The organism is uncultured Ruegeria sp. (assembly GCF_947500045.1).
Lineage (GTDB): Bacteria > Pseudomonadota > Alphaproteobacteria > Rhodobacterales > Rhodobacteraceae > Ruegeria.
In genome coordinates this window covers 57672-113806 of record NZ_CANMQQ010000002.1, presented here as the reverse complement: position 1 = coordinate 113806, position 56135 = coordinate 57672, and the positions used below count along the sequence as shown (strand labels likewise).

The window sequence follows — 56135 nt, the reverse complement described above, 5'->3', positions numbered from 1 at the left end:
TTTCTGAAACGATTCATGGGTTCAGGGCCTAATTAGCACCAGATTCGATGACTCTGAGGGGCTCACTCTTGATTTGAGTACACTTTTTTTGGCAAACTGAACGGGTTATATATTTGTTCCAGTTCGAGTTTTGCCATGTTTTGGTCTATGAAGGCGTTTGCCGCCCGTATTGTCGGTTCCTCCGATCCCACCCCAACACCTATGCCTGCATCGGTCGCTGATGCTGCGGCTTGGCTTGTTGCCTCGGGGCAACTGAACATCCCGATTGCCGAAACTAGCGAGGGTGATGTGGTCGGACATCAGGTGATTGAGCGTGGCCGCTATCTGGCGCGGCAGGATATGTGGGCTGAACTGTCGCAAGAGATGCGCGCAGCGGACGCGGAGCTAAAAACCACTCCCTGCGGCCAGCCGGTCACTGATCTGCTGGCCTTTGGCGCGCGTGCGGATGTGGTTCTTGCTGTCGAACATGCCCTGTCTGATGGCAAGGCGCTGTCGGACTATGATCTGCTGTGTGGGATATCCGAACTTGAAGGTGAGATTCAGAACTATCCTGACGATCCGATGATCGCGCTGGTTGTCGCGCTTGCCCATATTGATCTAGCCTGGGCATGGCGCGGGACAGCACATCCCGAAGCCTTGCCACCGTTACATCAATCCCGCTGTGCGGCGCATTTCGACCGCGCTGCTGCTCTGCTGCCGGGATGTCGTGCGTCGATGCCGGACAGCCCTGCGATTGCCGCGGCGGATTGCGCCCTGCTGGCAGGTCACATCGACCCGCGAACTCGCGTTGCCGATAAGTATGAAGCGCTGATCACCCTTGACCCTCAGAACCACCGCCATATGCGCGCGATGGGCAGCCATCTGTTGCCCCGTTGGTTTGGCAGCTATGAACAGCTTGAGGTTCAGGCCCTGCGCAATGCCGCACGGACTCAGAAAATTTGGGGCGCAGGCGGGTACACCTGGGCCCAGTTCGACGCCATCGCGCTGGATGACGAAGCCTGCGCGCGCGTCGATGTCGAGTATTTTTTGGAAGGCCTGCGCGATATTGTTGCGCGTCGTCCCGATCAGCAAACCATCAACCTGCTGACCGCCTATTGCGCGATCACCTTGCAAAACGGGATGGGCCGCAGCGCAAAAGCTGACATCGCACGGAAACAGATTTGCGAGGCCGCAAACTGGCTGATCCGTGATCATCTGACCGAGCTGCACCCGATGATTTGGGCGCACGCGGCCAATGGGTTCAACAACAGCCTGCGCGTCAACTCTGCCGAGCGGTTTGCAGCCAGTGGCCGCCGTGATGCGCTGAAGGCTATCGCCAATTTATTGCGGGACGAACTGCGCAGTGGCCAGAGAGTGACCTTCACCCCGTCTGGCCTGCAGTTCTCGGGGAACTAAACCCCCATTGCCCCTTGCCCCTTTGGCGCGCCGGGCCTAATACGCAGACTTAGATTTCTGCAGAATTGAGGCGCGCCATGCTCGACCTGACATTTGATATGCCCAAACCCAAAACCATTGCCGGGGCCAAGCACGATTGGGAGCTGGTGATCGGGATGGAGGTGCACGCTCAGGTCTCATCCAATGCAAAACTGTTCTCGGGCGCGTCGACCCAATTCGGGGCCGAGCCGAACTCGAACGTGGCCTTCGTGGACGCGGCGATGCCGGGGATGCTGCCGGTGATCAACGAGTATTGCGTTGAGCAGGCGGTGCGCACCGGGTTGGGCCTTAAGGCGGAAATCAACCTGAAATCGGCCTTTGACCGTAAGAACTATTTCTACCCTGATTTGCCGCAGGGTTACCAAATTTCCCAACTTTATCAGCCTATTGTGGGCGAAGGTGAGGTATTGGTTGAGATGGGTGACGGCACCGCACGCATGGTGCGGATCGAACGCATCCACATGGAACAAGACGCGGGCAAATCAATCCACGACATGGACCCGCATATGTCCTTCGTCGACCTGAACCGGACCGGTGTTTGCCTGATGGAGATCGTCAGCCGCCCCGATATCCGTGGCCCCGAAGAGGCTGCCGCTTACATCGTGAAGCTGCGCCAAATCCTGCGCTACTTAGGTACCTGTGATGGCAACATGCAGAACGGCAACCTGCGCGCGGATGTGAACGTCTCGATCTGTTTGCCGGGCGCTTACGAGAAGTATCAGGAAACACAGGATTTTTCGCATCTGGGTACACGATGCGAGATCAAGAACATGAATTCGATGCGGTTCATTCAGCAGGCGATCGAGGTTGAAGCTCGCCGTCAGATCGCCATCGTCGAAGGGGGTGGTAAGGTCGACCAGGAAACCCGCCTGTATGACCCGGACAAGGGCGAAACCCGCTCGATGCGGTCGAAGGAAGAAGCGCATGATTACCGCTATTTTCCCGACCCTGACTTGCTACCGCTGGAGATCGAACAGGCTTGGGTGGACGACATCGCCGCCAAGCTGCCCGAGCTACCGGACGACAAAAAAACCAGATTTATCAGCGAGTTCGGCTTGACAGACTATGATGCATCGGTGCTGACCGCCGATGTGGAATCAGCGGCCTATTTCGAAGAGGTCGCCAAAGGACGCAATGGCAAACTGGCCGCGAACTGGGTGATCAACGAGCTGTTTGGCCGCCTGAAAAAAGAAGACCACGACATCACCGCCTCGCCTGTATCTCCGGCCCAACTTGGAGGCATCATCGACCTGATCGCCTCGGATGCCATCTCTGGCAAGATCGCCAAGGATCTGTTCGAGATTGTCTATACCGAAGGTGGTGATCCGGCGCAGATCGTCGAAGAGCGTGGCATGAAACAGGTGACCGATACCGGCGCGATTGAGGCCGCTTTGGATGAGATCATCGCCGCCAATCCAGCGCAGGTTGAGAAGGCCAAAGTGAACCCGAAACTTGCCGGCTGGTTCGTTGGTCAGGTGATGAAAGCCACCGGTGGCAAGGCCAATCCAAAGGCCGTTAACGAATTGATCAGCAAAAAGCTGAATTCGTAAATCTTCCGAGTTGTACAAGCCCCATGCAGGGGTTTGTTCGACTTGTACATAATGAAAAGTTAATTTCAGAGCGCTCAAAATGGGCAAGCCATCGGCTTGACTCCCTGCCCGAATGCGCTTTCTCATCCCCGAGACAAAAAGGTGAGCACTCATGAAAAATCGTTTTGATCAGGAACTGGAAACCCGGCTGGTGCGCTATGCAGCCATCGACAGTCAGAGCGTTGAAACCTCGCCCTCGACACCCAGCAGCGCAATCCAGATGGACATGCTGAACCTGCTGCAGCAGGAGCTGACCGAGATCGGGGCACATGATGTGCAGATGACTGGTGACAGCGTTGTGGTGGCAACAATCCCCGGCACTGCCGAGGGGCCGACCATCGGGTTTCTGGCGCATGTGGATACGGCACCTCAGTTCAATGCAACCGGGGTCAAACCGCGGGTGATCAAAGGGTATAATGGCGGAGAGATAACTTTCCCCGATGATCCCGATCTGGTGCTCTCACCCGAGAAACATCCTTATCTGGCTGAGAAGATCGGGCACGATGTGATTACCGCGTCGGGCACGACCCTGTTGGGCGCGGATGACAAGGCAGGTGTTTCGATCCTGATGACGTTGGCGCGACACCTGCTGGAGAACAAGGACACCCCGCACGGTCCGATTCGTATTGCCTTTACACCCGATGAAGAGATCGGGCGCGGCGTTACCGAGGCACTGCCCAAGGATCTGGGCGCGGATTTCGCCTATACTCTGGATGGTCAGGAACTGGGTGAGATCGAATACGAGAGCTTTTCGGCTGATCGCGCGGTGATCAAGATCACCGGCGTGTCGATCCATCCCGGTCTGGCCAAGGACAAGATGGTCAACGCCGCACATCTGGCAGCCAAGATCGTGCAAACGCTGCCTCAGGCAACGATGACCCCCGAGGTAACGGATGAGCGTCAAGGATTCATCCATGTAACCGATATGAACGGCGGCTCCTCCGAGATGGAGGTCAAGCTGATCCTGCGTGATTTCGAGATGGAGGGGCTTGAGGTGCAGCGCGAGATCGTGCGTCAAGTCTGTGCCGCCGTACAGGCCACTGAGCCGCGCGCCCAGATCACCTGCGAGATTTCGCACCAGTACCGCAATATGCGCTATTGGCTGGAAAAGGACATGACCCCGGTCGATCTTGCCCGCGACGCTTGCCGAGAACAGGGGGTCGAGCCCATTTCCGTCCCGATCCGGGGCGGCACCGACGGGTCGCGGCTGACCGAGTTCGGCACACCCTGTCCCAATATCTTTACCGGCATGCAATGCATCCATGGCCCGCTGGAGTGGATTTCAGTGCAGGACATGGCGGTGGCAACCGAGGTTTGCCTGTCGCTGGTCGGCAAGGCTGCGCGGGCCTAAAGTCACAGTGCGGGCCGAAATTCGCTTAAGCGTGATCTTAGCTTTCGCCCGCCTGTCAAAATGTTAATTTGCCCCGACATGGCAATCAGGACCAGTTGATGCAGCGCTACGAATACAAAGTTGTCCCCGCTCCGCAGAAGGGCACGAAGGCGAAGGGCGTAAAAACGCCCGAAGGCCGGTTTGCGACCTCGATCGAGCAATTGCTGAACCAGATAGGTCAGGATGGCTGGGAATATCAACGCGCCGAGCTGCTGCCCAGCGAAGAGCGTTCGGGGCTAACCGGATCGACCACCAACTGGCGCAATGTACTGGTGTTCCGCCGGGCCTTAGCTGTGGAAGAGGACGCGCAACCCGAAGCGCCCGAGCAGGACGACACCCCCACACCCCGTCCGGTGCCTGGCCCTGACGAAATACTTGCCAAACCGCCTGTCGCCGCCCCTGCCCCGATTTCAGAGCAACCGCAAGACCCGCCGCTATCGCTAAAGCCATCGGATGCCACACTAGAAGAAGTATCGTCCGAGGATGCCGATAAACAGTGAGTTTGGCCGGTCCGAATGAATCATCGAACCTAGTGATTATCAGGTAACTGATTACGCGGTAATGATTTAATGTATGTAAGACTTGACAATATCATACGACATTTCTTCTAAGGTTTTGCTGCGCCAAAGGCTCAATGTCAGTACTTGTCTTTTCTGTGCAACTCAAAGGGCCGTCTATCTCGACAGAGTGACCCGGTGATCAGACGATACACAGTTTTGTGCGATCGCAAGGTGAAGAGAGCACCGTTCAAGCCCAGCTTGAACGGTGCAAACAATCATTGACTTGCGTCCGTGGCTATCTATGAAACGCCACTTAGAGTGATACACCATCGCGCCAGAGAATGAACATTTCGCGCCCGTCGCGCGCGCGCCCCAAGGAACGCGCATTTTGAATTCCGGTGTGTTCCTTGATGTATGCGACAAACTGCGCTTCATCCGGATTGCGGAAGGCGTTCTTCATCTGACCCGGAGGGTCGGACACATGCGCCTGAAACAGAATGACTTCTGCGTTGCTCATACGTTTGAGAAGTGTAGTCAGTTGTTCAGACAAACGCTCTGTCTTCAGGAAGTGATGAAGGATATTTAGCACAACGATCACATCCGCTTTTTCGATATCTGGGAAATCGAAAACATTTTGGTTCACGACATCGATGTCCAAGCCCGATGCACGGGTGATGCGCTCGGCAAAAAATGCAGCCTTATCGCTAGACTCGATGGCAGTGCACTTAAAACCAAGCCCAGCCATGCCCTGAGAAACTGCACCCCAGTGGGTGCCAATGTCGATCAAGGTCTTACCCTTTGCGTCATACCCCTTCATTGCCTCAAGAAGCGTAGGCAGGCGGTCATCTACATGGGTAGCGGGTATCGTTGCCAAGTCAGGATGATCGATCTTCTGGTAGACATTGCCCGAAGGGATCGTTGCGGCGTAGTCCAAGATGTTTTGTTTAAAGTCGGCCCAGGCTTGGTGGCGAAGGACGACCCTGACCGGGATCAACTCCAGATTCTGCAATCGCGAGATGATCAAGCGGTTGCGTCCGTCCATTGCAATGAAATGACCGTTGCGATCGATCGCAACGCGAACCTCATCTGCAAGGTACTTCGAAGCCAACAGCTTATTTGTACCATTTCCTTGGATCTCGGATTGCGACTTGAACCCACCCTTCGCTATGTCTTCGTATAACTCTGGAATATCCTTATTCACTCGTCGAGAGAGAGCCTCCTCATCGCGACAACCCCATTTAACGGCACCTCCGTCGATTTCGCGAAGGACCCGCGCATAAAACGGTGTATCCTCCCATCGTGCCCCATCCTTAAAATGCGCGTGATACGCCTTGTAGACATCCATTTCTTTCATGGGGAAAGTATTCTGATCCCAGTCACCATCAAGGACTACTGAGCCTACTTCAGTCGTAAGAACAGCCTTTCTTAGTTCGTCGCTCAGAGAGGCCAAATTTAGAAAATGCGTTAGACGTGATGGGTTTACGTAGGTTATTGGTTCACTCTTATTGACGTTCATCGCGGCACTTTCGTGTTATAAATCGGCGATTCAGTATCCACTTTCACATAGGTTGTAAAGGAGCGGCGCCGACGGCCTGCTAGATTGAGCTTCTCTTTTCACACCATAGCCCGCACCCTGTCCTGAGAACGTGAAGAAAATTTGTAGCCCGCGATTTATGAACAAGGCTAAGCCCTCACTACTTAAATCCAGGCAAGAAGTTACTAAACAGAGGGTTGATCGATTTTCCCCCAAAATATCAAACCCTTCCAAAGCTTATGCAAGCTGCGCGGGCTGCTGACTAGCGAAAGTAGGCATAACGCATTGATTCCAAACATCACCCGATTATCAACGTATATTAGAAATATCGCCTCTCAGTTAATTGATAAGTATGTAAATTCATATAAGTGGGTGATTCAATGGTGCCCCCACACGGACTCGAACCGCGGACCTACTGATTACAAATCAGTTGCTCTACCAGCTGAGCTATAGGGGCACTGGGTGTCGATTAATATCTCAGAACAGGGACTGCAAGCCCGAAAATTCGCGTCACCTTAACTTTGTGATGGTTTGCCTTAAGATAACAAAAAGAGCGGGCCTTATCCGAGTTTGACTGCGCCGGGAACAGGTTGTAACCCAAGCGGCGATCCCGCCCGAGGTAAGGACATTTCTGATATGCAGATGGTTATCCAAGCCGGAGCGCACTTTACCGACCACGATCGGTTGCTCGACCTGCTGCAGGCAAATTCGGCGATGGTGGCAGAAAACCATGCTGCATTCTGGGGGCTTCGCCCGTTCAGAAAGATTTTCCGGCCGGCATTGAAGCCATCGGCCGATCGCCCTTCGCACCAGGAAACCCTGGCGAGGTTTCAGAAATTAATGCCTCAGGAGCAGCAAGTCGATCGGGCGATCCTGTCGAGTGCGCTGTATCTTGGCGAGCGGGCCTCAATCATCATGGATGGGCAGTTCTATGCAAACGCAGGGCAGAGGATGGCCTATCTGGATCATCTGTTCAGCGAATCGCCGGTGGAATTGTTTGTCGGGCTGCGCAATCCGGGCAGCTTTATCCCCAAAGTGCTGATGCTGTTATCGGCGCCGGAACGCGAGCATATCATTGCCACAACCGATCTGAGCTGCCTGAGTTGGTTCTCTATGATCGAGGATATTCGCGATCTTGCGCCAGATGTCAGAATCACGTTGTGGAGCAACGAGGATTCGCCGCTGATCCTTGGAGACATTGCCCGTGCGCTTGTCGGATTGCCCGAGGACGTGCCGCTTGACCAGGAATACACGCTCCTGTCCTCGCTCGTTTCGGATTTGGGCAAGCAAGAGCTTCATGGGTTAATAGAACAGCAACGCGCGCCGAATGATCCCATCCTCAGGGGACGGCTTTCACAGCTCTTTCAGCAGCATGCGCTGACAGAAGCGATCGAGGAAGAAGTAGAGTTGCCCGGTTGGAACGAGGAAATCGTTGCGGCCTTCACCGAGCTTTATGAACAGGATCTGGCACGGCTTCAGATCATGCCAGATATCCGTTTTCTGAAACCATGAATGGCCTGCGCTACATACCCAGCGCTTCTTTATACATTTCCAACACCGCCTCTTCTTCGGCGATATCGTCCTTGTCGCGTTTGCGCAGAGCAACGACCTTGCGCATGACCTTGGTATCGTAGCCGCGGGCCTTGGCCTCGGCCATGACCTCTTTCTGCTGGTCGGCGATGTCCTTCTTTTCAGCTTCAAGACGTTCGAACCGTTCGACGAACTGGCGCAGCTCGCCTGCGGTTACTCGGTAATTGGCTGCGGCCTGATCTTCGGTGATGTCTTCCATCTACGTCTCTCCCAAGGTCTGAAAATAGAAGCCGGATACATCGCCACCAGCCCGACCGCAAGCAGGCATTCGACCCGGCAGGCTTGTCTGCCAAGCGCTGATCCGTTAAGCGCGTTCACGGGTTCAAAGGGTGAGCGTTGACAACCATGTTCGACATTATCGTCTGGGGCGGAGCCGCCCTGTCTATGGCTGGACTGATCGGCCTTGTCTGGTGCATCCTGCGCGTGATGAAAGCGCGCAAAGCGAACCTGACGGACGACGAACTGCGCGCTGCGGTTCAGGGAGTTCTGCCCTGGAACCTCGCATCGCTTTTTCTGTCGGTTCTGGGCCTGATGATGGTTATCGTCGGGATTTCGTTCGGATAACCAAACAAATCAAACCGGAATGTTGTCGAACCGCGCTTCCAGCGCCTCTTCGCACAATGCGGCGTCCAGACGCCGCAACCGCGAGGGGATCTGAACACGCTGCGCGCGCATTTTGTTCAGCACAATGCTGACACTCGGCTGCAGCGCCAGACGGGTTTCCGGACTTGCGTCATGCAGCTTTTGTTCAAGCCGTTCCACTTCGGTAAATAGATCCTGAGCAGTCATTTTGCATCCTCCCACACAGTGCCAGTCTGCCTGATATAGGTAACAATATTAAGACCAGCATGAGACCTGACTAAAACATCGCGGAATCTTGCCTGTGCGGGCAAAAAATCTGACAATGTGAGACAGGTCGCCCAATGCATACGCGCAAACTGAGCCAATTGCTTTGATAGACATCAAATCGTGATTTGGTACTTTTAACATATTCCGCTATCGCTATATGAATGAAAGCCGAACGGAGAATCCCATGACGCCCATTGTGAAAGCCTTTTTCGACACCCAGACGTTCACCGTCTCGTACGTTGTGCAGGAACCCGAGGGCCGGTCCTGCGCCATTATCGACAGTGTTCTGGATTTCGATCACGCCTCGGGACGTACCGATACCGGTTCGGCGGATCAGATCGTGGAGTACGTGACGGAAAAAGCGCTCAAGGTAGAATGGATACTGGAAAGCCATGTCCATGCCGACCATCTGTCGGCAGCTCCTTATCTGCAGGAAAAGCTGGGCGGAAAAATCGGGATCGGTGAAAATATCGTGGTCGTTCAGGACACATTCGGCAAGGTTTTCAACGAAGGTACTGAATTCCAGCGCGATGGCAGCCAATTCGATGCCCTGTTCACCGAAGGCAGCAGTTTTCACATCGGTCAGATGCGCGGCGACGTCCTGCATACGCCCGGCCACACCCCTGCCTGCATGACATACGTGATCGGCGATGCGGCCTTTGTAGGCGACACGCTGTTCATGCCGGATTTCGGCACCGCGCGTTGCGATTTTCCGGGCGGATCTTCGGAGGATCTATTTGCCTCGATCCAACGGATTTTGTCTTTACCCGATGAAACGCGGATTTTCGTGGGACATGATTATAAGGCACCCGGTCGGGACGAATATGCGTGGGAAACCACGGTGGGAGAACAGAAAGCGCTGAATGTTCATATCGGTCAGGGCCGCAGCATCGAAGAGTTTGTCGAGATGCGGGATGCCCGCGATGCAACTTTGGCAATGCCCCGCCTGATTCTTCCGTCGCTGCAGGTCAATATGCGGGCCGGTCAGATGCCCCCTGCGGATGAACAAGGCGATGTTTTCATGAAAATTCCTGTCAACAAGCTGTGAAGCAGGATCGGGAGAGGAATCGTACATGAATACCGAATGGATCTGGGGACTGACCGGAGGCCTGTTCATTGGTCTTGGCGCTGCGGTATTTCTGTTGTGCAATGGCCGGATCATGGGGGCCAGCGGCATTCTGGGCGGGCTGGTTGAGCGTAGCGACCGCAGCGCTACGGCAGAACGTCTGGCCTTTGTCGCTGGGGTGATCGGGATGCCGTTCCTGTTACGCCCACTGATCGCGCCTCAGGCGCAGACACATCTGACCCCGGATCTGGCAATCGTGATCCTTGCCGGATTGCTGGTTGGGGCAGGCACGCGGATCGCCAATGGTTGCACTTCAGGCCATGGCGTTTGCGGAATTTCCCGGTTCTCGCTGCGAGGGATCGTCGCCACGGTGTTTTACATCCTTGCAGGTGGACTGACGGTAGTCCTGTTTCGGCATGTTTTGGGGGTGATCTGATGCGTCTCGTATATGCCTTTCTCGCCGGGTCACTGTTCGGTATCGGGCTTTTGATCTCGGGCATGACTGACACCACCAAGGTGCAGGGATGGCTGGATGTGTTTGGCAATTGGGACCCGACGCTCGCCTTTGTCATGGGCGGGGCAATCCTGCCCATGCTGGTGGCCTGGCAGCTGACCCGGAACCGCACGCCGCTGGTCGGAGGCCGCTTTCCAGCACCGCCCCGCGTCGAACTGGACCGGCGGCTGATTGTCGGATCGGTTCTGTTTGGGGTCGGCTGGGGACTGGCCGGTTTGTGCCCCGGACCAGCGATGGCATCGCTGAGCTTTGGTGGCGCTGGCGGAATTGTGTTCATAGTTGCGATGATTGTCGGCATGTTTGCGGCCCCAAAGCTGGGGGCGCAACTGGACAGGATGGCCAGCGCGGCCTAAGCAATTGCCATGGAGATTCGACCTATTACCCCCCGCTATGCCGTTTCGCCCCAGATCACGGTTGAGGACGTGCCTGCCATCGCCGAGGCAGGCTTCGTCAAGGTGATCTGCAACCGCCCAAACACCGAAGTCCCACCGGATCAGCAGTCTGATGCCATCGGACAGGCCGTGCGCGATGCCGGGATGGAATATGAGGTACTGGAACTCACGCACCAGACTATGACGCCCGAGAATGTGGCGCTGCAAAAGGATTTGGCCGAAAGCTGTAGTGGCCCGGTTCTGGCGTATTGCGCGTCTGGCACACGGTGTTCGGTGGTCTGGGCACTGGGGCAATGCGACCAGCTGAGCACGGACGAAATCCTCGATGCGACTGGCAAGGCGGGCTATGAGCTTGACGGGTTGCGCCCAGCGCTTGAACAGATCCGGGGACGGGGCTGACGCCCCTACTCCGCGCCGTTGCCCTCGGGTGCAGGTAGACCGGCAAGCTGCGAAATTTCCGCAACCACGTGTTCTGAACCGATCGCCATCAGATCGTCAGGATAGGTTGAGCCAACATTCAGCGGCGTATCTTCGTTTATGATGTCATCGTCAAACGCTGAGGGTGTTTGATCATCTTCCGATGCAGGGGGCGAACTGGTCTGACTGACCAGAAATGCCTCTGGGTCTTCGGATGGGAGCATGGGTGCCGTATGATTTTCATTAATTCGAACCGCACGCATTCCGCCGCATTGCCCCAATCGACCGATCGTCGCGCGGGTGCGGTCGATTGACAGAACCTCGACGCGGTCCACCCGCGCGCCTTGCAGCGGCAGGACATCCCCGACCGACAGGTTTGACAGGGCGGTGAGCGGCACGGTCATACGGCTGATCACAGTGTTCAGTTCTACTCGCATCACGCCCGACGCCTGATCCAGACTCAGCCCCGGTTGCGCCGGGTCATCCGCGCACTCATCGAACGAATGAGGGCGATCCGGCAACAGCACCAACACCTCTGCCTGACGCGCACCACCTGCCAGTTCAACCTTCAGATCGAACATCCGATATGCCTCATCCACCAGTGCAAGGATCAGGCTGCGCCGATCCTCGGCCCGTGTGGCAAATTCGAACCCTGACAAGCTGGCCAGATCCGGCGGCGCCTCGACCAGATCGCGTGCCCGACCCAGCATATCTTCAACCAGCGGCGCAACCATTGCCGCATCGGTGTCGGTAAAAGGACGTTCGGGCGGTGGGTCGGCCGTGACCATCGCAATCGTCTGCTGCTGTACGATGGCCGACACGCATCCCGGATCGAGGCAAACTGCCGCCACACCCCCCTGATCCGAGGCGAAAAGCAGCAACAACCAACCGTCCTGTAATCGCCGCGCGATGTCGTCTTGCGCGCGTATGGCCTGTTTCGCACCTATAACCGTCAGAGCCAGCCCCAAGCCTTCACCAGCGGCGCGCGCCAATCCCAATCGCAGCGCACGCAGGATAGAATGGGGGGCGTCAGAACCGCTTTGCCCTGCAGATAGCTTTCGTGCCAGTGCTGATGTGGTCATAGCCCCATACCGCCGTTAGTCGATGCTCTGACCAAATGACTAACCCGGCGAGGGTTACGAATGTCTTTATGACGGCGCTATTGTGCGGCCTGACGATAGGCCAGCGGCAGGCTGACGCGGAAAGCCGCGCCGCCCTGACCGGGCAGATAGGTGACCTCACCGCCAAGGCGCTGCATGATCTCGCGGCAGATCGCCAGTCCCAGCCCGGCACCGCCCGCCTTGTCCGGGCCGACGCGGGCGAATTTCTCGAACACCAGTGACTGCGCCTCGGGTGGGATGCCGTCGCCATTGTCGATGAAATCAATCACCACCTGCCCGCCAACATCATGGGCGGAAATCGTCAACACCGGCTCGACTGCGTCACAGTATTTCTGGGCATTCGAAATCAGGTTGATGAACACCTGCCCCAACCGGTCCAGATCGGTGTGCAGTGGGATGCGTTCGCTGGCGCGCACCCGTCGAACGCCAATCTTGCGATCACTGCCCGCCAACGCACTTGAGACAGCGCGGTTCAACACGTCGCTCAGTGTCGCCTCACCCATGTTCAGGCTGACTTGCCCGCTTTCCAAAACGCTCAAGTCAAGCAGATCGTCGAGCAACCGTGTCAGCCGCAGCGCCTCATCGTGAATAATCGCGGCATAGCGGGTCTGCTCTTCGGCGCTTAGGCCTTCCGTGTCGCGCATGATTTCAGAAAAGGCACGGATCGAGGTCATGGGCGTCCGCAATTCATGACTGACCTGGCTGAGAAACGCGTCTTTTTGCATCGAGACCTGCGTGAGCTTGGCATTCGCTTCCCGTAGCTGTCGCGCAGTGCGACTAAGTTCAGCCGATTTCGCCTCGAGCTGGCTGGAATATTCCAGCATCTGAGCGGATTCGTCGGCCACGGCCAGCAAGTCCTCGACCGAGACAGACGCGCCACCGACGATCTGGCCAATCATTGCGTGCGCCGTTGCGGCACCAACCGAGCCGCTGAGTTCACGTTCCAGCCGTTCCAGAAACTGCGGTGTGGGTTCGGGAAGTCGTCCGGGTCGGCCATTCTGCCGCTCCGCTTCGGCCTGAAAGAACTCCTGCGCGGGTATGGTGCCCAGAATACGTTGGGTCATGATCATCAGGTCTTCGCTTTGCGCCACCGAACCGGTCCAGCCGCGCGCCGAAACCGAATGGTCGAAGACATTGACAAATTGCGCACCCTGCAGGCGTTCCAGCGGGCTTGGGAAGCTGAGCATCGAGGCGACGCAGAAAGCGATCGTGTTCAGTGATAGCGACCACATGACCGTATGCACCATCGGATCGATCCCCTCGATCCCGAACAAGGCCTGCGGGCGCAGCCACCCCCAACCGAAGGGGCCGTGTTCGATCACCGAGGCGGGGATAATGCCGCCTTCCATACCAGGCAATAACAGCGTGTAGATCCACAGGAAGAAACCGACGCTGAGCCCCACCAAGGCGCCAGTACGCGTGGCACCGCGCCAGAATAGGCCACCCACCAGCGCGGGCAGAATCTGGGAAATGCCCGCAAACGCCACCAAGCCGATTGAGGCCAGCGCTGCCCCGCCGCCCGACAGCCGGTAGTAGAAGTAGCCCAGCGCCATGATCACCGCGATCGAAACGCGCCGTGCCATCAGTACTATGGTTCGCACGTCGCCCGAGACTGATGCCGTGCCTTCCTGCGTGTTCAGCCAGATCGGCATAACCAGATGGTTCGACACCATAGTCGACAGCGCCATCGCGGTGACAATCACCATTGACGTCGCCGACGAGAACCCACCGATGAATGACAGCATCGCCAGCCAATCATTGCCCTGCGACAGCGGTACGGTCAGCACGAACAGGTCAGGATTTGACCCTTCAGGCAGCAGGTCCAGTCCGACCACGGCAATGGGCACCACGAAAAGGCTCATGAGCAGAAGATAGAGTGGGAAGGCCCAGGCAGCGGTTCGCAGGTGGCTTTCGTCATCATTCTCGACCACCATGACCTGAAACATCCTCGGTAGGCAGACAAAAGCCGCTGCCGAAAGGAAGATGAAGGTGGTCCAGCGCCCCGCATCGACATGCCACTGTCCGATCTCAGAGGCATCGATCTGATCCAGCATCGGTCCCAAGCCGCCTGCAACGCCCCAGACGACAAAGATGCCAACAGCCAGCAGGGCGAACAGCTTCACCACCGATTCCAACGCGATAGCCGTGACAACGCCGTGGTGGCGTTCGTTGGCGTCCAGATTGCGGGTGCCGAAAAGGATCGCGAAGACGGCCAAACCTGCAGCCACCCAGAATACACTGGACCCTTCACGGTATAGGCCGGTTGGATCAGCCTCGGCAAAGATCGAAAACGACAGTGTGATCGACTGCAATTGCAACGCGATATAAGGCGTGCCACCCAGCACCGCCAAAATGGTCACGCAGACCGCCAGCGTGTTGGACTTACCATAGCGCGACGAGATCAAGTCAGCGATGGAAGTGACACGCTGGCTGCGCCCGATGCGCACCAGCTTGCGCAGCCCCCACCACCAACTGACCATCACCAAGGTCGGACCAAGATAGATGGTCACGAATTCCAGCCCCGAGCGCGCGGCGTTGCCGACGGCGCCATAAAATGTCCATGCGGTGCAATAGATCGACAGCGACAGGGTGTAGATCAGCGGGGACCGCAGCCACTTGCCACCTCCGCGCGCTGCAACCCGATCAGCGGCAAAAGCCACGCTGAACAGCAGCACCACATAGCCCAGACAGACCAGAATCAGGACGTTCAGCGTTGCCATGTCTCGGCCTCAGGGTCGGCGTTTTCGCGGGCTGCCAAACGTCTGGCAGCAATTCCGAAGACCACACTGATCAGGATCAGAGCCCCCCAACAGGCAAAGATGTAAAACATAGCCGCAGAGAGCGTCAGCGGCTCGGCACCTTCGCTGTCATCCGGCCAGAGCAAGGGCAGTGCGAGCATGGCGGCCCCAAGAAACGGCAGCAGCCGCGCCGCATCTGCCAATCTGCGCCGACGATAACTTTGCCGCTCAAGAAACAGAGACGGTCGGACCGGCGAAGGCCGGTCTTTGCCGTCACCCGCAGAGCTCATGACTGGGACGCCTGCGCATGCAGGTCACGGACCGCTGTCAAAACCTCGGTATTTGAAAACGGCTTGGTCATGAAACGACTGACCCCTGCCTTTTCGGCCATTTCGCGATCGCGGGATTGACCGCGCGCGGTCAGCATCAGAACCGGCAATGCCTTCATCTGGTCATGCTCGCGCAGATCGCGCAGCACATCCATTCCGCTTTTGCCCGGCAGCATTACATCCAGAATCACCAGATCGGGTTGGGCGGACAGGATAACCTGCACCGCATCCGTGCCCTCGGCATGGGTTTCAACCTGCCACCCTTCGCGCGTCAGCAAGAAACGGATCGCCTCGGTGATATTGGGCTCATCCTCGATCAACAGAACCTTACGGCTCATATTTTCATGTCCTCCCCATGACCGGTTGCACATCCGGCCACCCGTCCAGACCAGCTTAAGCGCAGCGTCACGAAACTGTCAAAACCCTTCGCTCAAGATCGACGGCTCGCGGCGTGCGCTGCAATCGCGTCTTGGGCATATTCGACAACTGGCCCCGGCCTGCGCCACGTTTTCCGCTGGTTGAACGGTATCTTCGACCGGCAGCACCAGCATAACCGAACGGTAGACCGGCTCGGCCCCGAACGTATCGGCCGGTTGGGGCGAGGCGATGGCGAAACATTCGAACTGGGCTGCGGTTCGACCAAGTTGCACAACGCGTTTTCGGATCGGAACCAAAGGTCTGTTCAGTGCGGTAAACAAAGGCCAAAGCGGACAGGCTTCACCATGACGCGGTAATGCGAAACCGGGCGAGGGCTTGTAGAACAGAACGCTGCCCGAGGCGTCGCAGATCACCAGCCCTGCCGTACGTGCAAGCGTTCCTTCGGGCAGAAAGGCGAGCCGCCGAAACACCGTGGCCAGATCCACCGAAAATGCCGCCGCAAGCGCGAGGGGGTCGGGATCTGCCGCATCAAGCGCGGCGCAGATCTGATCCAGCGGCATGGCCCGCGCGTCGGCTGCGTATAGATTCAGCAATTCCGAAGCCACAGTGTTAGCTGCTGCCGACCCGAGCTCAGCCAGGGGCACTTCGGTCGGTTGCCCCCCGGCTTCGAGTTCCGGAAAATGATATCCCTGTTCGGCAAAAAACGCCTCGACCGCATCCAAAGGGATGCCACGCAGATCACGTTGCCCATCACTGTCATCCAGATAGGTCACAAGCGCCTTGGAACTTTCTGCCAGGCGTTCTGCATCCTGATGCAGGTTGCGATGGAAACGATCGCGCCATTCAGCCTCAATCTCTCCCGGCTCGGCCAGAATCGCGGCGGTCGAGCGGATGGCGGCGGCGGTCGACAGCACCTCGTGCATCGAAGCTGCCAGATGAGGGTCATGTGTCAGCCGGTCTGACATGATTTCCACGGTACGCTCCAACGACACCACGCGGCGGTGCATTTGCGCCAGAACACCGGACCAGCCGGGAAAGCGCCCGGCAAATTCTTCGAGCCCGTCCACCTCGGCCTTTTGGCCCACCGCATCCGCCGCAGCCTCGCGCAGGGCTGAGATGAGCGTCTCTTCGATCCCCTGCGTCAGCAAAGACGGCTCGACCGACAACGCCGTCGCGATATCAACCAGCAGCTTGCCCCCGATACGACGGCGATTGTGTTCGATCAGGTTCAGATAAGACGCTGAAATCCCAACCTGCCGCGCCAACTCGGCCTGACGCATCCCGGAAATTTGCCGCCTTTCACGTATTCGGCTTCCGGTCAGGGTGTCTCGCATCGCTTCTAGATCCGTACTTGCGGTACATTTATTTGCAGATTAATTAAATGATCTTAGCTTATTAACGATTAATTTTCAAAGAAGATTAACAACCTTAACAGTGCCAAGGGAAAGAAACCCTTTCTTTCCTGCCGCCCACCCTTCTCTTTCAGCACAATACCCGTCACCATAGGTATATGAGTGATACCGCCTTCGAATATGCACCCATCGGGCTTGTCGAGCTGGAAAACCGGATCATTCGCCGTTGCAATCTTCAGTTCGCGCGGACCTTCGGCGGGGACGAAGCCGACTATCGCAACATGCCTTTGCTGCATCTTTATCCATCGGTGGCCGACTGGGAACGGATTGGCGCGCGCAGTCTGCAGGTGATGCGCGACACCGGGTATTACACCGACGAACGGGTCATGCGGCGGCGCGACGGAGATCTGTTCTGGTGCCGTGCACGGGGCCGGTCGCTAACGCCAGACGACCCGTTTCGTCACGGAATCTGGAGTTTTTCAGACATCTCGGAGGAACGCCCGCTGGTAGAACTGACGACCCGCGAACGAGAGGTCGCAATCCTGTCCTGTCGGGGGTTATCTGCGAAGGAAATCGGCGCCGAACTGGGGCTAAGTTACCGCACGATCGAAGCCTACCGCGCCCGCTTGTTAGAGAAATACGGCGCCCGTAAACTGCCAGAACTGGTGGCGAAATTGTCGGGAACGCCGCTGTAATCGCACCGGCACTCGAAATTGACGCTAAAACCCCCATTTATCAGGTTCAGTCGACGCTTTTCATGGACGTCGGCATAGCTTATAACGCTGCGTAATCAGACCAAGCCCGCAGGGAACAGACGGGCCATAGGGGAACCTTCGAGGACACTCATGACAGATACCAAACACGAAGCGGATGTCGCGTTTATCAAGGCACTGGCGGAATTGCTGCGCGAAAATGATCTGACCGAACTGCAGGTCAAGCGGGACTATGGCGATGACGACAGCCTGAATGTCCGTGTGAGCCGCATGTCGCAGACTGTAGCTCCGGTTCAGGTTGCGGTTCCTACGGCTGCGCCAGCAGCACCCGCGCCTGTCGCCGCCCCTGCTGCGGCCGAAGCCCCTGCCGCCGCGGACGATCCTGCCAGCCACCCTGGTGCCGTCACCTCGCCCATGGTTGGAACTGTCTACATGCAGCCCGAACCAGGTGCGCCGTCGTTCATCACGGTTGGTGCTTCGATATCCGAAGGCGACACGTTGTTGATCGTCGAGGCGATGAAAACCATGAACCACATCCACGCACCCAAATCAGGCACCATCAAGCGCATTCTGGTCGGCGATGGCGACGCTGTGGAATTCGGCACGCCTCTGGTCATTGTTGAGTAAGGCGGGCACATGTTCGACAAAATCCTGATTGCCAACCGAGGCGAGATCGCCCTGCGTGTGATCCGTGCCGCGCGCGAGATGGGCGTCAAGACGGTTGCTGTCCATTCCACCGCTGACAGCGACGCGATGCACGTGCGCATGGCGGACGAATCGGTGTGCATCGGCCCTCCGCCCAGCCCGCAGAGCTATCTGTCTGTGCCCGCGATCATTTCGGCCTGTGAAATCACCGGCGCGCAGGCGATCCATCCCGGCTATGGCTTCTTGTCCGAGAATGCCGAGTTCGTGCAGATCGTCGAAGATCACGGCATCACGTTCATCGGCCCCACCGCCGAGCATATCCGCGTGATGGGGGACAAGATCACTGCCAAGGACACGATGAGGGAACTGGGTGTCCCTTGCGTTCCCGGCTCCGACGGCGGTGTTCCCACGCTGGCCGACGCCAAGCGCATCGGTGAAGAGTTCGGCTATCCGGTCATCATCAAAGCCACTGCTGGTGGCGGTGGTCGCGGCATGAAAGTCGCGATGAGCGCCGATGAAATGGAAAGCGCATTCATGACTGCGCGGGCTGAAGGCAAAGCTGCCTTTGGCAATGACGAAGTCTATATCGAGAAATACCTCACGACCCCGCGCCACATCGAGATTCAGGTCTTTGGTGACGGCAAAGGCAAGGCGGTTCATCTGGGCGAGCGTGACTGTTCGCTACAGCGTCGCCACCAGAAGGTGTTTGAAGAGGCCCCCGGCCCCTGCATCACCCAGGAAGAACGCGCAAGGATCGGTAAGGTCTGTGCCGACGCGGTCGCCAAGATCAACTATATCGGCGCGGGCACTATCGAGTTCCTGTATGAAAACGGTGAGTTCTATTTCATCGAAATGAACACCCGCCTGCAGGTCGAACACCCGGTAACCGAGGGCATCTTTGGCGTCGATCTGGTGCGCGAGCAAATTCTTGTCGCGGCAGGTGAGCCGATGTCGTTCGGTCAGGACGACCTTGAGATCAACGGCCACGCCATCGAGGTCCGGATCAACGCTGAGAAACTGCCCAACTTCTCACCCTGCCCGGGTAAGATCACAGCCTATCACGCGCCGGGCGGTCTGGGTGTACGGATGGATTCGGCGCTCTATGACGGGTACTCGATCCCGCCTTACTACGACTCGCTGATCGGCAAGCTGATTGTTCAGGGCCGAGACCGGGATGAGGCGCTGGCCCGTCTGAACCGCGCACTAGGTGAGTTGATCGTCGACGGCATCGACACAACCGTGCCGCTGTTCCACGCCTTGCTGCAAGAGCCCGACATCCACAGCGGAGACTACAATATCCACTGGCTGGAGAAATGGCTTGCGGAGAACATGGCCGAATAAGAACAAGGGGTTGGAAGGTCACTGCCTTTCAACCCCAGGGCATCCGGCATGAGTCTTTCCCCCGAACTTTTGCTGCATGGCTATTCTATCGGTATTTTTCCGATGGCTGAACACCGTGACGACCTCGAACTTTTCTGGGTCGATCCAAAGTTCCGGGGTATTTTCCCACTGGATGGATTTCATATCTCTCGCAGCTTGGCGCGGCGGATCCGAACCTGTGGATATACAGTCAGCATCGATCAAGACTTCGTGGGCGTGGTCGATGGCTGCGCCGACCGGGCGGATACCTGGATCAATCCCGAATTACGTCGTCTTTATCAGGACCTGCATCGCGCCGACCGGGCGCACTCGCTTGAGGTTTGGGATGGCCCCTCGCTGATCGGCGGCGTCTATGGCGTGGTTCTGGGGTCTGCCTTTTTCGGAGAAAGCATGTTCTCACGGCGCACAGACGCGTCGAAGATCGCCCTAGCTTATCTGGTCGACCGGTTGCGTCAAACCGGATTTACGCTGTTTGATACGCAATTCCTGACCGCACATCTGGCCTCAATGGGTGCAATCGAAATCCGGCGGGCCGCCTATCATGGTGAGTTGAGACAGGCGCTTGAACTGAGCGCAGATTTCACCGCGGACCTGAAACAGACCCCTCAGGGTGTCATACAACGGATCACCCAGACATCGTAACGCGCGTGATCCAGCGCATTCAGCGCGGGGGAAGTCGCGATCATCCAGCCATCAAACAGTTGCTGCGCCTTGCCCTGCTCCCAGATGGTTAGGTAGGCAAACGCATCACCCGTTGGATTCTCGGCCGGATACCGGCAGTCACCCAGAGCGACATCCAATCCGAACACCGTCACCGTCTGTCCGTTCTGCACCTCGATATCCACGGTCTGCCCGTTGACTTTATCGAGCCCACGCAACATGGCTCCGAGGCCGGATTCGGCCTTTTGCTGTGCCGCGGCTCCGGTCGCCGTGACCAACAAAGCCACAAGGGCCGCGCGTATCATTCGCTGCCGTCCCCAGCCACGAACTTGACCAGCAACGAGATCAGGCTGACCGCACCCTGTGTATCCTCGATCTCATCACCTGCCTCAAAATAAAACGGAGACCCGCCGGGCATAACCTCAACAAAGTTGCCCCCCAGCAGCCCTTCGGAAGAAATCACAACCGCACTGTCATCCGGGATGAGAATTCCATCGGCCACAGAAAACTGGGTATCTGCGCGGTAGGTGTCAGAATTCAAGGTAACACCCGTCACCGTTCCGATTTTTACGCCCGCAAGCCGCACATCTGTGCCAACCCCAACGCCTTCCAGCGAACGGAAGGACGCGCCCAACTCGTATCCTGCTTTGGACTGAGATAATCCGGTGGATTGGCTGGCGTAGACGCCAAACGCAATGGCGCAAGCCAGCACGGCACCGCCGACGATAACTTCGGTTTTTGTATGATTTGACATCTATGTTTCGCCTATTCCGGGGTCCAGGCCTCGTAGTCCGAGCGTTCGACCGGATCGGCACGACGCAGAGACCCAGCCGGTGCATAGGCAAGCGCGGTTCCGGTCAGGTTCTCTTGGTGTGGTTTTTCCCAGGATTTGTGGGCCAGAGGTTTCTCAGTCGGCGGCTCATCCCATGTGCGATGCAGCCAGCCGTGCCAGTCGGGGTCGATCCGGCTGGCCTCGGCCTCGCCATTGAAGATCACCCAACGCCTGCTGTCATCGGCGGTGCGATAGAACACGTTACCTTCGTCGTCTTCCCCGACCTTTACACCTTTGCGCGAGGTGTAGATCTGCGTATTCAGGGTGGCTCCGTTCCACCAGGTCACGGCCCGCAAAAGACTGTTCAGGATTCCCATCGTCTGCCTCCGGCATTTCTGTCCCCGAAGATATGGACCAAAGGCACGCCAAGGTCCAGTACCGCAAGCCCTGCTTGCGTCATTCCGGCAAGATAGCAGTAACTTCGATTTCGATACGGTACTTCGGATCAATCAAACCGCATTCAATCATAGTCGCAGCAGGCGGATTGGCCCCGAAGGTCTCGGCAAGCAAAGGCCAACAAGGCGCGAACTCCGTTCGATCCGGCAGCATATAAGTTACACGCACCACATCCGAAAATGAGGCCCCGGCCTCAGTCAGTGCAGCCTCGATGATACCAAGTGCCGAACGGCATTGTTCGAGCACAGTTTCGCCCTGTCCAACCGTTCCGGCGACATGAACCCAGCCTCCGGCAACAACGGCACGGCAATAACCGGCCTTGGCCTCAAATTCACCACCCGACGGCAAGCGCTTGATTGTCATTGTGCCCCTCTCACAAACCAATTTTCCTTTTCGCGTGAACACACAACTTGCGAGGCTCTGCCTCGCGCTCCGAGGTACTTTTAGCCAGATGAAGACCGGATCCCCTGCTTCATCTGGCTCTAAATATCTCGGGGGAGTCGCGGCTCGCCGCGGCGGGGGCCGCGCCCCCTCCTCACATCTTCGGAAGCGATCCGATTAAGTTGAGAACCTGTTTAGCCTGCAGACGCTGACTCTGCCGGGTCCGCATAGATGATCAATGGCTGAGACTCTGACATCACGGCCTCTTCATTGACCACCACTTCGGTCACGTTCTTCATGCCCGGCAGTTCAAACATTGTATCCAGCAAGATGTCTTCGAGGATCGAGCGCAGGCCACGCGCACCGGTCTTACGTTCGATCGCCTTCTTGGCGATCGCCTTCAGCGCATCGTCAGTAAAGGCAAGCTCTGCATCTTCCAGCTCGAACAGGCGCTGGTATTGCTTGACCAGAGCGTTCTTCGGACTTGTCAGGATGGTGACCAGAGCATCTTCGTCCAGATCTTCGAGCGTCGCCAATACCGGCAGGCGACCGACAAATTCCGGGATCAGGCCGAACTTCAGCAGGTCCTCAGGCTCAAGGTCCTTGAATATCTCACCCACGCCGCGATCATCGTTGTCCCGAACATCGGCCCCAAAGCCCATCGCCGAACCCTTGCCGCGCTGTGCAATGATCTTGTCGAGGCCTGCAAATGCGCCACCACAGATAAACAGGATATTCGTGGTATCCACTTGCAGGAACTCTTGCTGTGGATGCTTGCGACCACCCTGTGGCGGCACGGAGGCCACGGTGCCTTCCATCAGTTTCAGCAGTGCCTGTTGCACACCCTCGCCCGAGACGTCGCGGGTGATCGAGGGGTTCTCAGACTTCCGCGTAATCTTGTCGACCTCGTCGATATAGACGATGCCGCGCTGCGCACGCTCGACGTTGTATTCACTGGACTGCAACAGTTTAAGGATGATGTTCTCGACATCCTCTCCTACATAACCGGCTTCGGTCAGCGTGGTCGCATCAGCCATTGTAAACGGCACGTCCAGAATTCGTGCCAGTGTTTGCGCCAGCAAGGTTTTACCGCAACCCGTCGGCCCAATCAGCAGAATGTTGGACTTCGCAAGCTCGATATCGCTGCCCGCTTTCTGGGCGTGATTCAAACGCTTGTAGTGGTTGTGCACCGCAACCGACAGAACCCGCTTGGCGGTGGCCTGGCCGATCACGTAATCGTCCAAAACCTCGCAGATATCCTTGGGCGTCGGCACACCGTCCGAGGATTTCAGGCCGCTGGCCTTGGTCTCTTCACGGATGATGTCCATGCAGAGTTCGACACATTCGTCGCAGATGAACACGGTCGGGCCTGCGATCAGCTTACGCACCTCATGCTGGCTTTTGCCGCAAAAGCTGCAGTAGAGCGTGTTCTTGCCGTCTCCGCCTGAATTCGTCGCCATGCTTTACCCCTCGGGCTCCGTCTCAGCAGCCCCTCTCAGGGCCGCGCTTGCCGTATCTGCCTGCAGCTTAGGCCAGCGTTCTGGCAGCTACAATCTCAAAATCAATCCTCACGCCAGACGCGCGCGGATTTGAACCTAGGCTTCCTCACCATCCATTTTGGCGCGGTTCTCGACGATCTCGTCGATATGACCCCAATCCTTGGCTTCTTCCGGGCTCATGAAATTGTCGCGATCCAGCGCCTTTTCAACCGCCTTTTTGGTCTGCCCGGTATGACGCACATAGATGTCATACAAGCGATCTTTCAGTTTCTGAGTCTCGGCCGCGTGGATCATGATGTCGCTTGCTTGACCCTGATATCCACCGCTGGGCTGGTGCACCATGATCCGGCTGTTGGGCAGCGAAAAGCGCATCCCTTTCTCGCCCCCGGCCAGCAATACCGACCCCATCGAGGCCGCCTGACCGATCACCAATGTGGAACATTTCGGCTTGATGTACTGCATTGTGTCGTAAATCGACAAACCGCTGGTTACCACACCGCCGGGCGAATTGATGTAGATCGAGATTTCTTTGTTCGGATTGTCCGCCTCAAGATGCAACAGCTGAGCGACGACCAGATGGCTCATCCCGTCATGGATCGGGCCATTGATGAAAATGATCCGTTCTTTCAAAAGGCGCGAAAAGATATCGTACGCGCGTTCGCCCCGGCTGGTCTGCTCGACGACCATGGGGACGAGAGTGTTCATATATGTGTCAACTGGATCGAACATGTGGAACCTGCCTGCTTTGCGATGGATCGGGACATTACCCGAAGAAGAGTTACCCGAGTCTTAGTGCTGCCACAGGGGGGCTGCAAGGGGGGCTGCGTGTTCCAATGAATTCCGTCGATTTGACGGCCACCAGTTCGCCTTCCTGCGCGAGGTTTTGTCTGGGTGGGTTGATGCCGCGTTCATCACATCACGCTATTTTGATCCGTGCATATGGAAATTGATGCCTAGAAATTGTACCACAGGCACTCTCAGCGAAGTCGCATAAGACGATCCCGATCTCGGGCAATAGCAATTAAGGAAAAAGATCATGGCTCTTCCGCAGATGACCGAAGAAATGTCGCCGGCCGAACTTGACCGGATGGTCGAGAACGCCACACAGGCGTCGAATTTTCTAAAGGCCATCAGCCACGAAGGGCGCTTGATGATCCTGTGCCACCTTGTTTCCGGTGAGAAATCGGTGACCGAGCTGGAACGACTGCTATCCGCCCGACAGGCGGCCGTGTCCCAGCAGCTGTCACGCCTCAGACTTGAAGGGCTGGTTGTGCCTCGGCGGGACGGTAAGACAATTTACTACAGATTGGCGGATGAACGGCCTGCGCGGATACTTGAAGTGGTTTACGAGCTGTTCTGCAGCCAGAAACCAAGCTAACGCCCCGGTCACCCCATCTTAACAGGTTGTTATCGAACTTTTCCCGACCGGCTCAGCCTGCGATCTCGGGCGAACAAGTGCCAGGCCGGGATCGTGAACGATGTCTCCCGGATGTCCCTACAAAAGCTGTAGCTCTGCCCCCCAAAAGCTGCTAACCAATTCGAAACAAGCACTAATGGAGTAACCGATGATCCGCGCAATTCTGATTGGCCTCGCCCTGTTCACACTGACCGCTTGCGAAACCGCAAAAGGGGCTGGCAAAGACATCGAAAAGGCTGGCGAAGCCGTCCAAGGTGCCGTTGAGGATGTTCAGGAAAACATCTGATTGTGAGCGGATGTTGCGCATTGGCAACGTCCATCCGCAATATGTAGTTGTCACAGCCATTCGACAAGAGTAGTGTTGGCGGCACAGGTGCATAGACGCGGCATTGCATTTCTGACACTTTTACGGGGTTCTTTTGCGCAAGCGAAAGAACCCCGTTCTAGTTCGGAGAGTGGTGCGTGGTAGCCTGTATGAACCTAAGGTTCTGAAATAGGAAAAGGCGTCAGGTGCTCAGACGCGGTCTTTGCATGCATCCTTGCGGACACTCCTGACGCCTTGCCGGTTCGATCCGCCCGAGGGGCGTTCCGATCCAGTTGCCTCTGCCCCCGAAGAGGCATTGGCGACTGCCACACGCGCTATGTCGCGTCGCAGCCCGCTCAGACCTTCTGAGAGGCTGACCATCTAAGCCGAACCGAAGTCCAGATCATCTGATCCACCACCGGTAAGCCATTGCAACTTGGGACAAATCCTAAAATCCGCCTTCGCCGCCGTGGCCCCCTTGGCCCTTGCATCCCGCCCCTGTTCCGAAGATCAGAAGCAGTAACCAGACTGTTACATCAGCGCCCTGATCCGGCAAGAAAATAGCACTGCAGCATAAAATTTATCCGGGGATAAACTGTTGATATCCGCTGGGAGAGTCATGTGGATAACTCGAGAATTCGCGTCATCGCGGAGGCTTGGGGGCGGAAAAAATCTAACATGGATCACAGGCCAGATTCCGCTGGATTTCTGCACCTGCGAAGGCCCCGCACGCTGTGTTAGGGGTGAATTGTCCGAGTTGTACAACACTCAGCCCCCTAATCCTTCGAATCGTACAACCGGAGATTCGCCCATGCGCCTGACCATCTCTCAAGCCCGCGCCCGTCTGGGAGAGCTGGCGACCCTCTCGCAAGACCCGCGTCAGGTGATTGTTCTGACCCGCTATGGCAAACCGATCGCCGCGCTGGTGTCGATGGCCGAGGCCGAGCGAATCTGGCACCTGCAGGATGATGACCGGATCGGACGAAAACACTCGCTCAGCGGGCTGCGCGGGTGGTGGTCGAAGGCGCGTGGAATTCCGGGGATGGAACCTGGGCCGGACGGCAGTTACCTCACCGCGCGTGACGCCGCGCTGAAGGTTCGCGAGATCCAGATGACCCGAGCTGAGGAACGCCGCATTCTCAAACGCGGTGGTCTGGACCCTGTCGCGGGCGGCGAAATCGCCGCCCGGCCCGTCGCCTCCCTGTGGAGACGCGTGTTCATGAGAAGCGCTCCGACCCGAGCGGGGTAACCTACTACTCCTTGCCGCAGTCACAACATGAGCGGCAATCGTACCCCCTTAACCTCCCCGCTTGGGTCAGAGACGCTTCAGTTCACCTGACGTTCCAGAACGGTGCTGTAGGTCGTTCCGTTTCGCAGGCTACGGAAATCGGCAAATATCTTGCCATCTTCGTACCGCGCATCGATCAACGCGTTTGCGCCGATCACCAGCGGGGAAGTCTCGATCATGCCAATGGCGCCCGAGCCATCGAGGCTGATGGTTCCGGTGGCTTCGTATTCATTCCAAACGGTATCGCCCGCGCGACGCCACTTGCTGGGTCCCCAGAAGACATTGTCTTCCTGCATTTGTACGTCCAGCAACCATTCGGCCTGATTAAAGCGGGGCTGATCACCTTTGTAATAGTGGCTGGGTTGAACAGTCGTATACGTCCCCAACCATGTTCCGCGCAGGTCCGGCGTGGTGTCGGCAAAGGCAGCGGTTCCGAGGGCTAAGCTCGTGGCCAGAGCGGCTGCTCCGGCAGTCATATATCTGGTCATGGGATCTCCTCCTGAATGCGACCTTTTGGAGTTCAAAAGCGAACATCTTGCTGTGGCATACAGATTGGGAGGAGCCCCTCTGGTTGCAACTAACCTAAGGGAAACTTCATAAACCGGTAATGTTTGAGTCAAGTATCGGCCAGCGCGGAGTTAATGAGGATTAGGCCCTTCCCCTCAATACACGAGAGGTACGCGCCAAACAGAAACAAAGGGATGATGACAGTTGGAATGACGCGGCTTTCAGAGTGCCGGCACCGAGAATCGATCAACAGTTTGAATCAATTTTCATCCATCACATTTGGAATGGCCGCAACTTCTACAGGTCATACATCCTTCGATCATCACCATGTCGAATTGGCCGCAGGACGGGCATGCTTTGCCGCGTGGTGGGTCCATATTGACCACCTGTGCCTGCGGATCAGACTTCAGACCCATACCTTCTCCCTCAAGGAACCCGATCACAACCATATGTTGCTCGATCACGCCGCCGATTGCTGCAAGGATCGACGGGATGTACTTGCCTTTGACCCAGGCTCCTCCGCGCGGGTCGAACACCGCCTTCAATTCCTCCACCACAAATGATACATCCCCGCCGCGCCGGAACACGGCTGAAATCATCCGCGTCAGCGCCAGCGTCCAGGCGTAGTGTTCCATATTCTTCGAATTGATGAACACTTCGAACGGACGGCGACGGCCACCAATGACGATATCGTTGATCGTCAGGTAAATCGCATGTTCACTGTCGGGCCATTTCAGCTTGTAGGTCGACCCCTCCAGCGATTGCGGGCGGTCCAGCGGTTCGGACATGTAGACGACTTCGCCGCCATTGACCTCCTGCGGTGCAGCGGCACTTTCGCCAGGTGCGTTATCGGTGCTTTCCGACACGGTCAGGACCGAGCCAGTCACATCGTTGGGTCGGTAAGTCGTGCAGCCTTTACAGCCCTGATCCCAGGCCTGCATGTAGACATCCTTGAAGGCGTCAAAACTGATATCCTCGGGGCAATTGATCGTCTTCGAGATCGAACTGTCGATCCATTTCTGTGCCGCCGCCTGCATCTTGACGTGATCGGACGGAGACAACGTCTGCGCGTTCACGAAATAATCCGGTAGATCCTTATCACCGAACTTGTCGCGCCACATCTGGACCGCGTAGTCGACAACCTCTTCTTCGGTGCGTGAACCATCCTTCTGCAACACCTTTCGAGTGTAGGAATATGCAAAGACCGGTTCGATCCCCGAAGACACATTGCCCGCATACAAGGAAATCGTCCCAGTCGGGGCAATCGACGTCAACAACGCGTTACGGATGCCATGTTCACGGATGGCGTCGCGCACGTCGTCGTCCATCTGCAGCATCGTGCCGCTGGCCAGGTATTTTTCGGCATCGAAGAGGGGAAATGCCCCCTTGTCCTTGGCCAAGTCGACCGACGCCAGATACGCGGCGCGGGCGATCGCTTTCAACCAGCTCTCAGTCTGACGCGCCGCTTCGTCTGAGCCATAGCGCAGGCCCAGCATCAGCAGCGCATCAGCCAGACCTGTCACGCCGAGCCCGATGCGGCGCTTGTCTTGCGCTTCGGCCTCTTGTTCGGCCAGCGGGAATTTCGACGCATCCACCACATTGTCCATCATGCGAACGGCAGTGGCGACCAGTTCCTGCAGAGCATCTTCGTCCAGATGCGCCGCATCCTCGAACGGTTCGGTCACCAGCCGCGCCAGGTTAATCGAACCCAGCAGGCAGGCGCCATAAGGAGGAAGCGGTTGTTCACCGCATGGATTAGTCGCCGAGATGGTCTCGACATAGTTCAGGTTGTTGGCCTGATTTATACGATCGATGAAGATCACGCCAGGCTCGGCGTAGTCATAGGTGGCCTGCATGATCTTGTTCCACAGATCACGCGCCTGAACTGTTTGGTAAACCTTGTCGTCGAACACCAGCTCCCACTGGCCGTCGGCCTTGACGGCCTCCATGAATGGATCGGTCACCAGCACTGACATGTTGAACATGCGCAACCGCGCCGGGTCAGACTTGGCGGTGATGAACTGTTCGATATCCGGATGGTCGCAACGCATGGTTGCCATCATCGCCCCACGACGCGAACCCGCGGACATGATCGTGCGGCACATGGCGTCCCAGACGTCCATAAAGCTCAGCGGGCCGGACGCATCCGCCGCAACCCCTTTTACGTCCGCACCACGCGGGCGGATTGTCGAGAAATCGTACCCGATCCCCCCACCCTGCTGCATGGTCAGCGCGGCCTCTTTCAGCATATCAAAAATGCCACCCATGCTGTCGGGCACAGTGCCCATGACAAAGCAATTGAACAGGGTGACCTGCCGCGCGGTTCCTGCGCCTGCGGTGATACGACCGGCTGGGAGGTATTTGAAATCCTCCAGCGCCTCAAAGAACTTCTCCTCCCAATGCGCCGGGTCTTTCTCCACCCGCGCCAGATCGCGGGCGATGCGTCGCCAGCTGTCCTCAACCGTCTGATCGATGGGTGTTCCATCCGCCTGTTTGAAGCGGTATTTCATGTCCCAGATTTGCTCGGCGATGGGGGCGGCAAAGCGGCTCATTGGCGATTCCCTGTTCTGAAAGAGGAATACAGACTATCATCCACTATACCTTGATGACAATCGTGCATGAGCTACAATGGATAGATAGTGGATGGACGACTCTGTGGGAAAACTGTGGATAAGTATGTAAACCTCATAAAACTCTCGGTCGGATCGGAAAGCGTCGACACGCTGATCGCATGGCAGGACAGCCGCAAACCACTCTACGAAGATGGCAACCCGCGCCATGTCACGCGCATGTGGCCAAAGCGCGAGGCTGAGATTCTGAATGGCGGATCAATCTATTGGGTGGTCAAAGGTGTCGTCCAATGCCGCCAGCGTATCCTGCGGCTGGACGAGGTCCGCGGCGAGGATGGTATCCGCCGCTGCGCCATCGTGCTTGACCCCGATGTGCATCGCACGCAGAACGCATTGAAACGTCCTTTTCAGGGTTGGCGCTATCTGAAACCCGAGGACACCCCTGCTGATCTGTCCAAGGGGCGCGAGCAGGACGATGCCCTGCCCGACGATCTGAACCGCGCTCTGGCGGATATCGGAGTTCTTTAGGCCAACCTGTCCAGCAGTTCATTCAGAACCGCTTTTTCGTCCGGGTCATATTTCGCGATCCGGCTACGCCACAAGGTCGCCTGCGATTGTAGGATCAACCCGTCTGACAAGATCTTCAGGTGGTTCGCCCGCAAGGTTTCACCTGTCGAGGTGATATCCGCAATCGCCTCGGCGGTTTCATTCACCACCGTGCCTTCGGTCGCGCCCTGACTGTCGACCAAAGTGTAATCGGCCACGCCCGCGTCGGTCAGGAATTCCCGAACCAGACGGTGGTATTTGGTGGCGATACGCAATCGGTGACCGTGTGCTTTACGAAAACCAGCTGCCGCAGCATCCAGATCGTCCAGCGTATCCACGTCGACCCAACAAGCCGGCGTTGCAATGATCAGGTCGGCCTTGCCGAACCCCAAAGGCGCGACCTCTTCAACCTGCTGTTCCCAGCGCGGCAATTTCTCATGCACTAGATCAATGCCGGTCACGCCCAAATGAATACGTCCCGTGGCCAGTTCGCGCGGGATTTCTCCGGCGGACAGCAGGATCAGCGATACGTTGTCGATCCCTTCGACCTTGCCCGCATATTCCCGGTCCGACCCACTGCGCGACAAGGCGATGCCGCACTTTTCGAACCATGCGAAGGTCTTGTCCATCAACCGGCCCTTCGAAGGCACGCCCAGTTTCAAGCTCATTGCGCGGCCTCCTCAAGTTCCAGCATCAGGTCTGGGCGGATTACGCCACCAATGGCGGGTATCTCGACCCCGTCGCCCAACTGTCGGGTCAGCGCGTCATAGCGCCCACCAGTTGCAACCGGTGGCAGATCTGGGCGGCCTTCGGCGTAGAAACCAAAAACGAAACCGTCGTAATATTCCATTGAGGTCCGGCCGTAGGAGGCCTCAAAATCCAACCGGTCCACATCCACACCCCGCGCCTGCAGGGCGGCAATGCGGGCCTCTAGCCGATCCAGAGCTGGCGTAATCTGCGGCAAGTCGACCGCCACGTCGCGCAGTTGTTCCAAAGCGAAAGGCATCGTCTCGCGCACATTCAGCAGCGTTTCTAGCCCGGCCAGCTCATTGTCCGAAATCGGCGGCGCGGTGCGGTCTTCGCGCAACGCCTCAATCCGCTCGAAGATTTCTGGCGCTCGGCGCTTACCGATCATTGGTGCATCAATGGCCAATGGATCAGCCGCGTCCAACAGCGCATCGCGACCTTCGGGGCCCGGTTTGCGCCCGGCATATCTGTCCAACAGAACACGGAAGCGGCGTGGTCGCCAGAGATGCCGCATGAGTGCAGCCTTGCGACGGTCGGTTGTTTTCAGCCCCGCGACGGCAGCCGTCAGAATACCGATATCACCCGTCGCCGCACGCAACGGCAAACCGCGCAGTTGCAAGGCAAATAACGAGAACACCTCGGCGTCGGCGCCAGCGGGATCTTCGCGATCAAACACCTCATACCCGACCTGAATATACTCGTTCGCCCGATCCGGGTCGTGTTCCTGACGGCGAAAAACCTCGCCAGAATAGGTGTAGCGCGCAGGTTCTGCCCCTTCGGACATGTGCATCTGCACCACCGGCAGAGTGAAATCCGGGCGTAGCATCTGCTCGCCCCGCAACGCGTCGGAGGTGACATAGGCGCGTGCGCGGATATCTTCGCCATAAAGATCCAGCAGCATCCCCGCCGGTTGCAACAAAGGCGTATCGACCACATGGGCACCCGCGGCCTCGAACCGGACACGCATCATCGCGGCGCGGGCCTGTATCTGCGAACGGTTGGGCATGGCCTAGTCCTGATTGTCCAGAATTTCGCGCACTTTGGCGACCAGATCACCGCGCGGTACTTCGAACTGGCTGGGGCGTTCTTTCCATTCCTCCAGCGTGGCGCTTTCGGCAATCTTCGCGCCAAGGATCAAGTCCTTGATCTGCACGATCCCATTGGCCTTTTCGTCACCACCTTCGATTACCGCGATTGGAGAGTTCCGTTTGTCTGCATATTTCAACTGGTTGCCGAAATTTTTGGGGTTACCCAGATAGACCTCGGCCCGGATACCTGCATTGCGCAGCTCGGCCACCATCGCCTGATAATCGGCCATGCGATCGCGATCCATGACGGTTACGACCACCGGGCCTGTGGCCCGTTCAGCGATCCGTCCTTTTTCGCGCAGCGCGGCCAGCAAGCGATCAACACCAATGGAGATACCAGTCGCGGGCACTTCCTGCCCGGTGAAGCGCTTGACCAGATCATCATAGCGTCCACCGCCAGAGACCGATCCGAACTGCCGCTTGCGGCCTTTCTCATCGAAGATCTCAAAGGTCAGTTCTGCCTCGTAGACCGGACCGGTGTAATACCCCAAGCCACGCACGACCGAGGGATCAATCTCGATCCGATCCGCGCCATATCCACCTGCATCCAGCAGGGCGCCAATCTGCTCCAACTCGGCAATCCCGTCCGCGCCAATCTTACTGTCGCCGACAGCAGCGCGCAGATTGGTCAGCGTTCCGGCGGTATCGGCGGCCTTGGAGGTCAGGAAGGCAATCACGGGCTCGGCCTGATCATCGCTGAGACCCACGCCGTCGATGAACGCGCCTGATGCATCCAGACGGCCCTTAGTCAGCAGGTCGCGCACACCGGCCTCACCCACCTTGTCGAACTTATCAATGGTGCGCAGGACATTGTCACGCGCAACAGCGTCTTCGCCAAGGCCCATCGCCTCTAACACGCCGTTCAGAACCTTGCGGTTGTTGACGCGCACCAGATAGTCGCCGCGCGGAATGCCCACGGTTTCCAGCGTGTCCGACAGCATCGCGCAGATCTCAGCATCAGCGGCCATTGAAGCCGTGCCCACCGTATCCGCATCACACTGATAAAACTGACGATACCGCCCTGGCCCTGGCTTTTCGTTGCGCCAGACCGGTCCCATCGCATAGCGGCGATAAGGTGTGGGCAGGTCATTGCGGTGCTGCGCGTAAACACGCGCCAAAGGCGCGGTCAGGTCATAACGCAGGGCCATCCAATCGCCCTTGTCATTCTCGTCAACTTCCTGCCACGCAAACACGCCTTCGTTCGGGCGGTCCACATCCGGAAGGAACTTGCCCAGCGCCTCAACGGTTTCAACCGCGCTGCTTTCAAGCGCGTCGAAACCATAGCGATGATAGACGCCCGCAATCATCCGCAGCATCTCGGTGCGCTGCGTGACTTCTTCGCCGAAATAGTCACGGAACCCTTTCGGCGTTACGGCCTTGGGGCGGGGCTGTTTCTTGGGCTTGGCCATGTGGGGCGTCCTTGGGGCTTAGTGTTCCGCGCGCGGTCTATCCCATGGCCTGCATCGGGGCAAGGCGGGGTTTCTCTGGTCAGGGCGTCACGGGGTCGCTAAGAGACGCTTAAAAGGAGAGCCCAATGCAGCATCTGGAAGAACAGATCGCCCACCTGACCCGCACAGTCGATGAACTGAACACCGTCGTCACACGCCAACAGGCCGATATCGACCTCTTGACCCGCCGCGTTGAGATGTTGCTGCAGCGCGAGGGCGAACGGGCGCAGGAAGGATCGGGCGGCATTGTGCTCGGAGACGAACGCCCGCCGCATTACTGAGGGCTTGCCGATGACGCATGAGGACAGCGACGCGACTTGCGTTTGGATTGCCACAACGGTGAACAATATCAATGTTATCGAAGCCGTGATCCGAAAGGAATACACTCCTCAATGGCGGGAAAGGCAGTCGCCCGAGGACGTTGAATGGTCAAAGCGAATGGTTCAGGAAGCCGATCTGGGCTGGAAACGCGGTGAGCTGCTGACCAAAGAGCAAATTGGCAGTCTGTGGTATTACAACTCAAAAGTCGAATATCACACTGCGCCATTTATTAGCGGCGGTGGTTATCCACTGGTTTCAGAAGCCGCCAAATCTGTTCTGGAACAGTTCGATCTGGGCGATACGGTGTTTCATCCGCTGACGTTGATGGATTCGACCGAAAACCATCTGACCACGTCCGAGCGGTATTACTTTCTGAACGTGTGCAATAAACGACCCATGGGGAATTATAATGTGTTGGGGCCAGCGGGGGATGTTCGGTCACCACTTAGCAATCGCTACGGTCGAACCTACCTTCCTAGAAGCAATCAAGAAGCCCAACTTGTAGTCATACCCGAAGCGTTGGGCGGCCCCGACATTTGGCTGGACCCAAAAGTTCCGAAACTTCTCTTTTTGTCCGACCACCTCGTCTCGGGCCTGAAAGACGCCCAAATGGACAAAGGCTGGGGTCTTGTGCGCTGCCCGGTGGGCAGGCTTTAGCGCGCGCAACTCCGGGTGGGTCGGTTACAATCCCAGCGTCGATTTCACCGCGTTATCGACCACCCCGCCCAAAAGGGCGTTCTTATCAGCGGCACAGCCTTCGGACAGGGCGGCAATGAAGGTTTCGCGCAGTTGGGCCTTTTCCTCGTCACTGGGCGCGTGATCTTCAATATTGATCTGACGATTATAGAGCGACAGAGCAGTCATCTTTCCGACAACAGCCACCACAAATTCTTCGTCCCCATTGGCCTCTTCCGCGATCGAGGCACATGTATAGTGCATCACGGGCAATGCTTCCTGCACCAACTGATCAGCAGCGTCGTCTGCCGATGCGAATGTCGGAATAACAAATAGCGCGGCGCAGATGGTCGGTTTGATTAGATTTGTCAGCATCGCGTTCACTTCCAGTTATGTCCGATAATCGCTCCGGCCACACCGCCGATCGCCGCCCCTTTGCCGTCGCCGACGAGCGCACCAACACCAGCACCAACCAAAGCGCCGGTCAGAGTATTTTTCTTTTTCTTATCGTCCGCGTGCCCGGCCGAGGCCAGCGCCACTGAGCATGCCATCGCAAATGCAAGTGTCTTGAAAAGATTACCTGAACTTGTCATTTCGGAACCCTCCTGTGAAATGACCTATGAGGATGTACATTCAGCCTAGCGGGGTCCATCGCATGTGGCAACAATGCGGTGCGGGGTCAGACTTCTTCGATCTCCGAGATCCCCTCAAGCGATTTCAACGCGCCTTTGATTTGCGGGTTGATCGCAAAGTTTCGACCCAAATCCATCTCGACCTCGCCCGGCAGGCCGGGATCAAACAGGCAAACATAAACCGGGCCTTTTGCGGCCCTTTTTGCCGAAACATCCGCGTCTTCCAGCACCTTTGCCATATTCGGCAAAACCTTCGGGTCCTCGACAAACACACGCAAGCCAGTTGCACCGGCGTCGGCCACAACCACGTCGACCGGACCAACCGAGCGACCCAACAATTTGAGCTGATCCGCTTCCATCGTTGCTTCGGCGGTCAGAACAACTTGCGAGCCGGTTTCCAGAAACTCGCGCGACTTTTCCAATGTATCCGAGAACAGCGTAACCTCGTATGCGCCCGACGGGTCAGAGAGCTGGGCAAAGGCGAACCGATTGCCGCGCGCTGATTTCCGCTCTTGCCGGCCGGCAACGACACCGGCCATCTTCGCAATAAACGGACCAGAGCGCGCCTTTTCGGTCACCTGATCCAGTGTCAGCACCTGTTTACGCTTCAATGCAGGCATGTAGTCGTCCAGTGGATGGCCGGACAGATAAAACCCAATGGCCTTGAACTCTTCGCTCAGGCGTTCGGCGGGCAGCCAATCGGAGGCAGGTGACAGGCGGGGTTCCGGCAGGTCATCCCCTGCCTCGCCAAACAGCGACACTTGGTTCGAATTCTTCTGGTCATGAATGGCAGCCGAATACTGCACCAACGGGTCCAGACTTTCGAACACACGACGACGGTTCTTGTCGAGCTGATCGAAGGCCCCAGCGCGGGCCAGCATCTCTAATGGGCGCTTGCCGACTTTCTTCAGATCAACCCGTCGGGCAAAATCGAACAGGTTGAAGAACGGTTTGTCCGCGCGCCCTTCTACGATCAGGTTCATCGCCTCAACGCCCACGTTCTTGAGCGCGCCCAACGCATAGACCAAGTGCCCGTCATCGACATCAAAAGTGGACTGAGATCGGTTCACACACGGTGGTACATATGGCAGTTCCAGCCCCTTACGGACCTCTTCGAAGTATACGGCCAGCTTGTCGGTCAGGTGGATATCGCAGTTCATGACACCCGCCATGAACTCAACCGGGTGGTTCGCCTTTAGCCAGCCGGTTTGATAGCTGACCACTGCGTAAGCGGCCGCGTGGGATTTGTTGAAGCCATAGTTGGCGAATTTATCCAACAGATTCCAAACCTCGGTCGCCTTGGCCTCGTCCACGTCATTCTCAGCGGCACCTTTGAGGAATTTTGGGCGTTCGGCGTCCATCGCCTCTTGGATTTTCTTACCCATCGCGCGGCGCAGCAAATCCGCGCCGCCAAGGCTATAGCCCGCCATTTCCTGAGCGATCTGCATCACCTGTTCCTGATAGACGATGATGCCTTGGGTTTCGTCCAGGATATGGTCGATGCTGGGGTGCAACGTGTCCCGTTCGCTCAGCTTGTTTTTAACCTCGCAGAATTTGGGGATGTTCTCCATAGGGCCGGGGCGGTAGAGCGCGACGAGGGCGATGATATCTTCGATACAATCTGGCTTCATCCGCTTGAGCGCATCCATCATGCCCGAGGATTCCACCTGGAACACCGCGACGGTTTTCGCTGCTGAATAGAGCTTGTACGTCGCCTCATCATCCAGTGGGATGGCGTTGATCTGGTTCACGGCCCCTTCGGCGGGCTCATAAAGTTCCGTGCCGTCGGCTGCGATGTGCAACTCGCGCCCGGCCTTGAAGATCAGGTCCATCGCGTTCTGGATCACCGTCAGCGTTTTCAGGCCCAGAAAGTCGAATTTGACCAGCCCCGCCTGTTCCACCCATTTCATGTTGAACTGGGTCGCAGGCATGTCTGAGCGCGGATCCTGATAGATCGGCACCAGCGCGTCCAGAGGGCGGTCACCGATCACCACGCCAGCGGCGTGAGTCGAAGCATTCCGCAGCAGCCCTTCGACCTGCTGGCCGTAAGTCAGCAAACGATCCACGACCTCTTCATTGCGTGCTTCTTCGCGCAGGCGCGGCTCATCCTTTAGTGCTTTTTCGATGGAAACGGGTTTTACGCCTTCGACGGGGATCATCTTGGACAGGCGATCAACCTGCCCATATGGCATCTGAAGCACTCGCCCGATATCGCGCACAGCCGCCTTGGACAGCAATGCACCAAAGGTAATGATCTGCCCCACCTTATCGCGCCCGTATTTCTGCTGCACGTAGCGGATAACCTCTTCCCGGCGATCCATGCAAAAGTCGATGTCGAAGTCGGGCATCGAGACCCGTTCGGGGTTCAGGAAGCGTTCGAACAGCAAGCTATAGCGCAGCGGGTCAAGGTCGGTGATCGTCAATGCATAGGCCACCAGGGACCCCGCGCCCGAACCTCGGCCCGGCCCAACCGGAATATCCTGATCTTTGGACCATTGGATAAAGTCGGCGACAATCAGGAAATAACCCGGGAAGCCCATCCCTTCGATGATATCGAGCTCAAAGTTCAGACGTTCCTGATATTCTTCGGGCGTCACCGCATGCGGGATAACGGCCAGGCGTTTCTGCAAGCCTTCGTTTGCGATACGGCGCAGCTCAGCAACTTCATCATCAGCAAATTTTGGCAGGATCGGATCGCGGCGATAGGCCATGAAGGCGCAGCGCTTTGCGATCTCAATCGTGTTCTCGATGGCCTCGGGCAGATCGGCGAATAGGGTCACCATTTCCTGCTGCGACTTGAAATAATGCTGGGCAGTCAGGCGGCGGCGGCCCTGCTGCTGGTCGACATAGGCCCCTTCGGCAATACAGATCAGGGCATCGTGGGCCTCATACATATCCGACGTCGGGAAATAGACATCGTTGGTGGCGACCAGTGGCAAGTTCTTGGCATAGGCCATCTCGACATGACCGCGCTCGGTTAGGCGTTCAGCCTCGGGCTGGCCATCTTCGCCCGGATGGCGCTGAAGTTCGACATAAAGCCGATCCGGGAATATCGCTGCCAACCGGTCCACAAGGGCCTCGGCCGCAGGGCGCTGGCCCTGTTGCAACATCATCCCCACCGGACCTTCCGGGCCACCCGTCAAACAAATCAGGCCGTCCGACCGTTCGGCTAGCTCCTCCAGTGTGACCTGTGGCAACTGCCCGCCCTTGTCCACATAAAGGCACGAGCTGAGCTTCATCAGGTTCTCGTACCCCACCTCGGACTGCGCCAGCAGAACCAGTGGCGCGGGCGCTTTGGGTTTTTCACCCGGTTGCGGCTGCACAAAGGTCAGGTCCACCTGACACCCCATGATCGGCTGCACCCCTGCCCCGCTGGCGGTGACCGAGAATTCAAGGGCCGAAAACATCGAATTGGTATCCGTCACCGCAACCGCGGGCATCTCCATCTGCTCGCAAAGCGCGGGCAGTTTTTTCAGCCGCACGGCACCCTCAAGCAGAGAATATTCGGTGTGGACGCGGAGGTGAATGAATCGGGGTTTGCTGCTCATTCCTGCAAGCTATCCCAGCAAACAGCGATGCAAAAGCATGAACCGATACCCTGGATTCGACGAATTAAACGCGTTGATTATTCGGATATTTCTGAAGGTGCTTCTGGTCGCATGAGTGTCGAAGACCAGAAAACACTTTAGTTTCAAGTCTCTGCGCGATAGACAAACGAGGCAACGAACTATTATTTGCGTCATTTGATATATCACAAAGACAGTTTTTCTTGCCAGATCACACAGGCTGTTTCTAACATCGGACGGCAAGCTACACGCCCGCTACTCTTTCTACGTCGCATCGAAGGAGTGCACCTAATGGGCGCAACCGGGTAACGCGACGGGTTTCATTCATGAATATCACGTTTCTTCTGAACGGAGAGACAGTGGAGCTGAAGGATATCGATCCGACGGCGACCCTGCTTGATTGGCTGCGCGAGGATCGCGGCCTGACCGGTACCAAGGAAGGTTGCAACGAAGGCGATTGCGGGGCCTGCACCGTGATGGTGACAGATCAGGACGGTGCCAAAGCGGTGAATTCGTGCATCATGTTCCTGCCGCAACTTCACGGCAAGGCGGTACGCTCGGTCGAAGGCGCAAGCAGTCCGAGCGGAGACGCTCACCCAGTTCAGAAAACACTGGTGGACCTCCATGGCTCGCAATGCGGGTTCTGTACGCCCGGTTTTGTGATGTCGATGGTGGCAAGTCACACCAATGGCGCGAGGGATCATGACACTCAGCTGGCCGGAAACCTGTGCCGCTGTACCGGCTATGCACCGATCATCCGAGCGGCTGAGGCTGCTGAGGATCATCCTGTTCCCGTATGGGTTAAAGACAAACCGATGGCTGTCCAGCCGACCTCTTCCATGTTGCCCGATTCGTCGGATGAATTGGCCAAAGTTTACGCTGAAAACCCCGATGCCACATTGGTTGCAGGGGCAACGGATGTTGGACTTTGGGTCACGAAACAGTTGCGCGGCCTTGATCCTGTGATCTTCCTCAATCGCTGTGAGGATCTGAAAGAGATTACGATCACCGACAAGGAAATCCGCTTTGGCGCAATGGTCGATATGAACCGAATGGGCGAGGCGCTGATCGATCTGCATCCTTCCTACGCCGAAATGATCCGACGCTATGCAAGCGTCCAGGTTCGGAATGCAGCAACGGTCGGCGGCAACATCGCCAATGGCTCGCCCATCGGGGACAATCCGCCCGCGCTGATTACCCTGGGCGCCACACTGCACTTGCGCAAAGGGGATACCCGCCGGGCAATCTTGCTGGAAGAGTTCTTCGTTGACTACGGCAAACAGGATCGCACGCCGGGTGAATTTGTCGAGGCGGTCAGCTTCCCGCGTCAGGCCGACCGGTTGAAATGCTACAAGCTTAGCAAGCGGTTCGATCAGGATATCTCGGCCGTTTGCGGATGTTTCAACATCACGGTGACCGACGGCGTCGTCGAACACGTGAGCATCGCGTTTGGCGGTATGGCCGGAACTCCAAAACGTGCAACCGCTGTCGAGACCGCGTTGACCGGCAAACCCTGGACGCGCGAGACAATCAAAGCCGCCCTGCCCGCTTTTGCCGAAGATTATTCCCCAATGACGGACATGCGGGCTTCGGCCACGTATCGCTTGGAAACGGCCAAAGCGATGCTGAAAAGATACTATTACGAGGATCAGGGCGAGCTTTCCAATGTGCTGGAGGTGTCGGCATGAGTGTAACCAAACCCCTGCCCCACGACACTGCGCCGCTGCATGTGGCCGGTTCAGCGCGCTATGTCGACGACATCCCGACCCCCACAGGATCGTTGCATCTGGCTTTCGGCATGAGCCCGATCGCCAAAGGCAAGATCGCCGCGATGGACTTGTCGGCGGTAAGGGCTGCCAAGGGCGTGGTCATGGTGATGACCGCCGATGACCTGCCTTTTGAGAACGACGTATCCCCATCGATCCATGATGAGCCGTTGCTGTCGGATGGAACGGTCCACTATATCGGACAGCCGGTATTTCTGGTCATCGCCACCAGCCATCTGGCCGCCCGAAAGGCAGCCCGGTTGGGTAAGATCGACTATGCTGAGGAAACCCCGATTCTGACGGTTGAAGACGCAATGGCGGCAGACAGCCGGTTCGAGGACGGACCGCGCATCTATGTTAAGGGCGATGCGGATGGTGCCATCGCAGGCGCGGCGCATGTGGTTGAAGATACCTTCGAAATCGGCGGGCAGGAACATTTCTATCTGGAAAGTCAGGCCGCCCTGGCCGTGCCGAATGAGGGCGCGGATATGCTGGTTCACAGCTCGACCCAGCACCCGACCGAAATACAGCACAAGGTGGCCGATGCGCTGGGCGTTCCCATGCACGCGGTCCGGGTTGAGACGCGGCGGATGGGCGGAGGGTTTGGCGGCAAGGAAAGTCAGGGCAACGCTTTGGCCGTCGCCTGCGCCGTAGCTGCCCGTGCGACCGGCAAGGCGTGCAAGATGCGCTATGACCGTGACGATGATATGATTATCACCGGCAAGCGTCATGCTTTCCGGATATCGTACAAAGCCGGCTTCGATGACAACGGTCACATTCAGGGGGTTTCCTTTGTCCACTATGCCTTGTGCGGCTGGGCGCAGGATCTGTCTCTTCCCGTGGCGGACCGCGCGATGCTGCATGCAGACAATACTTATCTGTTGCCAAATGCCCGGATCGAAAGCCACCGCTTGAAGACCAACATCCAGTCTGCGACCGCCTATCGCGGCTTTGGCGGCCCGCAAGGGATCGTCGGGATTGAACGCGTGATGGATCATGCCGCGCATGTACTGGGGCTGGACCCTGTGGAATTGCGCCGCCGGAACTACTATGAGCCGGCACATGAGGTGGCCGAGCAGCCGATCCCGCAGAAACCGCTGGGCCACCCCGACCCACATGAAGACCTAACCAGCCGGGGTGCGGTCGAAATGGGGAATGCACCGGTTCGCGCTGTCCCTGCAGGTGGCAACACCACGCCATATGGCATGGAGGTCAGCGATTTCGAACTGCATGGCATGACCGCCGCTTTGCTGAATTCCAGCAATTACGCAGCCCGCAAGTCGGCGGTTGCAAAGTGGAACGCCGAGAACAGCGTGATCAAGAAGGGAATAGGCTTTTCCCCGGTGAAATTCGGCATTTCCTTTACGTTGACCCACCTGAACCAGGCTGGTGCGCTGGTGCATGTGTATCAGGACGGCTCAGTCCATCTGAACCACGGCGGCACCGAGATGGGCCAAGGATTGTTTCAGAAGGTCGCGCAGGTGGCAGCGTCCCGTTTTGGCATACCTCTTGAGTTGGTGAAAATTACGGCCACCGACACGGCCAAGGTGCCGAATACGTCGGCCACGGCTGCCTCTTCGGGCAGCGACCTGAACGGCATGGCGGTGAAAGCAGCCTGCGATACGATCCGTGATCGGATGGCAGACTATCTGGCAGAACGACATCAAGCAGACCCGTCTACTGTGACATTTGTGGATGGGTATGTTTCGGTTGGTGAGGAACGCTATACCTTTGCCGAAGCCGCAGCGCTCGCCTATCAGGGGCGTATTAGCCTGTCGGCAACCGGGTTCTACAAAACCCCGAAGGTCGAATGGGATCGGATCAAAGGGCACGGGCGACCGTTCTTTTATTTCGCCTATGGTGCGGCGATCACCGAAGTGGCTGTCGACACACTGACCGGCGAGAACCGTATCCTGCGCACGGATATCATGCATGATGCAGGCGCGTCACTGAATCCAGCGCTGGATATTGGGCAGGTCGAAGGTGCCTATGTTCAGGGTGCAGGCTGGCTCACCACGGAAGAGCTGGTCTGGGACGACAAAGGGGGGCTGCGCACTCATGCGCCGTCGACCTATAAAATCCCGGCCTGTTCCGACCGGCCAGACATCTTCAACGTCGCGCTTTGGGATGGCGAGAACCGCGAAGACACGATCTATCGCTCGAAAGCTGTGGGTGAGCCGCCCTTTAATCTGGGCATATCGGCTTGGCTGGCTCTGTCGGATGCGGTGGCCGCATGTGGCACCGGCTATCCGGCGCTGAATGCGCCTGCCACCGCTGAAGAGGTCTGGCGCGGAATTCAAAGGGTAAAGGGAGATACCTGATGAGTTTTGACAGGGAGGCATTGAGGGAGGCGGTCGAAACCCACACTAAGGTGGTTCGGGTCGTCATTGCCGGGATCAAAGGATCATCGCCCCGCGAAGTTGGGGCATCCATGTTGGTCTGGAAGGACGGGCAGAGTGGTACCATCGGCGGCGGTACGCTGGAGTATCAGGCCGCCGAGGCTGCGCGCCTTCAGATGCAGCCGTCGCGGCTGAGCCATCATGCATTAGGTCCCGATATGGGCCAGTGCTGTGGCGGAGCTGTTTCGTTGGTCTCAGAGATCTATGACGCCGCTTCCTTGGCGCGACTTGAAGGCACAGTTATCGCACGACCCGTCGCGCAGAGTTCAGAAACTGACACCTTAACGGGTTCTCACACCCAACCTATGGCAGTCAAACGTGTGCTTGCCCGGTCCCGCGCTCAGGGCGTCGCACCTGAACCTCAGTTGATCGAGGGCTGGATGATCGAGCCTATCCACGAGCCAACACGCAATTTATGGATTTGGGGCGCAGGGCATGTTGGTCGTGCGTTGGTAGATGTTCTGGCCCCGCTGCCCGATCTTGCAATCACATGGGTTGATACCGGTCCTAAACGATTTCCGGACGGTATTCCAACCGGGGTGACGGCAGTGCCGGTCGCCAAACCCGTTGAACTGGTGCCCCATGCGCCACGCGATGCTGAACATCTGGTGCTGACATATTCACATAATCTGGATCTGGAACTGTGCAACAGGTTGCTTTTGCATGATTTCCACTTTGCTGGGCTGATTGGCTCGGCTACCAAATGGGCGCGATTCCGGTCGCGGTTGGCCGCACTTGGGCACCCGCCCGAACGGATCAGCCGGATCACCTGCCCGATTGGCAATCCCGACTTGGGCAAACACCCGCAGATGATCGCCGTTGGTGTCGCAGCACAGCTTCTGCGACCAGCCCGACAGAATGAACTGAAGAAGGACCTGAGCGCGTGACCACTCCACTTCTAAGTCTTCAAGGGCTGACCAAAGCCTATCCTGGCGTCGTGGCCAATGATCAGGTGTCTTTTGACATCGGTGAAGGTGAGGTTCATGCCTTGCTAGGCGAAAACGGCGCAGGCAAATCAACGCTGGTCAAGATGATCTATGGCCTCGTTAAACCCGACAGCGGTACGATGTTGCTGCGTGGGCAGAATTTCGCGCCACCCGAACCACGGGCCGCGCGCTCTGACGGAATTGCAATGGTGTTCCAGCACTTTTCGCTGTTCGATGCGCTAAACGTGGCTGAAAACATCGCGCTGGGGATGGAGAACCCGCCCCCGATGGGTGATCTGGCGTCGCGTATCCGCGAAGTGTCAGAAACCTATGGCCTGCCGCTGGACCCTTATCGCACTGTAGGTGATTTGTCAGCGGGTGAGCGTCAACGGGTCGAGATCATCCGTTGCCTGCTGCAGGACCCCAAGCTGTTGATCATGGACGAGCCGACATCAGTTCTGACCCCACAGGAGGTTAATATCCTGTTTGAAACGCTGAATAAATTGCGCTCTGAGGGGACCTCGATCTTATACATCTCACATAAGCTGGAAGAGATCCGGACGCTGTGTGACCATGCCACCATCCTGCGTCTGGGCAAGAATGTAGGCGAGTGTATTCCCGCCGAAACCTCTGCCCGCGACATGGCGGAAATGATGGTGGGTTCAACCCTGCAAACGCCCGAACGGTCGGGCCGCGATTTCGGTGAGGTCGCGCTGGATGTAAGCGGCCTTTCGGTGCCCTCGCCCTCGGAATTTGGCACGGCGCTGCGCAATGTTCACTTGACCGTCCGTAAGGGCGAGGTTCTGGGTATCGGTGGGGTTGCCGGAAACGGTCAGGATGAGTTGCTGGGCGTGCTGTCGGGGGAAATCCAGACCCCTGCCGACGCGATCAAGTTCAATGGCCAAGCAATCGGCATGCTTGGGCCGACAGCACGCCGAAAAATCGGCGTACTGACGGCTCCCGAAGAACGGCTGGGCCACGCAGCGGCCCCGGACATGAGCCTGACCGAAAACGCCCTGCTGACCGGTTCTGTACGCGAAGGACTGGAAAGCAGCGGGTTTCTGAAATGGAACGAAACCAAGCAATTTGCCGAGAAAATCATTGATGCGTTTGATGTACGCACGCCCGGGCCCGAGAATGCGGCGCGGTCACTTTCCGGCGGAAATCTGCAGAAATTCGTGATTGGGCGCGAGGTGTTGCAAAACCCCGATGTGTTGGTGGTGAACCAGCCGACCTGGGGTGTCGACGCCGCCGCCGCCGCCTCGATCCGGCAGGCAATTTTGGACCTTGCCGCAAAAGGCACGGCCGTGGTGTGCATCAGCCAGGATCTGGATGAGCTGATGGAAATCTCGGACAGCTTTGCGGCACTCAACGAAGGGCGTCTGAGTGCGCCGCGCGAAGCCACAGGCCTGACGGTTGATGAGATCGGCCTAATGATGGGTGGGGCGCATGGCATGGAGGTGGCGCATGTCTGACGTGTTTATCCGCCTCCGGCGGCCGTATTTTGAACGAGAAGAAGAACTGAGGGGCAAGAGCAGATGATTGTGTTGGAGAAACGGCCACAGCCGTCGAAAGCGTGGTCATACGCGACCCCTTTGGTTGCGGTGGTTGCCACCATGGTGTTCGGCGGATTGCTGTTCGCCATTCTTGGCAAAAATCCGATTGAAGCAATCGGTACGATTTTCTGGGAACCACTGTTTGGTGAGTTCGCCTTTTACTACCGCCCGCAACTGCTGGTGAAGGGTGCGCCACTGGTCCTGATCGCGATTGGCCTGTCTCTGGGCTTTCGCGCAGGTATCTGGAACATCGGTGCCGAAGGGCAATACATTATGGGGACCATCTTTGGTGCGGGTGCTGGTTTGGCCTTCTACCCCATGGAAGCTTGGTTCATCTTTCCCATCATGATTTTCGCCGGAGCGTTCGGCGGCTGGCTGTGGGCGACAATCCCGGCGTTTCTGAAGGTTCGGTTCGGAACCAACGAGATCCTGGTGTCGCTGATGCTGGTCTATGTGGCCGAGCAGTTTCTGGCCTCGGTTTCCTTGGGTCTGTTGAAAAACCCCGAAGGGTTTGGCTTTCCCGGATCCCGCAACCTGCAATCTTATGAAAGCGCGCATAACGCGGAACTGATTGCCGGATCGGGCATGCACTGGGGAGTGGTTGCGGCGTTTATTGCTGTCATCTTCTCATATGTCTTGCTGAACCGGCACATGCTGGGCTTTCACATCCGCCTGACGGGTGAAGCGCCCCGCGCCGCTAAATTTGCGGGTGTGAACCCGGCCCGCCTGATCCTGTTCTGTCTGGGTCTGTCCGGTGCGCTTGCCGGCCTTGCAGGCATGTTCGAGGTCTCGGGCCCTTCGGGTGTGGTCAGCATCGACTTTAATGTTGGCTATGGCTTTACCGCGATCATCGTGGCCTTTCTGGGTCGTCTGCATCCAGTGGGTATCCTGCTGGCGGGTGGTCTGATGGCATTGACGTATATCGGCGGTGAAATCGCGCAATCCCAACTGGGCCTGCCCGCTGCCGCCATTCAGGTCTTCCAGGGAATGCTTCTGTTTTTCCTGCTGGCTTTCGATCTTTTGACAAACTACCGCATCCGTGCGGCCCGTAGCGAGGTAGCGTGACCCATGGACCTTGGTGAAATTAACCCCATCCTTCTGGTCGCCTCGCTTATGGTGGCCGCAACCCCCCTGCTGTTGGCCGCAATCGGAGAGCTGGTCGTCGAAAAGGCAGGTGTTCTGAACCTCGGCGTCGAGGGCATGATGATTGTTGGCGCGATAAGCGGCTTTGCGATCTCGGTCGAGACCGGCTCGCCCTGGCTGGGCTTTATCGCGGCAGCCATCGGAGGTGCGGTGCTGTCTCTGCTATTTGTGCTGTTGACGCAATTTGCACTGGCCAATCAGGTGGCCAGCGGTCTGGCCCTGACGTTGTTTGGTCTGGGTTTTAGCGCCTTGATGGGACAACGCTATGTGGGCATCAAACCGCCCAGCATGGGCGATGTTCATATCCCATTACTTAGCGACATACCTGTTATCGGACCGATCCTATTCCAGCATGACCCAATCCTCTATGTCGGTATCGCGATAATCGCAGCCGTTTGGGCCACGTTGAAATACACCCGCGTTGGCCTGATCCTGCGCGCGGTCGGAGAAAATCACGACGCCGCCCACGCGCTTGGCTACAAGGTCATCAAGATCCGCATCATAGCGATCCTGTTTGGTGGGGCCTGTGCAGGTCTTGGCGGCGCCTATATCAGCCTGATCCGCGTCCCGCAGTGGACCGAGGGCATGACCGCCGGTGTCGGCTGGATCGCTTTGGCTTTGGTGGTCTTTGCCAGCTGGAAACCATGGCGCGTTCTACTGGGCGCATATTTGTTTGGCGGCATCACGGTTTTGCAGCTTAATCTGCAAGCTGCAGGCGTTGCCATCCCAGTCGAGTATCTGGCAATGTCGCCCTACATCATCACGATCCTTGTGCTTGTGATCCTTTCGGCCGACAAGAGCAGAGCACCTGCCTCACTGGGCCGAACCTTCCATGCCTCACACTAGAGGCCAACTGAACCAAACTGGGGAGTAACACATGAAATTCACTACACTTATGGCAAGCGCCGCCTTGGCGCTGGGTCTGGCCTCGGGGGCCATGGCCCAGGACAAGACAAAGGTCGGTTTCGTCTATGTTGGCCCGGTGGGCGACGGCGGCTGGACCTATGAACACAACAAGGGTCGTCTGGCCGTCGAGGAAGAATTCGGCGACAAGGTCGAGACCGTGTTCGTTGAATCGGTGCCCGAAGGTCCGGACGCCGAGCGCGTGATGACCCAGATGGCACTGGAAGGGGCCGATCTGATCTTCACCACTTCGTTCGGCTACATGGACCCGACCATCAACGTGGCCAAGAAGTTTCCGAATGTGAAGTTCGAGCATGCGACCGGATATAAAACGGCCGACAACGTCTCGGTCTATTCGGCCCGTTTCTATGAAGGCCGCGCTGTTCAGGGCCACATTGCGGGCAATATGACGAAGTCCAACATCATTGGCTATATCGGCTCGTACCCGATCCCCGAAGTTATCCGCGGCATCAACTCGGCCTATGTGCACGCCAAGAAGGTGAACCCGGATGTCGAGTTCAAGATCGTCTGGGCTTACACATGGTTCGATCCCGCCAAAGAGGCCGACGCCGCCAAGGTTCTGATCGAACAGGGTGCAGACGTTATCCTGCAGCACACTGACTCGACCGCGCCGCAGGCGGCTGCGCAGGAGGCTGGCAATGTCGTGACCTTCGGTCAGGCCTCGGACATGAGCGAATACGCCCCCTTCCCGCGTGTGTCATCGATCATCGACGATTGGGCTCCTTACTACATCGCGCGGACTCAGGCTGTCATGGATGGCACATGGGAAAGTGTTAACACCTGGGACGGTATCCGCGAAGGCATGGTTGGAATCGGTGAGATTTCTGACGCGGTTCCGGCTGATGTCAAAGAAGAGGCGTTGGCTCTGAAAGCCGCCATGGCTGCTGGTGAGTATCACCCCTTCACCGGCCCGATCAACAAACAGGACGGAAGCGTCTGGCTGGCCGAAGGCGAAGTCGCCGATGATGGCACCCTGGCGGGCATGAACTTTTATGTCGAAGGGCTGGAAGGCGATATTCCGCAGTAATTACTGTTGCTGAAAGAAACAAAAGGGCCCGCAGGTTTTGCGGGCCCTTTCTGGCATCTGACAACTGATCAGTATGAGGCATAAGCAGCTTTTTGCCCCTGAACCCCGCGTCTGGGTTTGGCCTGAAACTTCGCCTGTTTCTAAGATTTATTCGTGATTGCGATGACAAGCGCCGATCCCGCGGCATCCAACTCAAACTGCACTTCCTTCGTCCCAGTCAAGGCCATGCTACCCCTCCGTAACAGGGCCTGCCCACCGATCTTTACGGTGCCTTTGGTACAAAATACTGCCGACATCAAATTCAAAGCAGCGCCCGAGGTGCCATGATACGGTCCTTGGATTGCCGTCACCTGTCCCAAGCATTTCAACGGATCAAACATCAGATTCAGCGCCCGAACCGACCCATTGCTTAACGTCGAGTAGATCTTTGTGGCCCCATCAAACGAAACCGGTTTGTGAAGCTCGGCTGGCAGGCGGTTGTGGGGTGTTTTCAACGTCATCCCGGCGCCCTCAACTACTGTAAGAACACGGGTCAAGCCGCCAAACAGTGAAAATGGGCCATCTGCAGTTATGCCAGCCAAGCTCAACCGCCAAAAAACTTGCTCACCTTCGTGAGCGACGGCGATTTCACGCGTTACGCCGCCCCCGTTTTTCCAAGTTACTTCCGGCAAATCATATGCGTGGATGATCTTCATTCTGATTTCCGATCAATCCGGTCTATCACCGTTGGTGCCCTGGCTAAAAAGTTGACATGGCAGGATCAATGCCCGGTCAGAACCAGCGTGTTCACCGGCATCAGGATCAACCGCAGCCGCAGGCCCGCGGCATGGACAACGCCAATCGTATCAACCACATGCAGGAACGACTTTTCCCAGAACCCCAGATTCTCGTCTTCCAGCTTGGCATGATTATCGGTGTAGACATTGGCCAGACAGTTGCTGCCCGGTGGCACATCGTCTGCCATGCTTTCATAAAGCGGCTCTAGGTAGACGAGGATCGAACCCGGGTTGTTATTGGATTGTACATCGCGCAGCTCATCCGATGGCCTGATCTGCCCCGATGGGATCACATCCTGCACCTCGACGACGACAACAGGGATCACTGTAAAGGGTTTGGTCATGCAGCCCAACTCGCCGATCATGCCCGGTTTGATCACCTGCGCCGAGAGCTGACTGAACGCAGCCTGGAACCGGTCATGCCCGGAAGAGGACGGCACAAGGATACCAGCCGGTCGTAACAGTGGGCTAACGTAATCCCCGACTTGAAGCCCAAATTGTTCAACACGACCGGTGACCCCGGCGCTGATCACGGTTTTGTCCAACTCGGTCAGTGCCGCATCAAGTTGCGCATTGGCACTGGCAAGCTGGGCCGGGATCAACTCTTCGATCTGCTGCACCACTGCCGCACGCCGCGATGTGGCTGCAGTAACCTGGGCCTCACGCTCGGCAACTAGATTTTCCAAACGGTCAATCTCGGCCATGCGTACGGCACTGGACCCTTCGTCGCGCAGCGTTGTATTGCGTTCGAGATCCTCAAGCGACTGATCCAACGCAGCCCTCGCACCCGCAATTCCCGCATCGGCCTCGGCCAGATCAGTTTCCGCCACTTTCAGCGATGCCTGCACCTGAGCAATCTGTGCATGCGCCGCCTCGACCTGAGCGGTTTGGGTGAAATCCTCGATGCGGAAAATCGGCTGTCCGGCGCTCACCTGCTCATTGTTGCGCACATAAACCTCGGATACGCGCCCCCCAAGCTGTGGAAGGATCGTAACGGTCCGGAAATAAGACGCCGCCGTTTTGCTGGCCGGGTGGAAGTAGAACAGTGTGGTGATCACGGTCAGCGCCAGAATGGCACAGGTCGTCAACCCCCAGCGCAGTTCATACCACATGGTGAACAGGGTGATCTCATGCCCGATCCGTTTGCCCTGAACAAAGCGACGGAACAGATAGTCGGGAAGCACAGTTATCAGTGCGCACAGCATCGTCTCGATCATGGTTCAGTGCCCCTGCGCTACTGGTTCGGATGGCTCAGGCTCTACAGCCGGTTCAGGAGGATCAGGGACCACTTCATTATCCTGCCCGGGCGCCAAAGATCGGATAGCATCCGCGATTTGTCGCAGAGGAGCGCCGAAATCGGGAAACTGAAACCCGGCGACGAGCACGGCTGCGATCCAGAAAATGCCGTTATGGGTAAACAAGGCCAAAAGTGCCAGAATCCCAACCAGTTGGAACTGCGGGTGATTGGTTTCATGCGCCATTTTCTCGGGGATCGAATGCAGCGTGAAATACGCAACCCCGATCAGCACAATCATCCCCACGGTGAAAACGACCATGAAGGTGAACAGGTAATCGCTACCGTCTGCCTGCGTGACATATGAGGGGATGTGCCCCGTTGCCATCGGGTGAATGTCTGCCACGTTCACGTTCGCCTCCGAATCTTGCGTTGCTTGCACTAAAAGCAGGCTGGCCGCTTGCGATCAAGTTTCCATTGCAATGTGCTTGTGTCTTTTCGTTTGCCATCGCACATGCCATGTTCCGCCCGCGCCCCATCAAAAAGCAACATCACACCAATTGTTTGGTGACCGAAACGGAAGAAAGTACATGATTGATTTCCTGATTATCGGTGGCGGCATCGCCGGACTGAGCACAGGCGCGCGCCTGTCTGCGCACGGTACAGTCACGGTGCTAGAGGCCGAGGATGCGCTGGGATACCACACTTCGGGCCGGTCCGCCGCCTTGTTCGAAAAAGGCTACGGGCCACCCTCGGTCAAGGCGCTGAACGAGGCAAGCGCCGAATTCTTTGCATCCAATGAATATCTGACACCGCGCGGCCTTGTGCTGGTAGGCGGCAAGGACCAGCGAGAGTTGTTCCTAAAGGAATCAGATGAACTTGGGACGCAACAGATTGCGCTAGACGACGCCATCGGACACATCCCGATCCTGAATCCTGAAACTGTCGGTTATACCGCAATTAGCCATAGCGCTCTTGATATAGATACGGATCGCATGCTGCAGGACTTTGCCCGGATCATCCGGCGCAATGGTGGCTCGGTTCTGACCCGGCAGCAGGTCAAGAGCATTCGCAAATCCGATCATTGGATCATCGACGCCTCTGAAGTGTTCGAAGCGCGTAATATCGTAAACGCCGCGGGTGCATGGGTTGATGAGGTGGCGCAGGCCGCGGGAATTCCACCGATCGGGATCACGCCGTATCGCCGATCGATGGCTCGTATTCCCGCACCTGGTGGGCTTGATTTGCGAAACTGGCCCATGATGCTGGGCGTGGGTGAGACCTGGTATGCCAAACCCGATGCAGGCAAGCTTATTGTATCGCCCTGCGAAGCGGACCCGACCACGCCCCATGATGCCTATGCCGATGACATGGTTCTTGCCGAAGGTCTGGCGCGCTATGAAGCCATGGTGACCGAACCCGTTACGCGCGTCGAAACAAATTGGGCCGGGCTTCGCAGTTTTGTTGCCGATGGTACGCTGGTACTTGGGCCAGATCTTTCGGACCCGTCATTCATCTGGTCAGCTGGTCAAGGAGGCTATGGGTTTCAGACAGCCCCGGCCGCTTCGCAGCTTGTGGCGGACCTTGTGATCGGGGCGACACCAGAGCTTGATCAGGCAAACGTGAAGGCACTGAATTCTGAAAGAATGCGTAGATGAAAAAACGCAATCTTCCCCCCAATGCCAGCGTCGCGACTGAAGGCGATGGCAGTAAGCTGATCGCCCCAGCGGCGAGCCGAAATGCGGCGGTGCTGTGCGATCTTATTGCGCGCTTCGCCCCGCCCTCGGGACGGGCGTTGGAACTGGCCAGCGGAACCGGTCAGCATATTTCGACCTTTGCACAGAGGATGCCTGCACTTGCCTGGCAACCTAGCGAAGTCACTGCGGAGCGGCGCGCCAGTATTGATGCCTATGCTAGAGGCATACCAAACATCTCCGCTGCGGTTCATCTGGATGCAACCGTACAGGGCTGGCATAGAACTTTGGCGCAGCAGGATATGGTTGTTCTGATCAACCTGCTGCATCTGATCAGTTTGCCTGAGACCAAAACCCTTATTTCCGAAGCCGCGTGTGTATTAAACGCAGATGGACATTTGGTGCTATATGGCCCCTTCAAACGCGACGGGCATTTGACCAGTGAGGGTGATCAACGGTTTCACGACGCCTTGATCCAACAAGACCCCGAGATCGGGTACAAGAATGACGCCGAGATATCAGCGTTGCTAACGGCAAACGCCCTAAAACTGGTCGAGATCGTTCAGATGCCCGCGAACAACTTGGCTTTTATTGCCAAAAAAGTTGGAATCTGATCAGGATCAAAGTCACCGCTGCCCACCCGCCATCATATGCATGTTATCATATGTATAGAGAAGGATGTCGGAATGAGCTGGCAGGAAGCACTTAATGGCACACGCAAAAGCCTACGCAATCTGAACGGGGCTATTCCCGATACTATGCGCGCCTTTGGTGCCTTGGGGAAATCGGTCAAGGAAGGTGGAACACTGGACTTTAAAACCAAAGAGTTCATTGCGTTGGGCATGTCCATTGCAATCAGATGCGAACCTTGCATCACCCTGCATTCCGAGGCGTTGGTCAAAGCAGGTGCCACACGGGATGAGGTTTCAGATGTTCTGGCGATGGCGGTGCAGATGGGCGGAGGACCGTCGATGATGTATGCGGCGAAAGCCCTAGACTGCTTTGATGAATTGTACGCATAAAAAAAGCCCACCAGGGGTGGGCTTCTGGGAAGGCGGCGCTGTTTGGCACCGCCTATTTCTAACTTTTAGCCGTCTTTACGGATGGTTTCGTTTTTCGGATCATAAGGGCTGTCACAGGTGACGACCGCATCCCATAGCTGGTCCTGGATTTTGACTTGAAGCTTGGTGCCTTCAACCGCCAGTTCGGGCTTCACATAGCCCATGCCGATGGATTTCTCGAAAGCCACCGAATAACCACCCGAGGTTAGACGGCCCACGCGCTCACCTTCCGGTGTGTACAACACCTCGCGACCCCAAGGATCGGCGTCGTCCGGCCCGTCGATCAACAGGGTGCAGCACTTTACCCGCACACCGGTCTCTTCCAGCTTGGTCTTGCCGTAGAAGTCTTTCGACAAGTCAACAAAGCGCGGCAGATCGGCCTCCAGCGGGGTCGCGTCGCGGCCCAGTTCGGTGCCGAAGGCACGATAGGATTTCTCCTGACGCAGCCAGTTTTGGGCGCGGGCACCGACCAATTTCATACCGTGCTTCTCACCGGCTTTTTCCAGCAGGTCGAACAGGTAGTTCTGCATCTCGATCGGGTGGTGCAGTTCCCAGCCCAGCTCACCGGTATAGGCCACGCGGATCGCGTTGACCGGGCACATGCCCAGTTCGATCTGACGGGCCGACAGCCAAGGGAAACGCTTGTTGGACAGTGCGGTTTCCGGATCGGAGTCCTTGATGACCTCTTTCAGAACGTCACGCGACTTGGGACCGGCGATGGCGAAGACGCCCCACTGGGTGGTCACGTCCTGGATTTCGATATGGCCGAACTCCTCCATCTTGTCCTCGGCCGCCTTGCGCAGGTAGTCGGCGTCATACTCAGTCCAGGCACCGGCAGAGACGATGTAGTAGTTATTCTCACCATTGCGAACGATGGTGTATTCGGTGCGTGTGGTGCCATGTGAGGTCAGCGCATAGGTCAGGTTGATGCGACCGACCTTGGGCAGCTTGTTGCAGGTGAACCAATCTAGGAACTGGGTTGCACCGGGGCCTTTGACAACGTGTTTGGTGAAGGCTGACGCGTCGATCAAGCCAACGCCTTCGCGGATCGCTTTTGCTTCTTCCACCGCATACTGCCACCAGCCGCCGCGACGGAACGAGCGTGCGTCATGATCAAAGTTTTCCGGGGCATCAAGCGGGCCAAAGTAGTTGGGACGCTCCCATCCGTTAACCCAGCCAAACTGTGCGCCACGCGCTTTCTGACGGTCATAGGCCGGAACGGTACGCAGCGGGCGGCAGGCTGCACGCTCTTCGTCGGGGTGGTGCAGGATGTAGACGTGCTCATAGCACTCTTCGTTCTTGCGGGCCGCAAACTCGGTGGTCATCCAGTTGCTGCTGTAGCGTTTGGGATCAAGCGACGCCATGTCGATCTCGGCTTCGCCATCGACCATCATCTGCGCCAGATAGTAGCCGGTGCCGCCAGCGGCAGTGATACCAAACGAAAAGCCCTCGGCCAGCCACATGTTGCGCATGCCCGGAGCGGGGCCAACCAGCGGATTGCCGTCGGGTGTGTAGCAAATCGGGCCGTTGAAATCGTCTTTCAAACCGGATTCGGCGCAAGAAGGAACGCGTTCGGCCATCGCCATGTACTGATCGGCGATCCGATCCAGATCCAGCGGGAACAGGTCGGCGCGGAAGCTATCCGGCACACCATGTTCGAACTGCGCGGGCGCGCCGTGTTCGTAGATGCCTAGAATCCAGCCTCCACGCTCCTCGCGAGCATAGGATTCGTTATCCGCGTCGCGCACAACTGGGTGTTCGGGATTGCCCGCTTCACGCCATTTGACCAGCTCGGGATCTTTGTCCATGACGATGAAGGTGTGTTCGACCGGGATCGCGGGCATCTTGATGCCCAGCATCTTAGCCGTGCGCTGCGCGTGGTTGCCCGATGCGGTGACGACATGTTCGGCCGTGATAACCACCTGCTCGTCCGAAGGGATGAGGTTGCCGCCCTTCTCGACCATCTTGGTGCAGGTCACCTCCCAATGGGTGCCATTCCAGTGGAAAGCGTCGGCCTGCATTTTACGCACGATGTCGACACCGCGCTGACGGGCACCTTTGGCCATCGCCTGGGTCACGTCGGCGGGGTTTATATAGCCATCCTCGGTGTGATAGATCGCGCCTTTCAGATCAGAGGTTTCGATCAGCGGCCAGCGTTCCTTGATCTGGTCCGGGGTCAGCCATTCGTATGATACGTCACAGGTTTCGGCGGTGGACGCGTAAAGCATGTATTCATCCATACGCTCCTGCGTTTGTGCCATGCGCAAGTTGCCGACAACGGCAAAGCCCGCATTCAGGCCCGTCTCTTCCTCAAGCGTCTTGTAGAAGTCGACCGAGTATTTGTGGATGTGGGTCGTCGCATACGACATGTTGAACAGCGGCAGCAGGCCTGCTGCGTGCCAGGTCGAGCCTGACGTCAGCTCATCCCGCTCGATCAGCATCACGTCGTCCCAGCCTGCTTTGGCCAGATGATAGGCAATCGAGGTCCCGACGGCGCCGCCGCCAACAACCAGTGCTTTGACTTGGGTTTTCATAACCGGGCGTCTCCCCTTGAATTCTGTTGACACCATATGGCGCATTTGAGGACCCCGGCGCGACATTCATCCGACCAGTGATAGAAAAAAAACGACCCGCACGTCGGTGCGGGCCGCAATTCTACAGGTCTAGGCGGCCTTTAGCCGCCGCCCAATGTACATCTTTTTGCAGCGCCTTTAGAGGCGCACTCTCCGATCGATCCAGTCCCGCCCTTGGTCACGCGGACCTGAGGTGCCTGATCGGAATCTGACGCTTGAAAGAAAGACTTGAACCCTGCGAGAAGTCC

General features: G+C 57.4%; 58 protein-coding genes and 1 tRNA gene (2 of these 59 cut by a window edge). 31 read left to right on the top strand and 28 right to left on the bottom strand.

Annotation, left to right across the window (positions count from 1 at the left end; genetic code table 11):
* The 5 genes from Q1B46_RS03965 to Q1B46_RS03945 form a co-directional block, all read left to right on the top strand.
* Positions 1-7: the end of a hypothetical protein gene (locus Q1B46_RS03965; protein ID WP_299944923.1), read on the top strand. It extends 422 nt beyond the left edge of the window; 7 of the gene's 429 nt are visible here — the last part of the coding sequence; its start codon lies off the left edge, out of view; the stop codon is at positions 5-7.
* Between the two features lie 128 nt (positions 8-135).
* Positions 136-1395, top strand: coding sequence for a hypothetical protein (locus Q1B46_RS03960; RefSeq protein WP_299944921.1), 1260 nt, complete (start codon positions 136-138; stop codon positions 1393-1395).
* A gap of 77 nt (positions 1396-1472) precedes the next feature.
* A complete protein-coding gene (gene gatB / locus Q1B46_RS03955; RefSeq protein ID WP_299944919.1) occupies positions 1473-2984 on the top strand; it encodes an Asp-tRNA(Asn)/Glu-tRNA(Gln) amidotransferase subunit GatB in 1512 nt (503 codons plus the stop codon).
* A 151-nt stretch (positions 2985-3135) separates the two neighbouring features.
* Positions 3136-4374: a peptidase T gene (pepT, locus tag Q1B46_RS03950; RefSeq protein WP_299944917.1), complete on the top strand. Its 1239-nt coding sequence runs from the start codon at positions 3136-3138 to the stop codon at positions 4372-4374.
* A 98-nt stretch (positions 4375-4472) separates the two neighbouring features.
* Positions 4473-4913: a DUF4177 domain-containing protein gene (locus Q1B46_RS03945; RefSeq protein ID WP_299944915.1), complete on the top strand. Its 441-nt coding sequence runs from the start codon at positions 4473-4475 to the stop codon at positions 4911-4913.
* A gap of 313 nt (positions 4914-5226) precedes the next feature.
* Here the strand turns inward: Q1B46_RS03945 and Q1B46_RS03940 are convergent, their stop codons facing one another.
* Positions 5227-6267 (bottom strand): class I SAM-dependent methyltransferase, encoded by a 1041-nt coding sequence (locus Q1B46_RS03940; protein ID WP_299944912.1) that lies wholly within the window; start codon positions 6265-6267, stop codon positions 5227-5229.
* Positions 6268-6828: 561 nt separating this feature from the next.
* Positions 6829-6904, bottom strand: a tRNA-Thr gene (locus Q1B46_RS03935).
* Positions 6905-7083: 179 nt separating this feature from the next.
* Here Q1B46_RS03935 and Q1B46_RS03930 point away from each other — a divergent pair.
* On the top strand, positions 7084-7959 hold the full coding sequence (locus tag Q1B46_RS03930; protein WP_299944910.1) for a hypothetical protein: 876 nt from the start codon (positions 7084-7086) through the stop codon (positions 7957-7959).
* Positions 7960-7969: 10 nt separating this feature from the next.
* On the opposite strand, the gene Q1B46_RS03925 is transcribed toward Q1B46_RS03930, so the two are convergent.
* Positions 7970-8236, bottom strand: a complete 267-nt coding sequence (locus Q1B46_RS03925; protein ID WP_170397751.1) for a DUF2312 domain-containing protein — start codon at positions 8234-8236, stop codon at positions 7970-7972.
* A gap of 146 nt (positions 8237-8382) precedes the next feature.
* Between Q1B46_RS03925 and Q1B46_RS03920 the strand changes: the two genes are divergently transcribed.
* Positions 8383-8601 carry a hypothetical protein gene (locus Q1B46_RS03920; protein ID WP_299944907.1) on the top strand — a complete coding sequence of 73 codons (219 nt, stop codon included), beginning with the start codon at positions 8383-8385 and terminating at the stop codon, positions 8599-8601.
* 9 nt (positions 8602-8610) lie between these two features.
* Here Q1B46_RS03920 and Q1B46_RS03915 read toward each other — a convergent pair whose 3' ends face one another.
* Positions 8611-8826, bottom strand: coding sequence for a hypothetical protein (locus Q1B46_RS03915; protein ID WP_299944905.1), 216 nt, complete (start codon positions 8824-8826; stop codon positions 8611-8613).
* Between the two features lie 244 nt (positions 8827-9070).
* Here Q1B46_RS03915 and Q1B46_RS03910 point away from each other — a divergent pair, with 244 nt between their 5' ends.
* Genes Q1B46_RS03910 through Q1B46_RS03895 form a run of 4 tightly spaced genes read left to right on the top strand, consistent with a single transcriptional unit; the run spans position 9071 to position 11257 of the window.
* Positions 9071-9934, top strand: coding sequence for an MBL fold metallo-hydrolase (locus Q1B46_RS03910; protein WP_299944903.1), 864 nt, complete (start codon positions 9071-9073; stop codon positions 9932-9934).
* Between the two features lie 25 nt (positions 9935-9959).
* Positions 9960-10388: a YeeE/YedE thiosulfate transporter family protein gene (locus tag Q1B46_RS03905; RefSeq protein WP_299944901.1), complete on the top strand. Its 429-nt coding sequence runs from the start codon at positions 9960-9962 to the stop codon at positions 10386-10388.
* Positions 10388-10819 (top strand): DUF6691 family protein, encoded by a 432-nt coding sequence (locus tag Q1B46_RS03900; RefSeq protein ID WP_299944899.1) that lies wholly within the window; start codon positions 10388-10390, stop codon positions 10817-10819. The genes Q1B46_RS03905 and Q1B46_RS03900 overlap by 1 nt, the downstream gene beginning before the upstream one ends.
* Positions 10820-10828: 9 nt before the next feature.
* Positions 10829-11257 (top strand): TIGR01244 family sulfur transferase, encoded by a 429-nt coding sequence (locus Q1B46_RS03895; RefSeq protein WP_299666185.1) that lies wholly within the window; start codon positions 10829-10831, stop codon positions 11255-11257.
* A 5-nt stretch (positions 11258-11262) separates the two neighbouring features.
* Here the strand turns inward: Q1B46_RS03895 and Q1B46_RS03890 are convergent, their stop codons facing one another.
* The 5 genes from Q1B46_RS03890 to Q1B46_RS03870 form a co-directional block, all read right to left on the bottom strand.
* The gene (locus Q1B46_RS03890; RefSeq protein WP_299944897.1) at positions 11263-12357 is read right to left on the bottom strand and encodes a FliM/FliN family flagellar motor C-terminal domain-containing protein; all 1095 of its coding nucleotides are present in this window, start codon (positions 12355-12357) and stop codon (positions 11263-11265) included.
* Between the two features lie 77 nt (positions 12358-12434).
* Positions 12435-15116: an ATP-binding protein gene (locus Q1B46_RS03885; protein WP_299944894.1), complete on the bottom strand. Its 2682-nt coding sequence runs from the start codon at positions 15114-15116 to the stop codon at positions 12435-12437.
* Entirely contained in the window at positions 15104-15424 is a 321-nt protein-coding gene (locus Q1B46_RS03880) for a hypothetical protein (RefSeq protein WP_299944892.1), read from the bottom strand. The genes Q1B46_RS03885 and Q1B46_RS03880 overlap by 13 nt, the downstream gene beginning before the upstream one ends.
* Positions 15421-15801 carry a response regulator gene (locus tag Q1B46_RS03875; RefSeq protein ID WP_299666196.1) on the bottom strand — a complete coding sequence of 127 codons (381 nt, stop codon included), beginning with the start codon at positions 15799-15801 and terminating at the stop codon, positions 15421-15423. The genes Q1B46_RS03880 and Q1B46_RS03875 overlap by 4 nt, the downstream gene beginning before the upstream one ends.
* Before the next feature lie 78 nt (positions 15802-15879).
* Positions 15880-17175, bottom strand: a complete 1296-nt coding sequence (locus tag Q1B46_RS03870) for a short-chain fatty acyl-CoA regulator family protein (protein ID WP_299944890.1) — start codon at positions 17173-17175, stop codon at positions 15880-15882.
* Between the two features lie 176 nt (positions 17176-17351).
* On the opposite strand from Q1B46_RS03870, the gene Q1B46_RS03865 reads away from it, so the two are divergent.
* From Q1B46_RS03865 to aat, 4 genes are all read left to right on the top strand, one after another.
* Entirely contained in the window at positions 17352-17888 is a 537-nt protein-coding gene (locus Q1B46_RS03865; RefSeq protein WP_299944888.1) for a LuxR C-terminal-related transcriptional regulator, read from the top strand.
* A gap of 150 nt (positions 17889-18038) precedes the next feature.
* Complete coding sequence (gene accB, locus Q1B46_RS03860) at positions 18039-18533, top strand: acetyl-CoA carboxylase biotin carboxyl carrier protein (protein ID WP_299666205.1); 495 nt, start codon at positions 18039-18041, stop codon at positions 18531-18533.
* A 9-nt stretch (positions 18534-18542) separates the two neighbouring features.
* Complete coding sequence (gene accC, locus Q1B46_RS03855; protein WP_299944885.1) at positions 18543-19892, top strand: acetyl-CoA carboxylase biotin carboxylase subunit; 1350 nt, start codon at positions 18543-18545, stop codon at positions 19890-19892.
* Positions 19893-19940: 48 nt separating this feature from the next.
* On the top strand, positions 19941-20573 hold the full coding sequence (gene aat, locus Q1B46_RS03850) for a leucyl/phenylalanyl-tRNA--protein transferase (protein WP_299944883.1): 633 nt from the start codon (positions 19941-19943) through the stop codon (positions 20571-20573).
* On the opposite strand, the gene Q1B46_RS03845 is transcribed toward aat, so the two are convergent.
* From Q1B46_RS03845 to Q1B46_RS03820, 6 genes are all read right to left on the bottom strand, one after another.
* Positions 20537-20896 (bottom strand): DUF2155 domain-containing protein, encoded by a 360-nt coding sequence (locus Q1B46_RS03845; RefSeq protein WP_299944881.1) that lies wholly within the window; start codon positions 20894-20896, stop codon positions 20537-20539. The two genes, aat and Q1B46_RS03845, sit on opposite strands and share 37 nt — an antisense overlap.
* Positions 20893-21345: an outer membrane lipid asymmetry maintenance protein MlaD gene (gene mlaD / locus Q1B46_RS03840; RefSeq protein WP_299666215.1), complete on the bottom strand. Its 453-nt coding sequence runs from the start codon at positions 21343-21345 to the stop codon at positions 20893-20895. The genes Q1B46_RS03845 and mlaD overlap by 4 nt, the downstream gene beginning before the upstream one ends.
* 11 nt (positions 21346-21356) lie before the next feature.
* Positions 21357-21740 (bottom strand): NADH:ubiquinone oxidoreductase subunit NDUFA12, encoded by a 384-nt coding sequence (locus tag Q1B46_RS03835; RefSeq protein ID WP_299944879.1) that lies wholly within the window; start codon positions 21738-21740, stop codon positions 21357-21359.
* 79 nt (positions 21741-21819) lie between these two features.
* The gene (locus Q1B46_RS03830; RefSeq protein ID WP_299944877.1) at positions 21820-22182 is read right to left on the bottom strand and encodes a RidA family protein; all 363 of its coding nucleotides are present in this window, start codon (positions 22180-22182) and stop codon (positions 21820-21822) included.
* Between the two features lie 212 nt (positions 22183-22394).
* A complete protein-coding gene (gene clpX / locus Q1B46_RS03825; protein WP_299666224.1) occupies positions 22395-23660 on the bottom strand; it encodes an ATP-dependent Clp protease ATP-binding subunit ClpX in 1266 nt (421 codons plus the stop codon).
* 135 nt (positions 23661-23795) lie between these two features.
* Positions 23796-24428 (bottom strand): ATP-dependent Clp protease proteolytic subunit, encoded by a 633-nt coding sequence (locus tag Q1B46_RS03820; RefSeq protein WP_299666227.1) that lies wholly within the window; start codon positions 24426-24428, stop codon positions 23796-23798.
* Between the two features lie 307 nt (positions 24429-24735).
* On the opposite strand from Q1B46_RS03820, the gene Q1B46_RS03815 reads away from it, so the two are divergent.
* From Q1B46_RS03815 to Q1B46_RS03805, 3 genes are all read left to right on the top strand, one after another.
* A complete protein-coding gene (locus tag Q1B46_RS03815) occupies positions 24736-25077 on the top strand; it encodes a metalloregulator ArsR/SmtB family transcription factor (RefSeq protein WP_299666230.1) in 342 nt (113 codons plus the stop codon).
* 187 nt (positions 25078-25264) lie between these two features.
* Entirely contained in the window at positions 25265-25402 is a 138-nt protein-coding gene (locus tag Q1B46_RS03810) for an entericidin A/B family lipoprotein (protein ID WP_299944874.1), read from the top strand.
* Positions 25403-26231: 829 nt separating this feature from the next.
* Entirely contained in the window at positions 26232-26669 is a 438-nt protein-coding gene (locus Q1B46_RS03805) for a hypothetical protein (RefSeq protein ID WP_299944872.1), read from the top strand.
* Positions 26670-26746: 77 nt separating this feature from the next.
* On the opposite strand, the gene Q1B46_RS03800 is transcribed toward Q1B46_RS03805, so the two are convergent.
* Together Q1B46_RS03800 and Q1B46_RS03795 are read right to left on the bottom strand one after the other, a co-directional pair.
* Positions 26747-27196, bottom strand: a complete 450-nt coding sequence (locus Q1B46_RS03800) for a hypothetical protein (RefSeq protein ID WP_299666239.1) — start codon at positions 27194-27196, stop codon at positions 26747-26749.
* 285 nt (positions 27197-27481) lie between these two features.
* Complete coding sequence (locus Q1B46_RS03795) at positions 27482-29767, bottom strand: adenosylcobalamin-dependent ribonucleoside-diphosphate reductase (protein ID WP_299944870.1); 2286 nt, start codon at positions 29765-29767, stop codon at positions 27482-27484.
* Between the two features lie 114 nt (positions 29768-29881).
* On the opposite strand from Q1B46_RS03795, the gene Q1B46_RS03790 reads away from it, so the two are divergent.
* Positions 29882-30313: a DUF1489 domain-containing protein gene (locus Q1B46_RS03790; RefSeq protein ID WP_299944868.1), complete on the top strand. Its 432-nt coding sequence runs from the start codon at positions 29882-29884 to the stop codon at positions 30311-30313.
* Here the strand turns inward: Q1B46_RS03790 and hisG are convergent.
* Genes hisG through hisS form a run of 3 tightly spaced genes read right to left on the bottom strand, consistent with a single transcriptional unit; the run spans position 30310 to position 33575 of the window.
* Positions 30310-30999 (bottom strand): ATP phosphoribosyltransferase, encoded by a 690-nt coding sequence (gene hisG, locus Q1B46_RS03785; RefSeq protein ID WP_299944866.1) that lies wholly within the window; start codon positions 30997-30999, stop codon positions 30310-30312. The genes Q1B46_RS03790 and hisG overlap by 4 nt on opposite strands.
* The gene (locus tag Q1B46_RS03780; protein ID WP_299944864.1) at positions 30996-32084 is read right to left on the bottom strand and encodes an ATP phosphoribosyltransferase regulatory subunit; all 1089 of its coding nucleotides are present in this window, start codon (positions 32082-32084) and stop codon (positions 30996-30998) included. Before Q1B46_RS03780 ends, hisG begins: the two co-directional genes overlap by 4 nt.
* A gap of 3 nt (positions 32085-32087) precedes the next feature.
* The gene (hisS, locus tag Q1B46_RS03775; protein ID WP_299944862.1) at positions 32088-33575 is read right to left on the bottom strand and encodes a histidine--tRNA ligase; all 1488 of its coding nucleotides are present in this window, start codon (positions 33573-33575) and stop codon (positions 32088-32090) included.
* A gap of 125 nt (positions 33576-33700) precedes the next feature.
* Here hisS and Q1B46_RS03770 point away from each other — a divergent pair, with 125 nt between their 5' ends.
* On the top strand, positions 33701-33895 hold the full coding sequence (locus Q1B46_RS03770; protein ID WP_299944860.1) for a SlyX family protein: 195 nt from the start codon (positions 33701-33703) through the stop codon (positions 33893-33895).
* 10 nt (positions 33896-33905) lie between these two features.
* Positions 33906-34592, top strand: a complete 687-nt coding sequence (locus tag Q1B46_RS03765; protein ID WP_299944858.1) for a DUF1629 domain-containing protein — start codon at positions 33906-33908, stop codon at positions 34590-34592.
* Between the two features lie 24 nt (positions 34593-34616).
* Here Q1B46_RS03765 and Q1B46_RS03760 read toward each other — a convergent pair whose 3' ends face one another.
* From Q1B46_RS03760 to dnaE, 3 genes are all read right to left on the bottom strand, one after another.
* The gene (locus Q1B46_RS03760; protein WP_299944856.1) at positions 34617-34985 is read right to left on the bottom strand and encodes a hypothetical protein; all 369 of its coding nucleotides are present in this window, start codon (positions 34983-34985) and stop codon (positions 34617-34619) included.
* Between the two features lie 5 nt (positions 34986-34990).
* A complete protein-coding gene (locus Q1B46_RS03755; RefSeq protein ID WP_299663193.1) occupies positions 34991-35203 on the bottom strand; it encodes a YMGG-like glycine zipper-containing protein in 213 nt (70 codons plus the stop codon).
* An 86-nt stretch (positions 35204-35289) separates the two neighbouring features.
* Positions 35290-38790, bottom strand: a complete 3501-nt coding sequence (gene dnaE, locus Q1B46_RS03750; RefSeq protein WP_299944853.1) for a DNA polymerase III subunit alpha — start codon at positions 38788-38790, stop codon at positions 35290-35292.
* A 344-nt stretch (positions 38791-39134) separates the two neighbouring features.
* Between dnaE and xdhA the strand changes: the two genes are divergently transcribed.
* The 7 genes from xdhA to Q1B46_RS03715 all read left to right on the top strand — a co-directional run bounded on the left by xdhA (position 39135) and on the right by Q1B46_RS03715 (position 48549).
* Positions 39135-40496 (top strand): xanthine dehydrogenase small subunit, encoded by a 1362-nt coding sequence (gene xdhA, locus Q1B46_RS03745; protein WP_299944851.1) that lies wholly within the window; start codon positions 39135-39137, stop codon positions 40494-40496.
* Positions 40493-42895 carry a xanthine dehydrogenase molybdopterin binding subunit gene (gene xdhB / locus Q1B46_RS03740; RefSeq protein WP_299944849.1) on the top strand — a complete coding sequence of 801 codons (2403 nt, stop codon included), beginning with the start codon at positions 40493-40495 and terminating at the stop codon, positions 42893-42895. Before xdhA ends, xdhB begins: the two co-directional genes overlap by 4 nt.
* Complete coding sequence (xdhC, locus tag Q1B46_RS03735) at positions 42895-43860, top strand: xanthine dehydrogenase accessory protein XdhC (protein ID WP_299944847.1); 966 nt, start codon at positions 42895-42897, stop codon at positions 43858-43860. Before xdhB ends, xdhC begins: the two co-directional genes overlap by 1 nt.
* Positions 43857-45374, top strand: a complete 1518-nt coding sequence (locus Q1B46_RS03730; protein WP_299944846.1) for an ABC transporter ATP-binding protein — start codon at positions 43857-43859, stop codon at positions 45372-45374. The genes xdhC and Q1B46_RS03730 overlap by 4 nt, the downstream gene beginning before the upstream one ends.
* Before the next feature lie 63 nt (positions 45375-45437).
* Positions 45438-46520, top strand: coding sequence for an ABC transporter permease (locus tag Q1B46_RS03725; RefSeq protein ID WP_299663181.1), 1083 nt, complete (start codon positions 45438-45440; stop codon positions 46518-46520).
* A 3-nt stretch (positions 46521-46523) separates the two neighbouring features.
* Entirely contained in the window at positions 46524-47444 is a 921-nt protein-coding gene (locus Q1B46_RS03720; RefSeq protein ID WP_299663180.1) for an ABC transporter permease, read from the top strand.
* A 31-nt stretch (positions 47445-47475) separates the two neighbouring features.
* Positions 47476-48549 carry a BMP family ABC transporter substrate-binding protein gene (locus Q1B46_RS03715; RefSeq protein ID WP_299944843.1) on the top strand — a complete coding sequence of 358 codons (1074 nt, stop codon included), beginning with the start codon at positions 47476-47478 and terminating at the stop codon, positions 48547-48549.
* A gap of 140 nt (positions 48550-48689) precedes the next feature.
* Here Q1B46_RS03715 and Q1B46_RS03710 read toward each other — a convergent pair whose 3' ends face one another.
* The 3 genes from Q1B46_RS03710 to Q1B46_RS03700 form a co-directional block, all read right to left on the bottom strand.
* A complete protein-coding gene (locus tag Q1B46_RS03710; RefSeq protein WP_299944841.1) occupies positions 48690-49244 on the bottom strand; it encodes a HutD family protein in 555 nt (184 codons plus the stop codon).
* 65 nt (positions 49245-49309) lie between these two features.
* The gene (locus Q1B46_RS03705) at positions 49310-50542 is read right to left on the bottom strand and encodes a biotin/lipoyl-binding protein (protein WP_299663176.1); all 1233 of its coding nucleotides are present in this window, start codon (positions 50540-50542) and stop codon (positions 49310-49312) included.
* Between the two features lie 3 nt (positions 50543-50545).
* Entirely contained in the window at positions 50546-50971 is a 426-nt protein-coding gene (locus Q1B46_RS03700) for a hypothetical protein (RefSeq protein WP_299944839.1), read from the bottom strand.
* Positions 50972-51149: 178 nt separating this feature from the next.
* Between Q1B46_RS03700 and Q1B46_RS03695 the strand changes: the two genes are divergently transcribed.
* The 3 genes from Q1B46_RS03695 to Q1B46_RS03685 all read left to right on the top strand — a co-directional run bounded on the left by Q1B46_RS03695 (position 51150) and on the right by Q1B46_RS03685 (position 53275).
* The gene (locus Q1B46_RS03695; RefSeq protein WP_299944837.1) at positions 51150-52217 is read left to right on the top strand and encodes an FAD-dependent oxidoreductase; all 1068 of its coding nucleotides are present in this window, start codon (positions 51150-51152) and stop codon (positions 52215-52217) included.
* Positions 52214-52867: a DUF938 domain-containing protein gene (locus Q1B46_RS03690; RefSeq protein WP_299944835.1), complete on the top strand. Its 654-nt coding sequence runs from the start codon at positions 52214-52216 to the stop codon at positions 52865-52867. Before Q1B46_RS03695 ends, Q1B46_RS03690 begins: the two co-directional genes overlap by 4 nt.
* A gap of 72 nt (positions 52868-52939) precedes the next feature.
* Positions 52940-53275 carry a carboxymuconolactone decarboxylase family protein gene (locus Q1B46_RS03685; RefSeq protein ID WP_299944832.1) on the top strand — a complete coding sequence of 112 codons (336 nt, stop codon included), beginning with the start codon at positions 52940-52942 and terminating at the stop codon, positions 53273-53275.
* Positions 53276-53340: 65 nt separating this feature from the next.
* Here the strand turns inward: Q1B46_RS03685 and Q1B46_RS03680 are convergent, their stop codons facing one another.
* Positions 53341-55848, bottom strand: a complete 2508-nt coding sequence (locus Q1B46_RS03680) for an FAD-dependent oxidoreductase (RefSeq protein ID WP_299944830.1) — start codon at positions 55846-55848, stop codon at positions 53341-53343.
* Between the two features lie 140 nt (positions 55849-55988).
* Positions 55989-56135 carry the 3' portion of a hypothetical protein gene (locus Q1B46_RS03675; protein WP_299944828.1) on the bottom strand. 1170 nt of this gene lie beyond the right edge of the window, so only the last 147 of its 1317 coding nucleotides appear in the window; its start codon lies off the right edge, out of view — the gene reads right to left on this strand; its stop codon occupies positions 55989-55991.

Coding starts and splice junctions, on each gene's coding strand:
- hisS (WP_299944862.1), bottom strand. CDS start 33,575: ATGGCCAAGCCCAAGAAACAGCCCCGCCCCAAGGCCGTAACGCCGAAA.
- Q1B46_RS03760 (WP_299944856.1), bottom strand. CDS start 34,985: ATGCTGACAAATCTAATCAAACCGACCATCTGCGCCGCGCTATTTGTT.
- Q1B46_RS03905 (WP_299944901.1), top strand. CDS start 9,960: ATGAATACCGAATGGATCTGGGGACTGACCGGAGGCCTGTTCATTGGT.
- hisG (WP_299944866.1), bottom strand. CDS start 30,999: ATGAGCTTGAAACTGGGCGTGCCTTCGAAGGGCCGGTTGATGGACAAG.
- Q1B46_RS03875 (WP_299666196.1), bottom strand. CDS start 15,801: ATGAGCCGTAAGGTTCTGTTGATCGAGGATGAGCCCAATATCACCGAG.
- accB (WP_299666205.1), top strand. CDS start 18,039: ATGACAGATACCAAACACGAAGCGGATGTCGCGTTTATCAAGGCACTG.
- Q1B46_RS03880 (WP_299944892.1), bottom strand. CDS start 15,424: ATGAGCTCTGCGGGTGACGGCAAAGACCGGCCTTCGCCGGTCCGACCG.
- Q1B46_RS03695 (WP_299944837.1), top strand. CDS start 51,150: ATGATTGATTTCCTGATTATCGGTGGCGGCATCGCCGGACTGAGCACA.
- dnaE (WP_299944853.1), bottom strand. CDS start 38,790: ATGAGCAGCAAACCCCGATTCATTCACCTCCGCGTCCACACCGAATAT.
- Q1B46_RS03685 (WP_299944832.1), top strand. CDS start 52,940: ATGAGCTGGCAGGAAGCACTTAATGGCACACGCAAAAGCCTACGCAAT.
- xdhA (WP_299944851.1), top strand. CDS start 39,135: ATGAATATCACGTTTCTTCTGAACGGAGAGACAGTGGAGCTGAAGGAT.
- Q1B46_RS03710 (WP_299944841.1), bottom strand. CDS start 49,244: ATGAAGATCATCCACGCATATGATTTGCCGGAAGTAACTTGGAAAAAC.
- Q1B46_RS03815 (WP_299666230.1), top strand. CDS start 24,736: ATGGCTCTTCCGCAGATGACCGAAGAAATGTCGCCGGCCGAACTTGAC.
- Q1B46_RS03805 (WP_299944872.1), top strand. CDS start 26,232: ATGCGCCTGACCATCTCTCAAGCCCGCGCCCGTCTGGGAGAGCTGGCG.
- Q1B46_RS03720 (WP_299663180.1), top strand. CDS start 46,524: ATGGACCTTGGTGAAATTAACCCCATCCTTCTGGTCGCCTCGCTTATG.
- mlaD (WP_299666215.1), bottom strand. CDS start 21,345: ATGTCAAATCATACAAAAACCGAAGTTATCGTCGGCGGTGCCGTGCTG.
- Q1B46_RS03690 (WP_299944835.1), top strand. CDS start 52,214: ATGAAAAAACGCAATCTTCCCCCCAATGCCAGCGTCGCGACTGAAGGC.
- Q1B46_RS03915 (WP_299944905.1), bottom strand. CDS start 8,826: ATGACTGCTCAGGATCTATTTACCGAAGTGGAACGGCTTGAACAAAAG.
- Q1B46_RS03920 (WP_299944907.1), top strand. CDS start 8,383: ATGTTCGACATTATCGTCTGGGGCGGAGCCGCCCTGTCTATGGCTGGA.
- Q1B46_RS03770 (WP_299944860.1), top strand. CDS start 33,701: ATGCAGCATCTGGAAGAACAGATCGCCCACCTGACCCGCACAGTCGAT.
- xdhC (WP_299944847.1), top strand. CDS start 42,895: ATGAGTTTTGACAGGGAGGCATTGAGGGAGGCGGTCGAAACCCACACT.
- Q1B46_RS03930 (WP_299944910.1), top strand. CDS start 7,084: ATGCAGATGGTTATCCAAGCCGGAGCGCACTTTACCGACCACGATCGG.
- Q1B46_RS03945 (WP_299944915.1), top strand. CDS start 4,473: ATGCAGCGCTACGAATACAAAGTTGTCCCCGCTCCGCAGAAGGGCACG.
- Q1B46_RS03755 (WP_299663193.1), bottom strand. CDS start 35,203: ATGACAAGTTCAGGTAATCTTTTCAAGACACTTGCATTTGCGATGGCA.
- Q1B46_RS03890 (WP_299944897.1), bottom strand. CDS start 12,357: ATGACCACATCAGCACTGGCACGAAAGCTATCTGCAGGGCAAAGCGGT.
- aat (WP_299944883.1), top strand. CDS start 19,941: ATGAGTCTTTCCCCCGAACTTTTGCTGCATGGCTATTCTATCGGTATT.
- Q1B46_RS03810 (WP_299944874.1), top strand. CDS start 25,265: ATGATCCGCGCAATTCTGATTGGCCTCGCCCTGTTCACACTGACCGCT.
- Q1B46_RS03800 (WP_299666239.1), bottom strand. CDS start 27,196: ATGACCAGATATATGACTGCCGGAGCAGCCGCTCTGGCCACGAGCTTA.
- Q1B46_RS03925 (WP_170397751.1), bottom strand. CDS start 8,236: ATGGAAGACATCACCGAAGATCAGGCCGCAGCCAATTACCGAGTAACC.
- Q1B46_RS03780 (WP_299944864.1), bottom strand. CDS start 32,084: ATGCCCAACCGTTCGCAGATACAGGCCCGCGCCGCGATGATGCGTGTC.
- Q1B46_RS03870 (WP_299944890.1), bottom strand. CDS start 17,175: ATGCGAGACACCCTGACCGGAAGCCGAATACGTGAAAGGCGGCAAATT.
- Q1B46_RS03845 (WP_299944881.1), bottom strand. CDS start 20,896: ATGATACGCGCGGCCCTTGTGGCTTTGTTGGTCACGGCGACCGGAGCC.
- Q1B46_RS03895 (WP_299666185.1), top strand. CDS start 10,829: ATGGAGATTCGACCTATTACCCCCCGCTATGCCGTTTCGCCCCAGATC.
- Q1B46_RS03705 (WP_299663176.1), bottom strand. CDS start 50,542: ATGATCGAGACGATGCTGTGCGCACTGATAACTGTGCTTCCCGACTAT.
- gatB (WP_299944919.1), top strand. CDS start 1,473: ATGCTCGACCTGACATTTGATATGCCCAAACCCAAAACCATTGCCGGG.
- Q1B46_RS03680 (WP_299944830.1), bottom strand. CDS start 55,848: ATGAAAACCCAAGTCAAAGCACTGGTTGTTGGCGGCGGCGCCGTCGGG.
- Q1B46_RS03885 (WP_299944894.1), bottom strand. CDS start 15,116: ATGGCAACGCTGAACGTCCTGATTCTGGTCTGTCTGGGCTATGTGGTG.
- Q1B46_RS03765 (WP_299944858.1), top strand. CDS start 33,906: ATGACGCATGAGGACAGCGACGCGACTTGCGTTTGGATTGCCACAACG.
- Q1B46_RS03835 (WP_299944879.1), bottom strand. CDS start 21,740: ATGGGAATCCTGAACAGTCTTTTGCGGGCCGTGACCTGGTGGAACGGA.
- Q1B46_RS03960 (WP_299944921.1), top strand. CDS start 136: ATGTTTTGGTCTATGAAGGCGTTTGCCGCCCGTATTGTCGGTTCCTCC.
- Q1B46_RS03910 (WP_299944903.1), top strand. CDS start 9,071: ATGACGCCCATTGTGAAAGCCTTTTTCGACACCCAGACGTTCACCGTC.
- Q1B46_RS03830 (WP_299944877.1), bottom strand. CDS start 22,182: ATGACAATCAAGCGCTTGCCGTCGGGTGGTGAATTTGAGGCCAAGGCC.
- Q1B46_RS03940 (WP_299944912.1), bottom strand. CDS start 6,267: ATGAAAGAAATGGATGTCTACAAGGCGTATCACGCGCATTTTAAGGAT.
- xdhB (WP_299944849.1), top strand. CDS start 40,493: ATGAGTGTAACCAAACCCCTGCCCCACGACACTGCGCCGCTGCATGTG.
- pepT (WP_299944917.1), top strand. CDS start 3,136: ATGAAAAATCGTTTTGATCAGGAACTGGAAACCCGGCTGGTGCGCTAT.
- Q1B46_RS03725 (WP_299663181.1), top strand. CDS start 45,438: ATGATTGTGTTGGAGAAACGGCCACAGCCGTCGAAAGCGTGGTCATAC.
- clpX (WP_299666224.1), bottom strand. CDS start 23,660: ATGGCGACGAATTCAGGCGGAGACGGCAAGAACACGCTCTACTGCAGC.
- Q1B46_RS03820 (WP_299666227.1), bottom strand. CDS start 24,428: ATGTTCGATCCAGTTGACACATATATGAACACTCTCGTCCCCATGGTC.
- Q1B46_RS03715 (WP_299944843.1), top strand. CDS start 47,476: ATGAAATTCACTACACTTATGGCAAGCGCCGCCTTGGCGCTGGGTCTG.
- accC (WP_299944885.1), top strand. CDS start 18,543: ATGTTCGACAAAATCCTGATTGCCAACCGAGGCGAGATCGCCCTGCGT.
- Q1B46_RS03795 (WP_299944870.1), bottom strand. CDS start 29,767: ATGAGCCGCTTTGCCGCCCCCATCGCCGAGCAAATCTGGGACATGAAA.
- Q1B46_RS03865 (WP_299944888.1), top strand. CDS start 17,352: ATGAGTGATACCGCCTTCGAATATGCACCCATCGGGCTTGTCGAGCTG.
- Q1B46_RS03900 (WP_299944899.1), top strand. CDS start 10,388: ATGCGTCTCGTATATGCCTTTCTCGCCGGGTCACTGTTCGGTATCGGG.